Here is a 55,527-nt window from a genome sequence, read left to right as displayed (position 1 = left end):
TCTACCACGGTCAGCCGGCCAAGCACCGGCGTGCCCGGCAGCTCTACGGGCAGTTCCTCTCCCCCGGCGACCTGGCCTTCGACATCGGCGCCCACGTCGGCGGCCGGGTACGCACCTGGCGCCGGCTGGGCGCACGCGTGGTAGCGGTCGAGCCGCAGCCGGACTGCCTGCGGGTGCTGCGCCTGGGCTTCGGCCGGGACGCCGACGTGATCATCGAGCCGACGGCTGTCGGTGCCCGGTCCGGGAGCGCGCGGCTGGAGCTGTCGAGCGCGACGCCGACGGTGTCCACCATGTCGTCGTCGTGGATCGAGTCGGTCACCGCCGATCCGAGCTTCGCCGGGGTCCGCTGGGACCGGTCCATCGAGGTGCCGGTGGTGACGCTGGACGACCTGATCGCGCGGCACGGCGTACCGGCGTTCTGCAAGGTCGACGTCGAGGGCTTCGAGGTCGACGTGCTGGCCGGGCTGAGTCGTCCGGTGCGCGGGCTGTCCTTCGAGTACCTGCCGCCCGCGCACGACTCCGCGCTTGCCGTGTTGGACCTGGTGGAACGGCTGGGCGCGACGGCTGGCGGCTACCGCTACAACTACTCGCCGGTGGAGACCATGCGGTTCGCGAGCGACCGGTGGCTGGACGCGGCCGGGCTGGTACGCCTGCTGGAGACGTACCGCCCGGCCGGTCGCTCCGGCGACGTCTACGCCCGGCTGGCGGCCTCCTGAGCGGCGCCGTCAGAACCGGTACGCGGTGTGGTACTCGGGCACCAGCACGCGGCTGCGCGGCGAGACCCGGCGCACCTCGGCGACGAGGGCGTCGAGGCGTTCCCGGTCGCTGTCGGCGACAGTCGGCGGGTTGGTCAGCGGCGTCTCGAAGTTGTCCCAGTGCACCGGCACCACGACCTTCGGACGGCCCAGCGCGGTCATCAGCCGGGGCACGTAGTCGGCGGTCGCCGTGGTGGCGGCGGAGGCGACCATCGCGACGTCCGGGGCGAGCCCGCTCAGCTTGCGCTCGTCGAAGTCGCTGGCGCCCATGAAGAACACGGACGGGCCGCCGTCGATCCGGATCTGGTACGCCAGCGTGTCACCCTCGGGCAGGTCGGCGATCGTCTCCGGACGGGGCGGCGGGCTGACCCGTACCCCGGGGAACGCCATCGACCAGGTGGGATTCCGGCTGTGCAGCGAGCCGACCACCTCCACCGTGTACCCGTCGAAGTCGAGCACCTCCCCGCCCTTGACCGGGGCCAGCTGCCCGGTCGGCAGCCCGTAGGCCAGGCCGAGGTGATACGCGGTGAGCGTGCCGAAGACCCGGGCACCGGTCCGGGCGGCGATGTGCGGCACGTCGTTGAAGTGGTCCCAGTGGGTGTGGGTGACGAGGATGTTCTCGGCCCGGTCGGCGAGCCGGTCGACCACGTCGGCGGCCACTGTCAGCTGGGTGTCGGGGTTGAACGGCTTCCGGAACAGCCCGGTGTCGTACCGGCTCAGGTACGGATCGACGAGCACCGTCCGGTCCCCGATGTCGATCCGCCAACCGGAGGTGCCCCACCAGCGGAAGCTCACCGCGCCGCCGCGTCGCGTACCGCCGGCGGCGCGGCTCGGCGCGGTGACGGGGCTCGGCCCGGCGGCTCGGGCCGGGGTGCCGGCGACGAGTCCGGCGGTGGTGACGGCGGCGGCGCCGACCGCCGTGTCGCGTAGCAGTCGACGGCGGGCGTAGCCGGACGGCCGGTTCTCGGGCATGTGTCGTCCTCCCCGTTCGGGATCGGTGATCGGTAGGCCCAGCCCACCACCCCGCAGTCCCCGATGTCCAAGATCGACGAGCGCAACGACCGATATCCAGACCGATATCACCGCAGGTCAGGCCGGTGGTCGACCTGGATCATCGCAATGCTTTGACGGCGGTCCGGGCCGCCTCCCCCATCGCCAGGTCCACGTCGATCCGGCGGGCGGCCAGCCGTTGCGTGCGTACCGCCACCGCGATCGCGTACCTGCGGCCGTCGGGGTACTCCGCGACGCCGGCTTCGAGGTGCAGCCCCGGAAGGGTGCCGGTCTTCCCGGCGACCCGGACCCCGGGTGGGAAGCCGGCGGCCAGCCGGGTCCAGAAGAGCTGCCGGGCCATCAGCTCCCGGACCATGGCGCACGCGGAGGCCGGACCGGCCTCGTCCCGCCACACCAGACGGAGCAGCCGGGTCAGTTCCCGGGCGGTGCTGGAGCTGGTGTGCTCGGGGTCGAAGACCCGCATCGCGCGGATCCGTTCGGGCGGCAGGGTGGGGAAGATCCGCGCGAAGTCCGCCTCGGTGCGCGCGCCCACGTCGGAGAGCATCGTCTCGACGAGTTGCCGGGGGCCGCCGACGATCCGGGTGCGCGGCAGGTCCAGCTCCGCGGCCAGCATCGGCAGCACGTCCGCACCGATCCGGCGCAGGAGCAGGTCGGCCGCCGTGTTGTCACTCACCGACATGGCCAGGTACGCGAGGTCGCGCAGGGAGACCTCCACGTCGTCGGCGCAGCCGGCCACACCCCAGCCGCCGAGCCGGTCGGCGGCACCGACGAGCACCCGTTCGGTCGGGTCGAGCTGGCCGGCGGCCGCCTGCCGGGCGAACTCCAGCACCACCATCACCTTGAAGACGGAGGCGATGACGATCTGCTCGTCGGCGCGCAGCGCCACCTCACCGCCGGCCGGGTCGTCCACGTCCACGACATGCAGGCAACCCCGCAACCCGGCCCGCCCGAAGATCTCCCCGACCCGTTCCGCCACATCCACGCCGACACGGTAACCAGCGGCGGCGCTAGGGTGCCCGGATGGATCTGCTGCGGCACCTGCGGCATTTCGTGGTGGTCGCCCGGGAACTGCACTTCGGCCGGGCCGCCGAGACGCTGGGCATGGCGCAGCCGCCGCTGAGCCAGTCGATCCAGCGGTTGGAGCGGGAGCTGGGCGTCGCCCTGTTCGACAGGTCGCAGCGCCAGGTCGGCCTCACCACCGCCGGCCAGTTGCTGCTCGGCGAGGCCGACGAACTGCTGGCCGGTGAACGCCGGCTGCGTCACGTCGCCGAGCGGGTCCGCCGGGGCGCGCTCGGGGTGCTGCGTGCCGGCGTACCCCCGGAGACCCCGGCCGTGACGTTGCGCGCGCTGCTCGACGCGCTCGCGGCCCGCGCGCCCGGGCTCGCCCTCGACCTGCACGAACTGACGAGCGCCGAGCAGCACCGGATGCTCGCGGACGGGCGGCTGGACGTCGGCCTGCTGCACCATCCGGTCGACGGGGCCGGGCTGCGCTTCGGCGAGCCGGTGGACGTACCGGTGGGTGTGCTGCTGCCCCGGTCCTCGCCGCTGGCCCGGCCTCGGGAGATCGCGCTCGCCGATCTGGCCGGCATGGACCTGGTCACCGCGCCACCGGCCACCGCGCCCGGCTGGCACGAGCATCTGCTGACCGTGTGCCGGCAGCACGGTTTCGCCCCGGCCCGGGTCCGCCCCGCGCGCAACCCGGAGTTCCTGTTCGGCCTGCTCCTGGCCGGTGGCGCGGTCGCCGTCGAGCCCGCGGCGCTGGCCCGCCGGGAACCGCGTGTCGCCTGGCGGCCGATCGCCGGCACGCCGCTGGTCCGGCGGATCTCCGCGGCCTGGCCCATCCGGGCCGCGCACCCGGCCGCGCCGATGTTCGGCAACCTCGCCACCGAGACGCTCGCCACGCCCGACGAACAGGCCGGGCCGGCGCTCCTCACCCCGGCGGCCCGGCCGTGGCCGGTGCTGTTCGAGGCCGGCCGGGACGAAAAGTTGGCCCGGTGACCTCCCGCAGTTCACCGCGATCCGGCTAACATCGCTGATCATGGATATGAAGCGCGTCACCCGCTCGCGACCCGGGCGGTTGGTCGCGGCGGTCGTGCTCGCCGTCGCGGTCGCGATCCCGCTCGGCGTGACCGGCTCCGCGTCAGCCGCGACGGCCCTCACCGTGGCGCAGGCGCTCGCCGCCCAGGACGGCCGGACGGCCACCGTCACCGGCTACGTCATCGGCCAGCCCACCGCCACGAACACGGTGCTCACCTCCGGCTTCACCGCGGACACCGCGATCGCCATCGCCGACCAGGCCGGCGAGACCGGCACCGGCCGGATGCTGTACGTGCAGGTGACGGCCGCCTGGCGGAGCACCTTCGGGCTGCTCACCAACCCGTCGCTGCGCGGGCGGCAGGTGACCGCGACCGGCGCGCTCACCGCGTACTTCAGCCACGGCGGGCTGAAGAACCCGACCTCGATGAGCCTCGGCGGCGGTGCCACGCCGACCCCGACCCCCACCGCGACCCCGGCGCCGACCGGCACGCCGGACGCGTACTACGCGAGCGCGGCCGGCAAGACCGGGCCGGCGCTGCGCACCGCGCTGCACGGCATCATCAGGGTGCAGACGAAGCTCAGCTACGACCAGGTGTGGGACGCGCTCAAGGACACCGACCAGGATCCGGCCAACCCGGCCAACGTGGTCCTGCTCTACAGCGGACGCTCGCAGAGCAAGACCAGCAACGGCGGCGGTGTGAACGACTGGAACCGGGAACACGTCTGGGCCAAGTCGCACGGCGACTTCGGCACCGCCACCGGCCCCGGCACCGACGTGCACCACCTGCGGCCGGAGGACGTGTCGGTCAACTCGCTGCGCGGCAACAAGGACTTCGACTCAGGCGGCGGCACGGTGGCCGAGGCGCCCGGCTGCTACACCGACGCCGACTCGTTCGAGCCGCGCGACGCGGTGAAGGGCGACGTGGCCCGCATGATCCTCTACATGGCGATCCGGTACGAGGGCGACGACGGCTGGCCGGACCTGGAACCGAACGACTCGGTCTCGAACGGATCCGCGCCCCGGCTCGGGCGGCTGTCGAAGCTGCTGGCCTGGAACGACCAGGATCCGCCGGACGCCTTCGAACAGCGCCGCAACCAGCGCATCTACGAGCGCTGGCAGGGCAACCGCAATCCGTTCGTCGACCACCCGGAGTGGGCGCGGGCGATCTGGGCTTGACGCCCGTCCCCGACGTGAGGAAGCGTGGCGAGCGGGTAGAGACATCCGGTTGGCACGGCCGGGGGCTGTCGCACGGACGCGCCCCCGGGCACCACACGATCGGAGATGAGGCTCTCATGGCCCCCAACGGCATTCCGGACATCCCGCTCAACGATGGCAACACCATCCCGCAGCTCGGCTTCGGCGTGTTCCAGATCGACCCGAAGGACACCGCCCGCGCTGTCGGCACCGCGCTGGATGTCGGCTACCGGCACGTCGACACCGCCCAGATGTACGGCAACGAGGCCGAGGTGGGCCAGGCGATCCGCGCCGCCGGGCTGGACCGGGGCGAGGTCTTCGTCACCAGCAAGCTGAACAACGGCTTCCACCGTCCGGACGACGCCCGCAAGGCGTTCGAGCAGTCGCTGCGGGAGCTGAAGTTCGACTACCTCGACCTGTTCCTGATCCACTGGCCGCTGCCCACGCGCTACGACGGCGACTTCGTCTCCACCTGGAAGGTGCTGGAGGAGCTGCGCGACGCGGGCACGGTCCGCTCGATCGGCGTGTCCAACTTCCAGGTCGCGCACCTGGAACGGCTGGCCGCCAAGGCGGACGTGGTGCCGGCGGTCAACCAGATCGAGGCGCACCCCTTCCTCGGCAACGAGGAGGTGCGGGCGTACGACAAGGCCCACGGCATCCTCACCGAGGCGTGGTCCCCGATCGCGCAGGGCCGGGTGCTCGACGACCCGACAGTGATCGACGTGGCCGAGCAGGTCGGCCGGACCCCGGCCCAGGTGGTGCTGCGCTGGCACGTGCAGCGCGGCGACATCGTCTTCCCGAAGTCGACCACGCCCAAGCGCATCGAGGAGAACTTCGCGATCTTCGACTTCACCCTCGACGACACCGCGATGGAGCGGCTCACCTCGCTGGACCGGGGCGAGGCCGGCCGGACGGGCCCGAACCCGGACGAGTTCGACTACATCCCGAGCTGAGCACCGTACGTGACGGAGGGGCCCCGGGCGACCGGGGCCCCTCCGTCTGCCGTCGTCGCGCTGTTGACTTCGCGCGCGCTCGAAGGGGCAGGGTGACCGGCAACGCTCCGACGGGGAGGAAGACATCCATGCGCTACCGCACCATCGGCACCGACCCGGCCACCCGCCGCGAGGTCAGTGTGCTCAGTCTCGGCGCGATGCTGTTCGGCACCGCGACCGACGAGGCCACCTCGTTCGCCATCCTCGACCGGTACGTCGAGGCGGGCGGCACCTTCATCGACACCTCGGACAACTACGCCTTCTGGCAGAACGGGGGCCAGGGTGGCGAGAGCGAGGAACTGCTCGGCCGCTGGCGGCGCAGCCGCGGGATCGGCGGCGAGGTGGTCATCGCCACGAAGCTGGGCGCCCGTCCGCTCGCGCCCGGCACCAGCTACGTGGACAACCCCGAAGGGCTGTCGGCCAAGGTGATCCGCGAGTCCGCCGAGCGCAGCCGGGAGCGGCTCGGCGGCGAGCGGATCGACCTGCTCTACGCCCACATCGAGGACCGGACGATCCCGGTGCGGGAGACCGTGGAGGGCTTCGCCGAACTGGTCGGCGAGGGCACCGTCGGGTTGCTGGGCGCCAGCAACCACCGCGCCTGGCGGGTCGAACGGGCCCGGGCCCTCGCCGCCGCGGCCGGCCTGCCCGGGTACGAGGTGCTCCAGTACCACCGCAGCTATCTGCCCCGGCGCCTGGACGTGCCGAGCGAGCTGGACCCGGACGGCGACGTCGGCTGGGTCGGCCCCGACCTGCTCAGCTACCTGCGTACCGAGCCGCAGCTCGCGCTGGTCGCGTACTCGCCGCTGCTGAAGGGCGCGTACGTGCGGCCGGAGCGGCTCGGCGAGGAGTACGTGCTGCCCGCCACCCCGGCCCGGCTGGCGGCGCTGCGGGTGGTGGCCGGCGAGACCGGCGCCACCGTCAACCAGGTGGTGCTGGCCTGGCTGATGGGCGGGGACCAGCCGTCCATCCCACTCGTCGGCTTCTCCTCGGTGGCGCAGTTGGAGGAGAGCCTTGCCGCTGTCGACCTGGAACTGACCGCCGAGCAGCGGACCCGGCTGGACTCGGCCCGCTGACCGGCGCCGGGCCGGGTGGCCGACGCGCCACCCGCCCGGCGTGGCCGCGCCACCGCCAGATCGGATCTGGCGGACCGTCTGGCGCCTTCCGGGTGAGGCCGGTACGACCACGGTTCCCCGGCCTCGTTGAACAGGCGATCGGTCCGGCGGCACGCCCGTACGCCTGTCGCGGACACCGACGAGGAGAGGTAGCGATTCATGAGCAACCGGAACACCGGCCTGGCCGTCGAGGCCGAGGGCCTGGTCCGGTCCTTCGGTTCGACCCGGGCACTCGACGGGCTGGACCTGCGGGTCCCCGCCGGCACCGTCTACGGCGTGCTGGGCCCGAACGGCGCCGGCAAGACCACCGCCGTACGGGTGCTGGCGACGCTGTTGCGCCCGGACGGCGGCACGGCCCGGGTCTTCGGGCACGACGTGGTGCGTGAGGCCGACGCGGTCCGCTCCCGGGTGAGCCTGACCGGCCAGTACGCCTCGCTGGACGAGGACCTGACCGGGGCGGAGAACCTGGTCCTGCTGGGCAGGCTGCTCGGGCTGGGCCGGGCGGGCGCCCGGGACCGGGCCGAGCGGCTGCTCGCCGCGTTCGGGCTGACCGAGGCGGCGGGACGGCAGGTGAAGAAGTACTCCGGCGGGATGCGGCGGCGCATCGACATCGCCGCGAGCATCCTGAACACGCCGGACCTGCTGTTCCTCGACGAGCCGACCACCGGCCTGGACCCGCGCAGCCGCAACCAGGTGTGGGCGATCGTACGGGCCGTGGTGGCGTACGGCACGACGGTGCTGCTGACCACGCAGTACCTGGACGAGGCGGACCAGCTCGCCGGCCGGATCGCTGTGGTCGACCACGGCCGGGTGATCGCGGAGGGCACCCCGGGCGAGCTGAAGTCGTCGGTCGGCGCGGGCAGCGTCCACATCCGGCTGCGCGATCCGGGGCGGCGGGCCGAGGCCGAGCAGGTGCTGCGGGCGTCGCTCGGCGTACCGGTGCAGCTCGCCGCCGATCCGGTGGCGCTGACCGCGCGCGTCGGCGAGCACGGCACCGACCTGGAGGCCGGCGCGCAGGCGGCGCGGGCGCTCGGCGAGCTGGCCGCCGCCGGCATCGTGGTGGACGACTTCTCCCTCGGCCAGCCCAGCCTGGACGAGGTCTTCCTGGCCCTGACCGACCACCCGGCCGTCCCGGCGGACGAGCGGGACGACGAACTGGAGGCGGCGCGATGAGCGACACCGCGATCACCACCGGGCGGGCGCCGTCCGTCTACGTGCCGTCCGCCGAGGCGCTGGCCACTGTGCTCGCCCCGGCCGAACGACCGGCCCGGCCCGGCCCGCTGTCGGCGTCGCTGACGTTCGGCTGGCGCGCGCTGCTGAAGATCAAGCACGTGCCGGAGCAGCTGTTCGACGTCACCGCGTTCCCGATCATCATGGTGCTGATGTTCACGTACCTGTTCGGTGGCGCGCTCGCCGACAGCCCGCGTGCGTACCTCCAGTTCTTCCTGCCCGGCATCATGGTCACGAGCGTCGTGATGATCACCATGTACACCGGGGTCGGGCTGAACAACGACATCGAGAAGGGCGTCTTCGACCGGATCCGTACGCTGCCGGTCTGGCGGCCGTCGGCGCTGGTCGGGATGATCTTCGGCGACGTGCTGCGTTACGTCCTGGCCGCCGTGGTCATCCTGACCGTGGGCGTGGTGCTCGGCTTCCGGCCCGACGGCGGGCTGCTCGGTGTGCTGGGCGCGATCGGGCTGCTGGTGGTCTTCTCGTTCGCGTTCTCCTGGGTGTGGACGTTCTTCGGCCTGGTGCTGCGCAGCGAGAAGTCGGTGATGGGGGTCAGCATGATGGTGCTGTTCCCGCTGACGTTCCTGAGCAACGTCTTCGTCGAACCCTCCACCATGCCCGGTTGGTTGCAGGCGTTCGTCAAGGCCAACCCGATCACCCAGTTGGTCACCTCGGTCCGCGCGGCGATGGCCGGTTCGATCGACGGCCCGAGCACCATGTGGATGATGCTCTGGAGCGCGTTCTTCCTGTTCGTGTTCGGCACGCTCACGATGTACCGCTACAACCGCCACTGACGCGACGGCGGTGGCGGGGCCGGCCGGCCCCGCCACCTCGGCGGTCAGAGCCGCCAGGGCACCGGCTCGGGTGGGCGGTACCGGCAGGCGCCCCCGGTGGTGACCGACTCGCGCAGGTGGGCGGCGAGCACCGGATGCCGCTCGTCGATGCGGCGCAGGGTGTCCCGGATCCGCCCGGTGACCGCCTTGCGCGCCCGTTCCGCCTGGTCACCGAGGCGCCGGGTGCGCCCGGCCAGCCCGGCGGCGGCCCGCAACTGGTCGAGCAGCGCGGCGCGCTCGGCGTCCAGCTCGGCCAGCCGCCGCCCGTCGTCGCGCGCCGCCGCCCGGTCGATCTCCTCGTCGAGCCGCCGCAGGTGCCGGTGGTAGCGGACCTTCGCCTCGTCGTCGAGCACCGGATCGGACCCGAGACGACGCGCGGCCACGAGTTCCGGACCGGCCGCCGGGTCGAGCAGTTCGACGGCGGGCACGTCGACGCCGGGCCGGCCCAGCAGCAGCCGCAGGTCGTGCAGCCCTTTGGCGTCGGGCAGGTGCACCACGACGCCGTCGTACGCGAGACGCCACACCGGCCCGTCCGGGCGGAACTCCGGCCCGGCCACACTCGCGCCCGCTCCGGGGTCGGGCGACCGCCCGTGGACGGCACCGGCCCGGAGCAGGCCCGACGCGGCCCGCCGGCCGGCCGGCGACGACGCGGCGACCAGGGCCGGAGCGCCCGCGCCGGACCGGAGCGCCACGGGTGCGACCATGGCGGACGCGGCCGGGGCGGGATCTGCCGCGCCCAGCCGGTCGACCACCTGGACCATGCCCAGCGCCCGCGCCTCGGCCACCGTCTCGGCACGTAGCCGCCGCGCCTCGGCGGCGTCGCCCGGCCCGTCGCGCCCGGCGAACGCGCCCACCAGCCCGGCCCGGGCCAGCACCGACCAGGGCCGGGCGCCCAGCCGGTCGGCGGCGTCCCAGGCCGCCGCGTAGCAGTCGACAGCGTCGTCCCACCGGTCCTCGGCCGCGTCCACAGCGCCCAGCCACAGGTCGACCGGGCCGACGATGTCGCAGCCGAACAACGCCGCCGCCCACTGCCCGCGGTGCGGGGCCAGGTCGGCGCGTACCGCCGCGCACCGCGCCGGGTCGCCGTCCACTGCCGCAGCCTGCGCCCGCAGGCGCAGCCACAACGGCGACACCGGCCGGGGGTACGCGGTTCCCGCGGCCTCGATCGCGGCGGTGAGCCGCAGCACCGTGGTCGCGTCGCCGCGCTCGGCCGCGGTGATCGCCCGGAGCAGCTCCACCTGCGGGTGCCCGGTGCCCACCCGGTCGAGCACCGCCTCGGCCTCGGCGAGGCGGCCGTACAGCAGCAGAATCGACCAGCGCACGTGGTGCGTCATGAAGGCGTGGTCGGAGTGCCCCGGCTCGCGGTAGCTCTCCGCCTCGGCGAAGCCCGCCTCGGCGGCGGCGAGGTCACCGTGGAAGGCGGCGATGATGGCGGTGTCCACGAGCGCCGCCACTCGCTGCCGGGCGACGTCGCCGCGTCGCGCGCCGGTCACGAACGCGCTCAGCTCGTGCCGGTAGTCCGGGTCGCTCAGCTCCAGCAACGCGACCCAGCGCAGCGCGGTGGCCCACAGCTCGGTCTCCCGGTCGCCGCCGCGGCGGGCCACCTCCCGGATCTCGGCGGTCACCACGGCCCGTTCCCGAGCGGTGCCGAGGCCCCACGTCGTGTCGTGGCGGGCCCACAGGCTGAAGGTGAGCGCCTCGTCGTCGCGGCCGTGCCGGGCGAGCGTCTCGGTGGCGGTGATCAGGTCGGTGACCAGCGCGCGTACCGGCCTTTCCGGGTCCGGCTCCGCGATCAACCGCCGGTACGCCTCCCGGACCAGCTCGGCGGCGTCGAGCCGGCGGCGGGTGGCGGAGTGCTGCCGGTGGGCGATGAGCGCCACCCGGGTCAGCACGCCGGGATCCGGCAGGTCCCGGGCCAGCGCGGCGGCCTCGGCCAGCAGCCGCTCCACCTCGGCCGGCGGGCCGGCGTGGTGCAGCAGCCCGGCCAGTTCCAGCAGCACCCGTACCCGCCGGCCGGGCTCGCCGGTCAGTTCGAGCGCACGCCGGTAGTGCCGTACCGACTCGTCGACGGCGATCCGGCCACCGGCGTCGCGGGCGGCGGCCAGCAGCAGGTCACCGGCGCGTGCCGGATCCAGGTCGGCGCCGGCCAGCCAGGCGTGCCGGGCCAGGTGGGCCGCGCTGAGCGCGCCGGCGAGCGCGCCCGATCGATCGACGGCCCGGACCACAGCCGCGTGCCGGGCCCGCCGGTCGTCCTCGGCCAGCCCGTCGTAGAGCGTCTCGCGGACCAGGTCGTGCACGAAGACGAACCGGCCGCCGTCGCGGGGCAGCACCAGCCGCGCCGCGGCGGCGCGGCCGAGCAGCCGGTCGACCTGCCCGGCCGGAGCGGGTACGCAGGCGGCGAGCGTCCGCCTGTCGAACTCGCGGCCGAGCACCGCCGCCACCGTGAGCGCCTCGACCACCGGGGCGGGCAGTTGGTCGAGCCGGCGGCGCACCACCTCCCGGACGCCCGGGGCGACGGTGTCGGTCAGGCCGTGGGTGTGCCAGAGCCGGGCGGTCTGCTCCACGAAGAACGGGTTCCCGCCGGTGCGCCGGTGCACCTCGTCGACGAGGCTCGCGGCCGGCTCCCGGCCGGCGACGCGGGCCATCAGCGCGGCCACCTCGGCCCGGCCCAGCCCGGACAGCGTGACAGTGGTGGCCTTCGCGGTCAGCGGCAGCAGCAGCCCTCGCAGCGGGTGCTCGCCGGATTCGACCTCGGCGTCCCGGTAGGTGCCGATCAGCAGCAGCCGCTCGAACCAGGCGTGCTGGGTGACGAACCGGAGCAGCCGCAGCGACGCCGGGTCGGCCCAGTGCAGGTCGTCGAGGACCACGGCGACCGGGCGGTGCTGGGCGACGGCGACCAGGGCGGCGGTCACCGCGTCGTGCCTGTCGAACTCGGCCCGGCCCTCGTCACCGGCGAGGACACCGTCGCCGCCGCCCGGATCGCCGTCGACGCCGTCCCCGGCCCGGACGGCGTCGCCGCCGGAAACCCTGTCGCCGTTCGGACCGCCGCCACCGGGGCCGGGCGATCCGGCGGCGGTGCGCTCGCCGAGCAGCGCCGCCAGCCCGGCGTCGGCGGCACCGGCGACGGCCGGGTCGTCGGCGGAGCGGGTCAGCCGGCGCAACACCTGCAGCCACGGCCAGTAGTCGGGGGCGGTGTCGGAGTCCCAGCAGGCGGCGCCGAGCACCAGCGCCCCGCCGCGGCGGGCCTCGTCGGCGGCGGCCGAGACCAGCGTGGTCTTGCCGATGCCCGGCTCGCCGCCGACCAGGACGAGGCCGCCGTGGCTGTCGACCAGCCGGGCCACCTCGGCACGCAACAGCCCAGCGGGATGCTCCCGCCCGATGATGTGTCGGCCGAACCCCGGCTCCATGACCTCACGACGCTAGTCGAGGGGTCCGACAAGGATTGTCGTTCAGACCCGCGCGTCGGTCACCACGTGCGAGCACGCCGGGCAGGCCGCCGGTCCCTGTTCGGCGAACCAGCGGCAGGTACGCCGGATCGCGCACTTCGGGAGCGCCTCCTCGGCGGGCGGGGCGACCTCGGCGTACGAGGCGGTGAGCCGGGCGCCCAGCCCGCAGTGCGAGCCGGTCCAGAAGCCACAGGACGAGGTGACGCACGGGCCGGCGAGCCGGGCCCGCGACTCGATCGGCTTCTCGGAGTCGCCGAGCCCGGCGAGCGCCACCTCGGCCGGTACGGCCGGGGTCACGTAGGCCACCCGGCCCGCCGGAGTGATCATGCCGAGGAACACCGTGGCGTTCGACGCCGGGGTGCTCGGGCACATCCGCTCCGGCGTGCCGGCCGGCGGGGCGGTGTCGGTCACCGCTGGATCCAGAACCCGATGTCGTTGATCTTCTGCCCGAGCTCGTCGGCGAGCGGTCCGTCGATCACCCAGAGCCCCTTCCATTCGCCGCGCAGCTTGATGTTGCCGTGACCGAGGGTCAGCGGGTTGGTCAGCCTGGCATCGGCGGTACGCAGGGCGGCCAGGCCGGCCTTCTGGATCTCCGCGGCGATCACGTTGTGCTGCTCGGGGCTCAGGTCGACGCCGTCGACCACGAAGCGGAACTCGTTGCGGGCCATGTGCTTCCTCCGGTCACTCGTACGATTCGGTACCCAGCCCGCGACGCAGGCTGGTGCGGGTGAAGGCCGCCCAGCCGACGTGCGAGGCGGCGGGTGTGCGCTGTCCGGTGCGGGCGAGCACCCGGGCGCCGTGCTCCGCCCAGCGGTCGGCGGTCGCCGCCGCGTCGCCCCACAGTTCGCGGCAGGCGGCGACAGCGAAGGCGACCTGTTCCGGCGACCCGGTGAACCCGGCGGGTCCGTCGGCGACCCGGATCGTGCCGTCCGGGCGGACCCGCACGCTCGGGAAGTGGTGGTGCAGGCTGGCCAGTGTGGCCAGGTGGGTGGTGTCCCGCCGGCCGGCGGCGAAGCCGGCGCGCAGCTCGTCGTCGCGGCGGTACCGGATCGCGTGCAGGACCAGCGCGTCGCCGGCCGCCTCGATCCGGGCTACCACCTGCACCGGCACGCTCCACGCCGACGGTGAGTTCGCCGACCAGAACGCGAGCCAGGCGGCGAGCCGGGCGTGGAAGTCGTCCTGGACGGCGACCGCTGGCGCGGATCCGTCGGGCGCGCGCAGCGCGGCGGTGGCGATGCGGTCCCGGGAGACGAGCGGCGCCGCGGCGCGGCCCGGGGCGGCCGCGGCGCCGGTGGTGGAGGCGACGGTCAGGCCGGTCAGTGTGACCGCCGAGGCCGCCGCAGCGCCGGCGAGCAGTCGCCGGCGGTTGAGCGGGTGTCCGTTGTCGTTCATCGTCGGCCCTTCGTCGACGGCAGTGGCCCGACGCTATCGACCGGAACAGATCAGTTAAACACCCTGCGTGACGGGAGATTGACAGGAATCCCACGGATTCCCGGCGGCGTGAACGACGGTTCCTGTGCCGCGTTCACGTGGCGGTGGAGGGGAACCGTTCGTGTCCGAGTACGGCGAGCAGCCGCAGCTTCTCCTCGTCCTCGCTGCGCGGCGCGGCGGTGAGCACCAGCAGCGCCTGCGACTGGTCCTCGGTGAACAGCACCTGGCAGTCCAGCTCGATCGGCCCGAGTTCCGGGTGGATCAGTGTCTTGTGGTCGGCGAAGCGTTGCGCCACCTCGTGCCGCTCCCACAGCTCGGCGAACTCCCGGCTGGCGGCACAGAGCGCCCGCACCAGCTCGCCCGCGCGGGACCGGGGTCCCATCGACCCGTACGCGGCACGCAGGTTGGCGACCTGGGCCCGGCTCTGCCGGTCGCGGTCCTCCACCGGGTAGCGCTCCCGCTCGGCGAGGTCGGTGAACCAGCGGTACACCTCGCTGCGGGCGAGCCCGGTGTGGCCGGAGCGGTCCCCGAGCAGCGCGGCCGCCAGCTGGTTCTGCGCCAGCGTCTCGCCGAGGTCGGACAGGATGAGCGCCGGTGTGTCGGACAGCCGGTCCAGCACCCGCAGCAGCGCCGGCGCGACGTGGCCGGTGGTGGCGACGGTCTCGGGCGGGCTGTGCCCGGCGACCCGGAACAGGTAGGCGCGTTCGTGCGCGCTGAGCCGCAGCGCCCGGGCCAGCTCGCCGAGCATGTACGGGCTCGGCTGCGGGCCGCGCCGCTGCTCCAGCCGGGTGTAGTAGTCCGTGGACATGGCGGCGAGCGACGCGACCTCCTCCCGCCGCAGGCCGGGTGCCCGGCGGCGGGCGCCCTCGGGCAGCCCGACGTCGCCGGGGCGCAGCGTCTCCCGGCGGCGGCGCAGGAATTCGGCCAGGGCTTGGCGGTCCATGATCCGAGTATCCGCCGTACGCCGCCGGGAACCAGGGATCCGCGATCCCCCGATCCGGGATCTCTTCACCCGCGCCGCCGCGCACCGCAGGCTTGGCGCATGGACATCTCCGGAAACACGATCTTCATTCCCGGCGCCACCAGCGGAATCGGCCTGGCCCTGGCGCTCGCCCTGCGGGACCGGGGCAACACGGTGATCGTCGGAGGCCGGCGTACCGGGTTGCTCGACGAGATCGCCGCCGCGAACCCCGGCCTGGACACCGTCACGATCGACACCGCCGACCCGGCGAGCATCGCCGCCGCCGCCGACCGGGTGCTGGCCCGGCACCCGGACCTCAACGTCCTCGTGACGATGGCGGGCGTGATGCGGATCGAGGACTGGCGCTCGCCGGACACCTTCCTCGCCTCGGCCGAGGAGGTGGTGACCACGAACGTGCTCGGCCCGATCCGGCTGATCGCCGCGTTCGTCGAGCACCTGCGGCAGCGCGACGACGCCACCATCCTCACCGTCTCCTCCGGCCTGGCGTTCGTGCCGCTGCGGGTCACGCCGAGCTACAACGCCTCCAAGGCGGCGATGCACATGCTCAGCGAGTCGATCCGGCTGAACCTGGCCGGCACCGGCGTACGGGTGCTGGAACTGGTACCGCCCGCGGTGCGCACCGAACTCCTGCCCGGCCACGACACAAACGAGACGGCGATGCCGCTGGACGAGTTCGTGTCCGAGGTGATGTCGCTGCTGGAGGCGCAGCCGGACGCGACGGAGATCCAGGTCGAGCGGGTGAAGTTCCTTCGTCACGCCGAGGCGCGTGGGGACTACGACAAGGTCGTGGCCGCGATCAACGCGGCCGACCCGCACGCGTCCACCCCTTGATATCGATAGACGGCTATCTATAGGCTTGCGGCGTTCCGCTCACCCCCCATCCCAAGGAGTGTGAACCATGCGTCAGCCCAAGCTGTCCCGGATCCTCGCCACCCTCGCGGCCGCGACACTGGCAGCGCTCGGCGCGGTAGCCGTCAACCCGGCTCCGGCCTCCGCCGCCGTCCGCAACGTCTGCTACAACATCAGCCAGGCCGGCCCGTTCGCCAACACGGCGGTGCAGGCGGCGGCGATCTGGAACAACTACACCAACAACATCAACATGGCGCAGTGCGGGTCCAACCTGCGGATCACCTACACCTACGGCGGCGGCTCGTACGCCCAGCGCACCAGCCTCGGCAACGGCCGCGTGGTGATCGACTACAACCAGGCCCAGCAGTACTCGGCACTGCGCATCATGACGCACGAGATCGGCCACATCCTCGGCCTGCCGGACAACTACAACGGCAACTGCGCCATCCTGATGTCCGGCGGCAGCGCCGGCACGAGCTGCACCAACCCGTACCCCAGCTCCGCCGAGGCCTCCCGGGTCGACTCGCTGTTCGGCTTCGCGGCCCGCAGCGCGACGCCCGCCCAGGTCTTCACCGGCAGCTGGCCGGCCGCCGCGACGGTGGGCGCCCAGCGCTGACGGCACGGTGACGACGGGGTCGGCGGGTCACCGCCGGCCCCGTCCGCGCGTCCCGCGCCGTCCCGCCGCCTTGTCCGGCCTCCCGGCCGCCGCCTTCTCCGGCTTGCGGCCACCCGCGCGCCGGCCGGACGCGGCGTCGTCGGCGAGCGCCGCGGCGCGGTCGCTCAGTTCCTCGACCCGCTCGCGGAGCCGGCGCACCGCCCCGGCGTCTCCGTCCAGCCCGGACACCTCGTCGAGCAGGCCGACGTAGTCGGCGGCCAGCCGCCGGTAGGCCGGGGCGACCGGCCCCGCGCGCCCGTCCAGGTCGATGATCTGCTGGGCGAGGACCGCTGTGGCGGCGCCGAGCGCGGCCCGCTCGTCGGCGCGCGCGTCCCGCCCGGCCCGCCGCGCGTCGGCCAGCCGGCCCGCCCGCCGGCCGCCGAACCAGAGCACCGCCGCACCGGCGACGACCCCGGCCACCGCGCCGCCGGCCAGCAGATACCGGGGCAGCGACGGGCTGATGGTACGAGCACCGTCCGGCACCAGACCGGCCCGGACCAGCCGGTCGTAGTTGAGCACGATCACCTTGAGCGCCTCGACCGGCCGGTCCACGAACGCGTCCACGCCCCTGCCGATGGTGGTCTCGGTGACCACGGCCCGGCCGAGGTCACCGCCGAGGCGGGAACAGCCGTAGGTGTCCCAGTCCTCGCCGTCGCGGCTCATCGCCAGCACCAGCGTGCCCTGGGCGGCGCGCTCGGTGTCGGCGCACGCCTCGCGCAGATCGGCGCCCGGTTCCATGATGAGCACCACCAGCCGCCGGTTGCCGATGACCCGTTCGGCGGCGGCCCGGTCCAGGTCCACGCCGGGGGCCGCGTAGACAGACGAGCCGCGCACCTGCCGGGCGACCGGCCCGTCCAGGATGCCACCGGTCCACAGCGCCCAGCCGGCCAGCGCCAGGCAGGCGAGCGCCGCCCGGCCGAACGCGGTGCCGATCAGGCGGCCGAGCAGCCGGCGCGGACCGGTCGCCGCCACGCCACGAGGGGCCACCGCCCGCCCGGGCCGGTTCGCGACGCGGCTCACGACAGCCTCGCCCGCAGGTAGACGTCCGGCCGGTAGCCGGGCATCCGGACGTCCCGGGCCACGTCGTCCAGCTCGGCCGCCGCGTCGGCCAGCAGTCCGCGTACGTGCCGGTCGGGCAGCCCCTCGTCGAGCGCGGCCCGGGCCGCCCGCAACCGGCCCACGCCCCGGACCAGCGCCGGATCGCTGCGTGCGTCGGTGAGCAGCGACAACTCCACCGCCAACGCGGAGAGCCCGGCCAGCCGGGCCGTCGTGCCGGCGGGACCCACGTCGGCCGGGCTGCCGCCGGACCCCCGCACGGTACGGATGGACAGCACCACGAAACCCGCCACGCAAACGGCGAAGAGCCAGGGCAGCGCCGGCAACGCCACCCGCAGCGGGTCGAACGGCCGGTACGGCAGCGGACGATCGAACAGCCCCGCGTACCGCACGTCGGTGACCTGGGCCAGGAAGGTGCCGAGCACGTTCTGCTGGGGGTAGGCGTACCGGCCGATCCGCCCGCCGAACTGGGCGTAGAAGCTCGCGGTGGCCACCTCGGCGAACTCCGCCGCGTCCGGACCGTGGTACTCGATCCAGTCGCCGTACATCACCACCAGCGGCTGGTCCGGGGCGAGCCGGTGCAGCGCCGGCCCGTACGCGGGCAGCGGCTCCCCGTACGGCTGGGCGGGCAGCACCACGAACCAGGCCCCGTCCGGGAACGCGGTGCCCGCGGCCTTCTCCGGCAGCCGGGCCAGCGTGGCGCCGGGGCCCACGTACCGGCCGGTGGCCCGCAGCGCGGCGACCACCGGAGCCAGCTCCGGGCCGGCCGGTTCGCGCCAGCGCAGGTCGTCGCGATCCGGCGGGAGGGGCTGTTCGTGCAGCGTGGCCAGCAGCGTGAGCAGCGGGCCGGTCACGTCGCGGGTGGCGAACCGGGCCCGCCAGCCCGGCACGTCGTCCGGCGAGGCCACGTAGATGCCGCCGCTGACCTCGGTGCCGACGATCCGGATCTCGGCGTTCTCCACGTCCTTCACCCGCCGGCGTTCGGCCTCGTCCAGACCGGGCGGGGCGACCAGGATGCGGGTGCCCCGGTCACCGATGGCGGCCCGGACCCGCTGCTCGTCCCAGCGCGCGACCGCACCCGGCAGCCGGACCACCGGGTCGGCCGCCACCAGCGCGGTCATCTCCTCGACCGAGGGCACGCTCGCGTCGCTCAGCTCCCCGGCCGAGCCCTCGGGCAACGCGGCGCTCGACGGGGAACGCCCGTAACTGACCTCCACGCTCTGCCGCTGCGCCACCAGGAACACCACGAGCACCGCCGCCGCGGCGGCCAGCAGCGACCAGCGCAGCAGCTCCCGGCGTACCCCGGTCATCGCCCGGCCCGCCACAGCTCGTCGGCGCGGCGGGCGTGCTCGGCCGCCGCGCGGGCCGCGTCGGCGCCGCCGCCCCCGGCGGCGAGCAGCTCGGCGCGGGTCAGCAGCCGCTCGGCCTCCGGCACGGCCACCGGGGCGGCGTCCCGGCTGACCGTGGCGTCGTGGATCGCCGCCCGCGCCGACGACCAGGCGACCCGCCGGCCGTCGGCCCGGGCGCGACGCCGGGGCAGCAGAACGGCGAGGAAACCGGCGGCCACCGCCACCAGGCCCCCGCCCAGCCAGGGCAGCACGCTCGCGGTCATGATCCATGTCTAACGCACCGGCGCCAGCGCCGCGCGCCGAGGCGGCGGTGCGGCGCCTACGACGACGAACGGCCCTCGTTGAAGCCCTCCATGAACCCGCCCGCGAACCCGGAGACGACACACCCCGCACAGCACAGGATCACCAGCAGCGCCGGCACCGTCACCCAGAGGACGACCGCCCACCTGCTCATCCCCTCGCTCGGCTGCTCCACGTACGCCGGCGGATAGTACGGCTGCTGCTGGTACGGCTGCTGCTGGTACGGCTGGTGCTGGTACGGATCCTGCTGGTAGGGGTCGTGAGGATGCATCCGGCCATCGTGCCCACCGCCCGGAAAAGCCGGAAGACCCGAACGGTCCGCCGATGATGCCGCGACGGCCCCTCGTCACGCCCGGTGCGCATCGAGGTGGGTCAGCACCGTCTGGTTGGCCTCCCAACCGTCCGGGAACTTCACCGGCACGTCCAGGTGCACCCGCTCGGTCGACGGGTACGCGTCGAGCAGCTCACCGATCCCGGCCCGCGCCACCACCACACAGGCGTGCCGGTGCCGCGACGCGAGCACGCAGAGCCGCCCCGACTCCAGGTGGAACGCCGTGGCGTCACGCCGGCCGGAGAGCGGGTGCAGCACGATCGTCACGTCGTACTCCCGGCCCTGGAGCCGGTTGGCGGTGTCCACGGTGATGCCCGCCCCGGCCGCGCCCAGCCGGGACCGGATGGCCGCGACCTGGTCGCGGTGCGCGGCCCCGACGGCGATCCGGTCCGCGGTGACCGGCGCCCCACCCGGCGCGGCCTCGCTCACCGCGACCGCGCCGCGCGCCAGCACCCGCAGCGCCAGCTCCGCGCAGGCCGCAGCGGCCTCGGCGTCGGTACGCACGGTGTGCCGGGCCGGCAGTTCGTGCAACGCCCAGCCGGTCGCGGCGGCCACCTCGACCGACGCGTCGTAGGCGTCACCCGTGCCCGGCTCGGTGAACGTCAGCGCCCGGTCGGCCGGCCCGGTCCCGGCGCGGAACCCGGTGAACGGGTAGAACGCGGCGGACACCACAGGCGCCGCCGAGTCGGGCAGCCGCCACGACACCGGCAGCCGGTGCACCGGCAGCTCCGGGTTGTGGCGCAGCAGCGTGGCCACCGCCGACTGCATCGGGTCCCAGGTCAGACCGGTCCAGCGGAACGTCTCCACGGTGCTGAACGGATCGAGCTGCCCCGGGTCACCGACGAACAGCGCCCGCTCGAACCGTCCCGCCACACGCAGCAGCGCGTCCGCGCGCATCTGGTACGCCTCGTCCACGATCGCCCACGGCCAGCTGCCCTCGGTGACAGTGGCCCACTTCGCCGCCGTACCGATGGTGACCGCCGGACCGCCCAGGTCGGCGACCTTCGCCGCGACCCGGACCGCCGGATGGGCGGTGACCCGCTCGGTGGGCCGGTAGTCGGTCGCGGAGAGCCGCCCGACGCGCAGCTCCGGCGCCTTCCGGCCGAGCCGGTCGATGAGGTCGTCCACCTGCTCGTTGGTCTGCGCCACGATCATCAGCGGGTCGCCGGTGGCGGCCGTCTCGATCGCGGCGCGGACCACGAGGGTCGACTTCCCCGCGCCGGGTGGCGAGTCCACGACGACGCCGCGGTGCGTGCCGTCGCGCAGATCCCGCAGCACACGCTGGATCACCTGCTCGGCTTCGTGCAAGGAAGGGCCCCCTTTTAACGTCTCCGGTAGAGGCGGGGCCTCTTCTTAACACGTGCCACCTGGGCGCGGCTCCGGCACCTGCGCTTCGGGTCGTACCGTCGAGGGCTCGCGGTGTCCGCGAGCGGGCGCCTACGGCTTGCGGGCGAGCAGTCCGACGAAGGTGTGGTAGGTGTCGGTCTGCTGCGGGGCGGGCGCGTCCGGGTCCGGACGCCACTCCGCCAGCGGCACCAGGCCCGGCTCCAGCACCGTCAGCCCATCGGCGAAGGCAAGGATCTCCTCGTCGGTACGCCAGCGGCCGGTGCCGAGCGACTCGTTGAACACCCGCTCGACCTCGCGGGCCTTGCGGGAACCCTCCGGATCCCGCTCGCCCGGGTCACGGAAGTGCGAGATGGCGACGTAACTGCCGGACGGCAGCGCGTCGATCAGCGCCGCCGCCACGGATCGCGGATCCTCGTCGTCGCCGATGTGGTGCAGGATCGCGAACAGCAGCAGACCGATCGGACGGTCGAAGTCGAGGAACCGGCGGACGTCCGGATCGTTGAGGATCTCCTCCGGCTCCCGGATGTCGGCCTGGATCACCGTCGCGGTGCCCTCCGCCGCGAGCAGCGCCCGCCCGTGCGCCAGGACGATCGGGTCGTTGTCCACGTACACGACCCGGGCGGCCGGGTTGTGCTCGATGGCGACCTCGTGCACGTTGCCCTGGGTGGGCAGGCCAGACCCGATGTCGAGGAACTGGTCGATGCCCGCCTCGGTGACGAGATGGCGGATCACCCGGCGCAGGAAGGCGCGGTTCGCCTGGCCGGCGGCCGGCCCGTCCGGCGTGATCTGCAGGGCGTGCTCGGCGACCTTCCGGTCGACCTCGAAGTTGTCCTTGCCGCCCAGGAAGTAGTCGTAGACCCGGGCCACGCTGGGAATGGTGACGTCGATTCCGGGCGGTGCGGCCTTGTCGCGGGTCACAGGCGTCTCCAGGCTCCGTGGACGGTTCCGGGCGTTTTCGGGGAGTGTAGCGACCGTACAGGGTGGATGGTCGCCCGGTTTGGGATCGCTCCCAGCGGACCGGCCCGTCACCAGGACGAACGCCAATCGACACGCCGAAGCAGCATCGGAGTCAGCGCAGCTCCGTTGCCCCGCACAGCCCGCCGTGACCATCGCGCAATCGGCAGCGCTCACCGTCGGACAGCCGCACATCGCACCAGAGCCGGTACCGCACGTGCTGGGCGTCCTCCTCGCTGAGCGTCGTCTCACCGAAGTCGACCGCATCCAGATGCCCGAGCGAACGGGCGAGCGCGGTGGCCAACTCGGCGGCGGCGTCGCGGCACGTCAGCGTGGTCGGCAGGTGAATGATCCAGCGCGGCTCACTCATCGTGGCCGCGTCGCCGGCAGCCGTTGTGGCGGGACTGCCACTGCCGCAGCGCCTGGCGGACCCGTTCCGACTCTGTGCGCGCCGTGGTCAACTCCCGGTGCAGCCGGTCGATCTCGTCGGCGACCCGGCACAGGTAGTCGTGCACCTGCGTCGGGTCCAACCCACGCCAGCGGGTGTCGAACACCGCGCTGCGCACCTGGTACGCCTGCACCCGCTCCCCGGTCACGTAGATCACGACGCCACCATCGCAACCGCCACGGCCTCGTCGGGCAGCCCGGCCGCGGTGAGCGTCGCCCTCCCCCACCGGGCCAGCCGGCAGGGGTACGGGACGCGCTCGCTGCGGCACAGCGGCCCCTGCGGCCAGTGCTCGGGCACGTGTACGCGCACCGCAAGCGCGGCGACGAGCAGATCCTCGTCGGTGACGGGGATGAGGACGGGGAAGTCGGCGAGTACGGGGGACATCGGCAGGCGCCTCCGGGTCGGGTCTCGTGGAGTGGCGCCGGGGCGGGCGGGGACGGCGGAAGCCGCGATCGGGGATGCGGTGCCGCCGGAGCCCAGCACCCGCCCCGGGCCATGAGCCGACCTTCAGTCCTTCTCAGCAGGCGGCGCATGCCCTGTTGATCGTGGCCGCCATGCGTCCAACACATACGGTCAGTAATCGAGACAAAACAGTCGATGATATGCACGGTGCGTATACCGGGCCGCTCCGCAACGGGTTGAATGACTAGGCTCGACTTCGGACACAGGTTCTCCGCGAACGGCGAGGTTGCCGGTGACACCTGCGAACTGCCCCCGCTGCGGCGGCCGCCTGGCACGCGACAACGGCACGGGACGCTGCGCGCCCTGTCAGGCCGCCGAACGTGACCGCCTCAGCACGCCGCCCGCCGTACCCGATTCGTTCTGGGACCATGAGCCGGTACGGACGGCGCTGGCCGGGCGGCACCTCGGGCGGGTGATCCGTGCGTACCGGCACCACCCGTACCACGGGCGGAGCCCTCTGCCGCAGAGCGTCGTCGCCGGGTGGCTGGGAATCACACAGGCGCAGTTGAGCCGGATCGAGAACGGGCCTGCCCAGGTGCATCTCGACCGGCTGACGCATTGGGCGACAGTGCTCCGCATCCCGCCGAAATCGCTCTGGTTCGCAGTCGGTCCGGGCTCCCCGACGAGCGCCCGGGCAGACGCAGCACCGGACCTGGGACGGCGAACACTCTTGGCCGGCATCGCGGCGGTGTCGGCGGGAGCCGGACTGGTCGGCGTCGGTGAGGAACCCCGGCCCCGCCGCATCGGCAGTGCGGACGTGTCTCGGCTGAACGCGGTGCTGGAGCTCTATCGGTCAGTCGACTACGAATGCGGCGGTGGCCTGCTCTATCGGGAGGTAGCCCGGTTCGCGGAGTCGGTGTACCGCATGCTCGACTGGTCGCATTCGGCCGGATTGACACCGCGCCTGGTCGCGGCGGTAGCGGCGGCTCGTCAACTGGCGGGCTGGACCGCGCTCGACGCAGGCCGGCACGCCGACGCCCAACGGCATTTCGCTGCCGGCGAGCGGGCGGCAACAACCGCTGACGATGCTCAGCTAGCGGCCCTGATTCGATACTCGCAGGCCAAGCAGCTACAACACCTTCGGCACAACCAGGACGCCCTAGCCGCTCTGCGTCTGGCCCACTCGGAGCTGGGATCGCGGGCAACCCCGGGGGTGAGGGCGCTGCTCTGGGGCGCGGAGGCTGCCTCGACAGCCGCGCTCGGCGACCACAGCAACGCGCTCACCCTTCTCGGTCGGGCCAGTGATCAGTTCGAGCGTGTGGATCCCGAGCGTGAGCCGGCGTGGATGGCCTTCTACGACCGCGGTGAACTGCTCGCCCAGTACGGTCGCGTGTACCGCGACATGGCCCGGCAGTCCAGAACGCAGGCGACGCAGGCCGTACGGAGCGTCGAGGAAGCGATCGTCGCCTTCGGACCGGCGAACGTCCGCAGCATGGTCCTGAACGAGGTCGGCTTGTGCAGCGCGTTCTTCCTCGCCGATGAGCCCGAGCGGGCGGTCACTGTCGGCATGCGCGTGGTGGAACAGTCACGTGCCTTGAGTTCCAGTCGAGTGGTCGACCGAGTAGTCAATCTGCGTCGCGACCTCGGACGGCACCGTCACCTTCCGGTCGTCGCCGAATTCGAACGGACGCTCATCGCACGAGCTGCGGCCGCGATATGAGTGGCCGGTTCTCGGAAGAGGCGATGACCCGAGCCATGCGGGAGATCGCCGGCAAGCTTGAGGTGCCGGCCGAGAATGCCCAGCTCCTGCGGCTGACAAACAACGCCGTGTTCGCGCTGCCGGACTCCGGGCTTGTCATCCGGATCGCACGAACGCACCGACTCAGAGACCGAGTGCGGAAGGTCGTTCAACTGGCGCGATGGTTCGCCGAGTTGGACGCGCCGACGATCCGGCTGGTGCCGGGCGTGACACAGCCGGTCGAAGTCGGCGACTTGGTGGCCTCGGTGTGGACCTATGTGCCAGCCACCGCACCTGTTCCAACTGTGGATGACCTCGGCTCGGCACTGCGGCGATTTCATACGCTTGGACCTCCGCCTTTCCCGTTGCCAGCCTGGGACCCGATCGGGGACGCACGTCGACGCCTGGCGGATGCCGACGGGCTGAGCACCGAGGACCACGACTATCTGGTGGAGTGGTGCGACCGCTTGGAGCCACCTGTCGCCGACCTGCGGCAGCGTGCACCACACTCGCTCATCCACGGGGATGCCCACGTCGGCAACCTGCTACGGGATGCATCAGGTCGCATCCTGCTCTGCGACTTCGACGCCACCTGCCTCGGGCCGTGGCAGGTGGACCTGGCCGCGGTCGCTGTGGGCGAGGCCCGCTTCGGCAAGACCGGGGCGCATCGTGCGCTCGCCGAAGCGTACGGATATGACGTGACGTCCGACCGCGACTGGCCACTACTGCGGGAAGCCCGCGAGCTCAAGATGATCGCCGCTGCCACGCCGCTTCTCACAAGCTCATCGAGGGTTGCGGCCGAATTCTCCAACCGCTTGACGTCAATTGCAAAGGGCGTGAACGGTCTACGTTGGAGACCATTCGCTGATCTCGTCTGAGCCCTCGATGAGCGACCGCTGGCCGATGAGATCCTGTGCTCGTGCGGGAGCATCTACGACTACGCCACCAGACCGCAGCAGAGGCCGAGGGATTGGTGGGCCAGCTTGTGGACGTGTACCTCGACGCGCACGCCGCCGACGGTCCGCGCTACACGGCTGAGCGGTACGAACGGCAGCTCGCGGCACACATGCCCCGGCAGGGTTGGGAGCTGGTGTCGGCCCGCGTCGAAGACGAGTTGGTCGGCTACGTCTACGGCTTCCCGCTCGCAGCCGATACGTCCTGGTGGAGCGGCATCCACGAGCCGGTGCCGGAGGGCTTCACTGACGAGAACGGGCACCGGACTTTCGCAGTCTGCGAACTGCTGGTGCGGCGATCGTGGCAGCGCCGGGGTATCGCGCGGGCGCTCCACGACCGGCTGCTGAGCACTCGGCGAGAAGAGAGGGCCACACTGCTCGTACGCCCCGACAACACTGCCGCCCAGCAGGCGTATGACTCCTGGGGTTGGCAACCGGCCGGGTGGCTCCAGCCGACGCGGGCAGGGGCACCGCTGTTCGAGGTCCGCATCAAAGCCATCGCGTCGAGCCGGTGATGGGCAACGCGTCGACCTTCACCTCCAGGTGTCGATGATCTGACAGGCGGAGGGACAAAGCTCCTGACACCTACCGCACCAGCTTCCGCCTGGCGTTCATCGCGGCTAGCTTGCCCTCGTGGGGGATCTTGAGAAGGGCATCTACGAGCACCTGATCACGGAAAAGCTGGCGACGCGGCTCAGACACATCGACAACGCCCTGGTCCGGGACGCGAAGCTGGATGCCGCCGACGCGCATGATGTCCTGGCCCGGCACATCGCGGGACTGGCCCGGCGCGCACTTCTCGGCGTCGGCGGCGGGGAGAACAAGCTGGCGCGTCAGGTCGACCTGGCGAACCGTATCGCCGCGCACATCGCTCAGGCCGAGCCGCGCGCCGTCACCGCCGACGACCAGGTGGCGGACGCTCAACGTCTGCTTCACGCCATCGCGGCACCACCCACCCCGCCGGCCGCACCGGTCTTCCCGATCCGCCCGTCGACGCCGCTCTCCACCGGCGCGCTCCTGGTGAACGGCCGACACCAGCCACGCATCGGCCACGAGGTCAGCCACGAGATGGCGTCGGCAGACGAGGTGGACCTGCTCTGCGCCTTCATCAAGTGGCACGGTCTGCGCATCATCGAGCCGGCCATCACCGACCTGATCGCCAGGGGTGGCCGGGTACGGGTCATCACGACGACGTACATGGGTGCCACCGACCAGCGGGCGATCGACCGGCTCGCCGAGTTGGGCGCCGAGATCAAGGTGTCCTACGAGACGCGGACCACCCGTCTGCACGCCAAGGCGTGGCTGTTCCGGCGGAGCAACGGCACCACCACCGCGTACGTCGGCTCGTCGAACCTGTCCAGGGCCGCGCTCGTCGACGGCGTGGAGTGGAACGTCCGCATCTCGAACCTCGAGCAGCCGCACGTCATAGACACGTTCGAGGCGACGTTCGCCGACTACTGGCACGACTCGGCGTTCGAGCCGTACGACCCGGCAACGGACTCCGAGCGCCTGCGCGTCGCGTTGCGCGGTGAACGCGCCGACGACGCACCGACCGAGATCGCGAACCTGGACGTGCGGCCGTTCCCGTACCAGCAGGAGGTTCTTGACGACCTGGACGCCGAGCGTCTGGTGCACGGTCGCTGGCGCAACCTGGTGGTGATGGCGACCGGCACCGGAAAGACGGTGGTGGCGGCGCTCGACTACCGCCGGCTGCGGCGGGCCGGTCATGTCGACTCATTGCTCTTCGTCGCGCACCAGGAGCAGATCCTGCGGCAGAGCCGGTCGGTGTTCCGCCAGGTCATGGGCAACGGCACGTTCGGTGAGACGCTGGTCAAAGGCGACCGGCCGCAGGGATGGAAGCACGTCTTCGCGTCGATCCAGTCGCTGTACCGGCAGGAGATCGCCCCCGAGGCGTACGACATGGTGATCGTCGACGAGTTCCACCACGCCGAGGCACCGACGTACACGGCGTTGCTGGAGCGGCTTCGACCGCGCGTACTCCTGGGTCTGACCGCTACCCCCGAGCGCAGCGACGGCGCCGACGTGCGCCGGTGGTTCGACGGTCGCGCGTCGGTGGAGTTGCACCTGTGGGAAGCCCTCGAACGACAATTGCTGGCACCGTTCCAATACTTCGGGCTGCACGACGACGTGGACCTGGCGCGGGTGCGGTGGAAGCGCGGACAGGGGTACGACAAGGGGGACCTCGACGGCGTCTACACCGGCAACCATGCGCGGGCGCGGCTCATCCTGCACGCGGTCCGGCGCATCGCTGATGTCGGACGGATGCGCGCGCTCGGCTTCTGCGTGAGCATCGGGCACGCGGAGTTCATGGCCGACTGGTTCACCCGGCACGGTGTGCCGGCGGCGTCCGTGACATCAAGAGTCAACCGGCCAGAGCAGCACGCGCTGATCGACCGCTTCCGCAAGCGCGAGCTGAAGGCGCTCTTCACAGTCGACCTGTTCAACGAGGGCGTCGACCTGCCGATGGTCGACACCATTCTCATGCTGCGCCCCACCGAGAGCGCCACCATCTTCCTCCAGCAGCTCGGCCGGGGCCTGCGGCTCGACGACGACAAGCCGTGCCTGACGGTGCTCGACTTCATCGGCGGGCAGCACGCGAACTTCCGGTTCGACCTGCGCTGGCGGGCGCTCGCCGGGGTCAGCCGCCGGACGGTCGAGACCGCCGTCCGGGAGGACTTCCCCTCGCTGCCCAGCGGCTGCCACATCGAGCTGGACCGGGTGGCGAAGGAGATCGTGCTCGCCAATCTCAAGTCGGCGCTGCCGACGTCGAAGAACGCGCTGGTGGCGGAACTCCGGCAGCTCGGTGACGTGAGCCTGTCCGACTTCCTGCGCGAGACCGGCCTGGAGATCGAGGACGTCTACCGGTCGGCGAGCGTCGGTGGCTGGGCCGGACTGCGGCGCCTCGCCGGACTCGACCCGGCCGAAGGCGGCCCCGACGACAGCGACCTGGGCCGGTCGATCGGCCGGATGCTCCACACCGACGATGTCGATCGACTGGACTTGATCGCCCGGGTCGCCGCCGGCCAGCGCCCCGCCGCGGGGCGACTGTTCGACATGCTGCATTTCAGCCTGTGGGGGCCATCGGTGCCGCTGACCGAACGCGACGCCCGGCTCCGGCGGCTGTGGGCGGAGCCGGAGCGCTGCGCCGAGCTGCGGCAGGTCGCCGACGTGCTGCGCGACCGCATCCACCGGGTCACCGAGCGGCCAGCAGCCGGCCGGGTCCCTCTGCGGGTGCACGCCCGCTACAGCCGTAACGAGGCGTGCGCGGCATTCGGCATGACGAACCCGGGCTCGCTGCGCGAGGGCGTGAAGTGGCTGCCGGACGAGCGCGCGGATCTGTTCTTCGTCACGCTCGTGAAGTCGGAGGAGCACTACTCCCCCACCACCATGTACGCCGACCGCGCCATCACCGACCGGCTCTTCCAGTGGGAGTCGCAGAGCACCACTTCGTCGGGCTCGGCCACTGGTCAGCGGTACGTCAACCACGTCGCGCAGGGCTCGACGGTGCACCTGTTCGTCCGCGAGACAAAGATCGCCGACCGTGACCTGGGCGCACCGCCGTACCTGTACGCCGGCCCGATGACGTACCAGGAGCACACCGGTGACCGGCCGATGCGCATCCTCTGGGAATTGCGGCATCCGCTCCCCGCCGACATGTACGCCGCCGCCCGGGCGATCGCCGCCTGATATCCGATAGGCGCGGAAAGAGCACCGCGCCGGGGCGGACGTGCCGGTCACACCGGGGCGGCGTCGGCCGTCTCGGGTGCCGCGTGCCGGCCGCCACCGTTGCGCCGTTCGTCACCATGCCCCGGCCACCACGCCTTGTGACCGATCAGCCCGGTCAGCGCCGGTACGAAGAACATCGACATGACGAACGCGGACAGCACGATCCCGATCGCCACCGCGAAGCCCATCTGCTGGAGGAACGAGATCGGCGCGAGCATCAGCACCCCGAACGTGCCGGCCAGGATCAGCCCGGCCGCGGCGACCGTCGGGCCGGCGTGTTCCACCCCGATCGCGGCGGCGCGGTGCGGTTCGTGGCCCTCGCGTGCCTCCTCGCGTAGCCGGGCGATCATCAGGATGTTGTAGTCGGTGCCGATCGCCACCACGAACAGGTAGAGGATGATCGGCAACTGGAACGTGACGCCGGGATTGCCCTGGAGCCCCTGGAACACGTACACGGTCGCGCCGAGCGTGGCGGCGAAGTTGAGCAGCACCGCGATCACCAGGTAGACCGGCGCGACGAGGCTGCGCAGCAGCAACGCGAGGATGAGCGCGATCAGGGCGGCGGCGACCGGAAGGATGACCGACAGGTCCCTGTTGTTCGCCGAGTTGATGTCCGCGAAGATCGCGGTGGTGCCGCCGACCAGTGCCTTTGTGCCGGGCGGAGCCGCCTCGTGCACCGCGTCCCGCAGGTCGTCGCGCACCAGCGTGATCGCCTCGTTGGACATCGGGTTCTCGTCCAGCAGCAGGTTGATCCGCGCGACGCTCGGGTCGGTGGCGCTGCGCTCCGGTGGCTGTGCCCGCCCGACGCCCGGTGCCCGCGCCGACGCGGCGGCGAAGTCGTTCACCTGCTGCTCGGTGAGCGGGGTGCCGTTGCCGGTGGTCAGGTAGACCTCGGTGGGCGCGAGCGCCCCGGCGGCGAACCCGCGCTGGAGGTCCGTGGCGGCTCGCGCCGACTCGGTGTCCTGCGGGAAGCCGGCGCCGAAGTCGTAGTCGGCCTTGTAGCCGAGCACCCCGGCGGCGAGCGCGACGAGCAGCGCGCCGGAGGCCGCGGCGACGACCGCCGGGCGGCGGCCGACGGCGGCGCCGAGCCGCCGGGACAGGGTCGCCTTCGGTACGCGCTGCCACGCCTTCGACGGCCAGAACACCCACCGGCCGAGCAGCGACACGAGCGCCGGGATCAGCGTCAGCGAGGTGACGAGCATGACGCCGACGGCGATGGCGAGCGCCGGGCCGAGCGAGCCGAAGAAGCCGAGCGAGGCGAGCAGCAGCACCAGGAACGCCACGATCACCGCACCGGCGGCGGACGTGATGACCTCGCCGACCCGCTGCACCGTGACGACCATCGCGGTGCGCTTGTCGTCACCGGCGCGTAGCCGTTCCCGGTAGCGGAACAGCAGGAACAGGATGTAGTCGGTGCCGATGCCGAACAGCACGATCAGCAGGATGGTCTGCAGGTCCTGGCTGACGTTGAGGTCGAACGCCTTGCCGGCGGCGGCGACCAGCCCGGTGGTGACGGACATGACGACGCTGATCACCACCACGGGCAGCAGCGCGGCGATCGGGCTGCGGAAGATGATCAGGATCAGCCCGATGATCAAGACGATGGTGGCGATGCCGACGACGGCGAAGGCGTCGTTGAACGTGTCCTCGTTGTCCACGAAGCTCGCCACGTCGCCGGCCACCCCGGCGGTCAGGCCGCTGCCGGCCAGGTCCGGCCCGAGGGCGGTGCGCAGGGCGCGTACCGCGTCGAGCAGGCCCGGGTCGTCGGGGCTGTCGGCGTCGAGACCGACGGTGACCACCTGCACCGACCTGTCCGGCGCGACCGCCTGCGGGCCGGTCAGGTAGCCGGAGGTCTGCGGGATGTTCCGGGCCTTGAGCGCGGTAGCGAGTTGCCCCACGCGCGCCTCGTCGGCCGGGGTCAGCGGCTTGCCGTCGCCGCGCTTGACGACGACCGTGGCGGTGGCGGTGGCCGCCTGCGGGAACGACTTCGCCCCCAGCTCGGTGGCCTGCACCGACTCGTAGGAGCGCGGCAGGAAGCTCTCCTGGTCGGCGGAGGTGATGTCGCTCAGTGACGGGCTCGCGGCGATGATCGCGATCGCGGCGACGACCCAGCCACCGATCACCCACCATGCCTTGCCCACGACGAATCTGCCCAGGCGCTCGAACATCGTTTCCCCCGTGTGTTCGGCTGTGTCACGCCTGATACTACGCTGCGTGAGCGATCCCTTTCGGACGGCTCGCGAACTTTCGTCGATGATCCGGGTGGCGCAGGATCGGCTGATGAGCATGCGGATGCCCGGTCCCGGAGTGCTGAGCGCGTGGTTGGCGGCGACCATGCCGGCTCCGCTGGTCTTCTTCGAGTGGACCCACAGGTGGGAGGAGGACCAGCCGGTCTCCACCGCGCTGTGGTGGCCCGTGCTCGCGTCACCGGTACTCGCCGCCGTGCTGGCGGCCCGGCAGCCCTCACGCCCCGGCCCGGCCGTCGGCGTGTCCACGCTGGCCGCCACCGCGCTGCTCGCCGTGGCGCTGGCGTTCTTCCGGTGGGTGGTCCCGCTGACCGGCGAGGCCCGCTGGGGGCGGGCGCTGCTCGGCGGCGCGGCGCTCGCGGTGGCCGGGTCGCTGATCGGGTACGCCGCTCGCGGCCGTCTCCGCGTCCGGGAGCGTCCGGCGGCGCGGCTACGTGATCGGCGGGCTCGCCGTCGTGTTCGGCGCGCTGCTGGCGCCGACGGCGCGCGTCCCTCACGCCGGCGGAAGTGTCGTAGGCGGCTCGTAGCCTGGCGCGGTCATCGACGACCCCGGGAGGCGACGTGCTCGACCACCTGTCCATAGCGGTGCGCGACCTGGCGGCCAGCGGCGCCTTCTACGACGCCGTGCTCGCCCCGCTGGGCGCTCGCCGGCTGATGGAGCCCGGCCCGATCGGCTACGGCGTCGACGCGCCCGACTTCTGGGTCGAGCCCGCGCCGTCAGGTGCCATGCCGGTGCCTGTGCACATCGCGTTCACCGCCGGCGACCGTGCCACCGTGCGCGCGTTCCACGACGCGGCTGTGGCGGCCGGCGCGGAGGTGCTGCACGCGCCGAAGGAGTGGCCGGAATACCACGCCACCTACTACGGCGCGTTCGTCCGCGACCCGGACGGCAACAACGTCGAGGCGGTCTGCCACCGCCCGGAGTGAGTCGCTTGCGTCCGGGAGTCAGGATGGGCCGGTGGAGATCGAACCGGTCGAGCACGCTCCGGTACGCGCCATCCGCCGGGCCTGGCTGGCCCAGCGCTGGCACGACCTCGCCTTCCTGCACTGGGCGGTCCCGCCGGAACGGGTGGCACCGCTGCTGCCCGCCGGCACCCGGCCTGACACGTTCGACGGGCTCACCTACGTCGGGCTGATCGGGTTCCAGATGGTCGGGGTGGGTCTCGGCCGCGGCCCGGGTGTGCCCTACTTCGGCACGTTCTGGGAGACGAACGTACGGCTCTACTCGGTCGACAGCTCGGGGCGGCGGGCTGTCGTGTTCCGCTCGCTGGACGCGTCCCGGCTGGTGCCGGTGCTGGTGGCCCAGCTGAGCCTGCGCCTGCCGTACAAGTGGTCGGCGATGCGGCTGGACCGCTCCGGCGACACGCTCACCTACCGCTGCCGTCGCCGCTGGCCCGGTCCGGCTGGTGCGACAAACCGGATGACGGTGCGCGTCGGCGCACCGATCCCCGAGCCGACGCCGCTGGAGCACTTCCTCACCGCCCGCTGGGGCCTGCACACCCGCGCGTACGGCCGCACCCTGCACCTGCCGAACTGGCATCCACAGTGGCCGCTGCACCGCGCCGAACTGCTGCACCTGGACGACGAGCTGGTCACGGCCGGCGGCCTGCCCGCACCCGACGGACCCCCGATGAGCGTGCTCTACTCCCCCGGCGTACCAGTCGTCTTCGGCGGCCCCACCTCGGCTGGGTGACCCCGCCGGCACGGGAGGCGGACCGACGGGCCGGGGGCGCGGGCTCAGCGCAGCGGGTCGTGGGTGCCGTGCGGGACGTCGTGGCGGCACCGGCGGACCCGGTCGGCAGCCATCCGGCCGCCCACCGCCAGCCCGTACCGCTCCACGGCGGCGAGCCCGTACGCGCTGCACGTCGGCGTGTAGCGACAGGTTCCCGGCCAGCGGTGCGACAGCCAGCGCCGGTAACCGAGGATGGCGGCCCGGCCGGCCCGGTCCACGGCGGGCCGCCGGACGACGCCCGCCGTCACCGAGCCGAGGGTGAGCAGGGTCGAGAAGATGCCCAGGTCGCAGCAGGTCAGCGCCTCACAGTCGAACGCGTCGCAGTCACAGCCGCGGTTCTTCTTCTTGTGGTGTCGCCTCCGGAAGATCACCACGTCATGATGCGACACCCTCGCCACTGTCGATGAGGCGACCGGACCGGGTCCGGTGTGATCGGGTCGGCGGGCGGCCGGCAACCTAGCGTCGACGGCGTCACCAGGAGGGAAGAACGGGTGCTGGATCGGCTCAACGCGGCGCTGGAACACCTCGAACAGCGGCTCGACCAGCCGCTCGACGTGGCCACGCTGGCCCGGATCGCGGGCGTGTCGGAGCACCACTTCGGCCGGCTGTTCTCGGCGCTGGCCGGGCTGCCGCTGTCGGAGTACGTGCGTCGCCGCCGGATGACGCTGGCGGGCGCCGACGTGCTCGCCGGCCGGGAGTCGCTGCTCGACGTGGCGGTCCGCTGGGGGTACGGCTCGAACGAGGCGTTCGCCCGCGCGTTCCGGGCCGTACACGGCGTCGGACCGACGCGGGCCCGGCAGGCCGGCGCGGTGCTGCGGTCCCAGCCCCGGTTGTCCTTCCGGCTCGTCGTCGAAGGGAACACCAGCATGGACTACCGGATCGTGACCAAGGACGCCTTCCGGCTCGCCGGTCTGGCGGCCCGGGTGCCGCTCGTGCACGAGGGGATGAACCCGCACATCGTGGCGTTCGTCAGGGGCATCGACCCGGCCACCGTACGCCGCATCGAGGCACTGTCCGACCAGGAGCCGCACGGGATCGTCAACGTCAGCGCCGAGCTGGCCGGCTCCCGCGCCGAGGGCACCGAGCTGGACTACTGGTACGCGGCGGTGACCGGCGCGGACGTGCCGGACGGCCTGCGCAGCCTGCCGGTCGAGGCCGGTGACTGGGCGGTGTTCTCCAGTTCCGGTGCGTTCCCGGTCGCGGTGCAGCACCTGTGGCGGGCCGTGTTCACCCAGTGGTTCCCGGCCAACCCGTACGAGGTCCGCCCGGGGCCGGAGATCTCGCGGGTCCGGGTCGCCGGGGACGGCGGTATCGCCGACGCGGAGTTGTGGATCCCGGTGCGCCGGGTCTAGGGCGTGGCCGCCGCTCGCGCCAGCGCGGCCGGCACGTCGTGCACGTGGTAGGGGTGTTCACTCGGCTCGATCGCGGCGAGGAACATCGCGTACACGGCGGCCTGCCGCAGCGGCGCGACCGGCCGGAGCAGGTCGACGGCCCGGTGCGGGTCGCTGCCGGGCACGCCGGCCCGCCACCGCCGCGCCCACGCGTCGACCAGCCGGGCGGCGGCGTCCGCATCGACGTCCTCGGTGAGGCGCAGGATGTCGAAGGCGGGGTGGCCGACGAACGAGTCCGCCCAGTCGATCACGGTCCGGCCGCCGTCGTCGCCGCGGACGTTGCCGGGGTGCAGGTCGCCGTGCACGAGGGTGTCCGGCAGGCCGCAGTCGCCGATCTGCCGCAGCCGCCGGTCGAGCCCGTCGAGCAGGTCGGCGGCGGCCGACACGTCGTGCCCGGCCAGCCGTTCCCGGATCCAGTCGGCCAGTGCCGCCCCGCGCAGGTCCGGCACCCCCGCCGCGACGAGTTCGCCGACGCTGCCGCACGCCCGCAGCTGCACCAGGTGATGCCCGGCCGCGATGGCGGCCCGCTCCCGTTCCCCAGCCCCGTACCGGTCCTCCCCCGGCACGTCCGCCAGCAGCATCCGCCCCTCCCCGTCGGCGGCCAGCACCACCGGCCCATTGATCAAGGAGTTCAGGTCGTCAGGGAGATCGACACCGCCACCAACTCCTTGATCACCGAGGAAGGCCAGGACTGTGGCTTCGTGGTGGGCGAACGGGGGGAGCTGTTTCAGCCACGCCGGGCCCTGGTCGGTGTCCAGGCGCCAGATGGCGGAGAGGTTCCAGGTGCGCTGCTGCGCCACCGCCGTCACCCGGCGGCCGAGCCGGCCCAGCTCGCCGGCCGCCCAGGCGACGCTGCGGGCCGGGCCGCCGGCGTGCGCCCACGGCTGGCGCAGCGGATGCGGCGCGAGGTCCACGGCGGCCGGTTCCAGGGGTACGGCAGGGGCGTCGGCTACCCGCGCCAGGTAGCGGACGTGGCCGCCGGGCGGCGCGGGACGGTCGGCGTCGAGCAGCCGCAGCACGGCGACCTCCAGACCGTGGCGCTGCCGGACCGTGTCGACGATCGAGTGGACCTCCTGCCACCACGGCTCCCGTACGTCGAACGGAGGCAGCGCGCCGAGCGGGCGGCCGGCGGCGTCGAGCAGGGCCAGCGTGACAGTTCGGGACACGGCCGGACGGTATCCGGGCACCCCTACGGGAGGCGAGCGGATTCACCGCCAGACGGTACGGCGGAGCCCTTCGTGACCGGCGCACACGTCGCGTTGCCCGCCGGTGCGGCTGACCGAGCCGTCGCGGCACTGCACCAGCCAGCCGCGATCCGACCAGAACCCGGGTACGCACTCGAACCAGTCGCACACCCCGGCCGCCGGACGCCGGATCCGCTGCCCGCCGCAGAAGTCGTACCCGAAGGGGTTCTGTGGGGCCCCGCAGCGGCGCTGGACCGGCGGTTGCGGCGTGCCGCGCGGCGGCGCGGGGCGGGCGCGCGACGGCTCGGGACTGGGAGTGGGCCGGCCCCGGACGGCGGGCGCGACGTGCGGCGGCGGTGTCGTGCCGGTGGCCGCCGGGGTCGCGGCGGCGGCCCGCTCCGAGCCGGCCCGGGTGGGCGGGTTGGACTCGACGAGCATCGCCGGCACGATCAAGGCGAGCGCCCCGCAGACCGCCACCGTGCGCCGGCCGCCCGGCACCAGCGCGGTGATCCGGGCCTGGGCGGGAGTGAGCACGGCGGGACGTTCGGGTCGCGCGGCGGTGTGTTCCGCGATCAGCTCGTCCAGTTCGGCCACGACGGCGGCGCGCTGCTCGATCGCGTCGGCGAACGCCAGCGTGAGCGTGAACCGGAAGTCGGCCGCCGCGCCGGTGGGCAGCAGCAACCCGGAGGTACGCCGCCGGTCCAGCACCTGGATCAGGGTGACCGGTGCGCCGGGGTCGTGGGACAGGCCGGTCATCCGGCCGTACGCCCAGTCCCGCCGGCCGCGTCCGCCGAGCAGCACCAGCCGCCGGTTGGTGAGCACGGCGAGCCCGGCGTCGACCACCTTGACGCCCTCGGGGCGGCGGGGGCGCAGCACCGGCGGGTCGGGGTCGACTGTCAGCTCGGGGGCGGGGAGCACGGCGGTGTGCCGTACCTCGACCAGTTGCGCGGCCGGCAGCGTCCAGAAGACCACCTCGCCGGGGGCCAGCTCCATCGGCAGGCCGACGCCCGCCTGGGCCGAGCCGTGGAAGGACACCGCGAGGGTACGCAGGCGGCGCAGCTCGTCGTCGCGGCGTCGCCACGCCTCGTCGGCCGCGCGGAAGGCCCGCTGCCGCCGCTCGTTCTGCCGGTGCGCCCACCGGTACCGCCATGTGGAACCCGTCGAATCAGTCTTCGCCACGCTGACTCCTCCGCCGCGCGAGCACACCAACCGGGGTGTCGTTCATGTAAACGATCCGGCAGGGGTACCAAGACACGCAAAAGTCGCCAATTAGACCGATCGGCTGATTGACCTCCACAATCGGCGAAATCTCTCACGTCCTCTCACGTTCCGTGCCACCGCCTCCCCGCGCTCCCGTTCCGGAATGCGAGGGCTCGAACGCGTCCGTAACATCAGCCGCGACAACGGGGTGAACGCGGCCCCGGCGGTGAGGAGGTGCACCGGTGGGCGACCCGGCCGTCGTGGTGGGTGTGGACATCGGCACCACCAGCTCCAAGGCGGTCGCGTTCGACACCTCCGGCCGGCAACTGGCCAGTCACTCGATCGGCTACCCCCTGGAGGAGCCGAACCCGGGCTGGGCCGAGCAGGACCCGGAACTCATCCACCGGGCCGTGCTGGGCGTGATCCGCGCGGTCGTCGACGAGCTGACCGTTCCGGTGGCCGGGCTGTCGTTCAGCACCGCCATGCACAGCCTGATCGGGCTGGACGCCGACGGCACCCCGCTCACCCCGTCGATCACCTGGGCCGACTCCCGGGCCAGCGCGCAGGCCGAGCGGCTGCGTGCCGTGCCGTCCGGGCTCGCCCTGCACCGGCGCACCGGCACCCCGGTGCACCCGATGGCGCCGCTGCCCAAGCTGGTCTGGTTCGCCGAGCGGGAACCGAAGCTGCACGAGCGGGTCGCGCACTGGGTCGGCATCAAGGAGCTCGTGCTGCGCCGGCTCACCGGCGCTCTCGTCACCGACCACTCGGTCGCCTCGGCCAGCGGGCTGATGGACATCCACCGGCTGGCCTGGGACGGCGAGGCGCTACGCCTCGCCGGCATCACCGAGGAGCGGCTCCCCCGGCTCGTACCCACCACGCACGTGCTGCCGGGGCTCACCGCCGAGGCGGCGCGGGCCACCGGGCTGCCCGCGCGCACCCCGCTGGTGGTGGGTGCCGGGGACGGGCCGCTGGCGAACCTCGGGCTCGGCGCGGTACGGCCCGGCGTCGTGGCCTGCTCGATCGGCACCAGCGGCGCGATGCGGGTGATGGTGGAACACCCGGGCGTGGACCCGCTCGGCGGCGTGTTCTGCTACGCGCTCACCGAGGACCGCTGGGTGGTCGGCGGCGCCATAAACAACGGCGGGATCGTCCTCCAGTGGGCGAACGACGCGCTCGCCCCGGAGCTGGGCGCGCACGCCGAGGAGGAACTGCTCGATCTGGCCGCCCAGGCGCCGGTCGGTTCCGGCGGGCTGATCATGCTGCCGTACCTGCTGAGCGAGCGGGCGCCGCACTGGAACGCGCTGCCCCGCGGCGCGTACGTCGGGCTGACCCACGGCCACGGCCGGCCGCACCTGGTCCGGGCCGCCCTGGAGGGCGTCTGCCAGCAGCTCGCCCTGGTCCTCGCCTCGGTCCGGGCGGCCGGCAACGAGGTACGCGAGATCCGCGCCAGCGGCGGCTTCGCCCGCAGTCCACTGTGGCGGCAGATCCTCGCCGACGCGCTGGGCATGCCGGTGCGGTTCCCCGCCGGGCACGAGGGATCCGGTTTCGGGGCCGCGCTGCTGGGCATGCAGGCACTCGGGCTGATCTCCTCGATCGAGGTCGCCGCCGATCTGGTCCGAATCGAGGAGACGGTCCACCCGGACCCGTCCTCCGCCGCCACCTACGCCGCCCTGCTCCCCCTCTTCTCCGAGCTGTACGACGCGCTCGTGCCCACGTTCACGTCCCTGCGGCGGATGGCGCCCAGCCTGCCGCCGGAACCGCCACCCACAGCACCTCCCCGCTGACCGGCCGAAGGGCGTGACAGCCGTGGTCACACTGCCCGACGTCGTCGTCAAGCGACGGGTCAGGGGGCCTCGACGCCGGAGATGCGGAACTTGTGCACCTCGGCGCCGAGGATTTCCGTCACCTGGTCGTCCTCCGGGCCGGAGCCCCGGAACGCCAGCAACTGCTCGTCCGACTCCCACCGCTCGTAGACGTTGATCCGGCCCGGCTCGACGAGGTCGGCGCTGACCGCGAAGTCGACGCAGCCGGGCGCGGCACGGGCCGCGCGGACGGCGGCCTCGCAGGACGCCAGGTAGGCGTCCCGCCGGGCCGGATCGACGTAGAGGGTGCCGGCGACGATGAACATGCCGGCCATCCTGCCACCCGCTCCCGGTCAGGACCGGGTGATCGCGTTGGCGTGGATCGCCTCGTTCAGGTACGCGGCCATCCCGGGCCGCAGCGTCTCGAAGTACGCGGTGAACCGCGGGTCCGCCACGTACATGTCCGCCAGGCCGGTGTGGATCTCGTACGAGCAGTCGTACCACCACTTGGTGATGAGCTGCCGGTGCTCCTCGGCCAGCGACATCGCCTCCGGACCGTCGGCCGGCGCACCCGAGTCCATGAGCGCGGCGAACCGCCGCCCCCAGTCCTCGTTCTCCGCCTTGTTGCGCAGCCAGTCCTCCTTCGAGTAGCGGCCCGCGCGCTCCTGCGACTGCCGGTACGCCTCGGTGTCACCCCAGCGCTGCTCGACCTCCTCGGCGTGCTCGTCCGGGTCGAAGTCACCGAACACCTCGAACCGCTCCTCCGGCGTCAACTGGATCCCCAACGTCCTCGCCTCCATCGCGTGTTCGATCGCCGCGACCATCTCCTGGAGCTTCCCGATCCGCCCGGACAGCAGCTCGTGCTGCCGGCGCAGGTGCGCCACCGGGTCGGCGTCCGGATCGTCCAGGATCTCGGCGATCTCCTCCAGCGGGAACCCCAGCTCACGGTAGTAGCGGATGAGCTGCAACCGGTCCAGGTCCGCCTCGTCGTAGCGGCGGTAGCCCGCCGGCGTGCGCCCGCTGGGCCGCAGCAGCCCGATCTCGTCGTAGTGGTGCAGCGTCCGGACCGTCACCCGGGCCGCCCGCGCCACCTGTCCCACCGTGTACGCCATGGTTCCCTCCCTTCCGCGACCGAGACTCCCGCCTCCCGCGACGTGAGGGTCAAGCCGGACAGCACGACGCCCCCGACCAGGATGGCCGGGGGCGTCGTCGGTGCGGGTCAGTTGGTGACCTTCTCCTTCTCCGGAGCGGCGAAGGTCGCGCTGGCCGGAGTCCGGAAGGCGTGCACCAGGCCGGCGACCGAGAGCAGGAACAGCAGGCCCGCGCCGAGGTACAGGGCCAGGGCGCCCTGCTCGGCCTTGCGGCCGAACTCGCTGAAGCCGTACGAGGTGAGCAGCAGGCCACGCAGCGTCTCGCCCTTGAACACGGTCTCCCGCTGGGCGCTCACCTCGGCGAGCTGCTTCTGCAGGTCGGCCAGGTTGGCGGCGTTGCTCTGCTCGGCCTGGGCCACCTGCTCACGCAGCGCGCTCTGCGGCTCGCCCAGGTCGGCGTAGGTCTTGCCACCGGCCATGTTCTTCAGGTGCAGCCCGATGTACTCGTTCGCGTAGCACTCGGCCTGCTTGCCGGTGGTCATCTTCTGGCCGGCGTACTCGCGCAGGCAGTCCGACTTCTTCTCCTCGTCGGACAGCTTGTCGGCCGGGGTGAAGGTGATGTGCTGCGCGCCGAGCTGGTCGCGTACGTAGTCGTTGGCGAAGTTGGCGTTCGTCGTCAGGACGACGCCGACGACGAGCAGCAGGACCGCCAGTCCGAGTCCACCGATGCTGAACAGCAGGTCGAGCGTCCGTCGCTTCATATCAAACTCCCGTGTGGAGGCGTCTTCGTCTGGGTTAACGAGGAATATCATGACCGCTGCGGACCGCCGGTGAGCAGGGTCGAATCCCCTGTCCTGTCCGGGACCTTCGGCCCCCCGCCCACCCGGGCCGGTCAGCGTCCGGCGCCGGCCCCGGACAGCGCGGGAAGCAGATCCGGCAGGGCGGCCGGACGGCCGTACCGCCAGCCCTGGCCCTGCCGGCAGCCGATCGCGGTGACCGCCGCGTGCTGCGCGACAGTCTCCACACCCTCGGCCACCACGGCCAGGTCGAACGCGCCGGCCAGCCGGTTCACCATCTCCACAGTGGCGTACGCGCGGGCGTCCCCGGCGTCCAGCCGGGACACGAACGACCTGTCGATCTTCAGCTCGGTGGCCGGGATGCGGTGCAGGTAACTCAGCGAGGAGTACCCGGTGCCGAAGTCGTCGATGGCGATGCGGATGCCCAGGTCGCGCAGCTGGGACAGGCGGTCCAGCACCGACTCGCTGCCCTCGATCAGGGCGGACTCGGTCAGTTCCAGGGTGAGTGCGCGCGGCGGCAGGCCGGCCGCGCCGACCGCACCGGTGACGGTGGCGATCAGGTCGGGCCGGCACAGGTGGGCGGCGGCGATGTTCACCGCGACGGTCACGTCCGGCGCGTGCTCGCGCCAGGTCGCGGCGGCCCGGCACGCCTCGTGGATGACCCACCTGTCGATGGCCACGATCAGCCCGGTCTCCTCGGCCAGCGGCAGGAACCGCGCCGGGGTCAGCACACCCAGCCGGGGATGCCGCCAGCGCACCAGCGCCTCGGCGCTGCGTACCGTGCCGGTGTCCAGGTCGACGATGGGCTGGAACTCCATCAGCAACTGGCCCTCGTCCACCGCGCGGCGCAGGTCGGCGATCAGCTCGGCCCGGCTGACCGCCGACTCGCGCAGCTCCGGCGTGCACGTGCGGTACGCGGCCTTGCCCGCGGCCTTCGCCGCGTACATGGCGATGTCGGCGTCGCGGAGCAGGTCGGTGTGCGAGGTGTGCTGCGGCCCGTACTCGGCGATGCCGATACTCGCCGACGGGTGGACGCCGAGGTCCTCCTCGCCTGGTAGCGGCTCCAGGGCGGCCAGCAGCCGGACCGCGAGCCGCTCGGGTGACACCTGGCGTTCCCCGGCCACGAGCACCGCGAACTCGTCACCGCCGAGCCGCGCGATCATCCCGTCCGCGCCGACCGCGTCCCGCATGCGCTCCGCCGTGGCGGTGAGCAGCCGGTCCCCGGCGGCGTGCCCGAACCTGTCGTTCACCTGCTTGAAGCCGTCCAGGTCGAGCAGCACCACGGCGACCGGACCGCCCACGCGCAACGCCCGCCGCAGCCGCCGGACGAACGTCAGCCGGTTGGGCAGGCCGGTCAGCTGGTCGGAGTACGCGAGCCGGCGCAGCCGGCCGACCAGCCGCAGGTTCTCGTTCGCGGCCAGCCCCTGGCGCAGCGCCAGCACCCCGAGCAGGGCCATCATGCCGACGAACACGACCTGCGGCGTCTGCCCGCTGGGCTGCCGGGACACCAGGACCGCGACGATCGCGCCGCCCACCGGCAGGTACGGCAGCGCGACCCGCCACCACGGCGGCAGCGGCGAGTCGACCAGGTCGTCCTCACCGTCCTCGCCGATCGGCGGCGGATAGCGGGTGGCCAGGCCGACCAGCAGGTAGCTCAACGGCCAGCACACGTCGACCGGGTGACCGGGCGTGTAGTCGCCGCGCGCGACCAGCGAGACGTAGACGGCGTCCGCGCCGGACCGGATGGCCAGCCCTGCGCCGATCACGGTGAGCGCCCGCCACATCGGCCGGCCCGGACCGGCGACCGCCACCAGGATGGTGAGCTGCATCAGGTCGAACATCGGGTAGAGCAGCCCGAACGTCCGCATCGGGTCGGCCAGCGCGGCGTCGGTGATCTGGTGGAACACCACCACCCAGCCGATCGGGATGAGGGCCAGCCCGACGATCACCCCGTCGAGCAGGGTGCGGGCCCGGCCGATCAGGCTGCGCGGGCCGGTGCGGGAGCAGAGCAGCGCGCCGGTGCCGGTGACGATTCCGGCGGCGAACAGGCCCGCCACCAGCGGTGTGTGGGGCAGGCCGAGCCCGCCGATCCGTTCGACAGTCCACACCGCACGGCCGAGCGCGGCGAGGGCCATGGTGGCGGCGAGCAGTTCCCAGAACCGGCGCAACGCGGCCGGCCGGCGTCGCGCCGCACCGACGCAGAGCACCGCCGCCCAGCTCGACACCGCCATCGCGCCGATGTCGCTCACCAGCGCCGCACCCGGCAGGCGAGCGGCCAGCCAGGCCATCTCCCCGAGTACGGCGACGGCGGCCGCGACAAGTCCGACACGGCCGGCGAGCGGATGACGGGCCGGCGCCGCGGCGGCGAGGCTCACGTCGTGCTGGGATACAACGATGCGCTCCGGCTCTCTTCCAGACGTGCACCCTCGGGCGACGAGGACCGGACGACGGACGGCGCAAGCCTAGCCAGCGCCGGGGACGGCCGCCAGGGTCCGTCGATGTCGGTCACCGGACGGCGACGGCCCGGGTGAGGGCGGCGCCGGCCTGAGCCACGCGGGTCAGGACCAGTCCTCCGCCGGGGCCGGATCCTGCGGCGCGGTGGCCGTGCCGGGCGGCCCGCCGTGCGTCCACGGTGTCTCCTCCGGCGCGGGGAACGCGCCACCGGGCAGGAAACCGTCGGACAGGCTGGTCAGGCAGATCCGCTCGCCCACCTCGGGCACGGTGCCGGGCGGCGCGGTCAGTCCCCGGCCCATCCCGCCGGACAGTTCCAGCACCACCTCGGTCTTGCCGTCGCCGCCGGGCGTCACGAACACGATCTTCGCCTTCTGCCCCGGGCGGGACGGGGAGTACAGCGTCGCGCCCACCGGCATCGGCACCGGCTCGGTGGTGACCACCTGGATGCGCGGGCGCAGCACCGGCCGCCTGCCGGAGTCGTCCACCCGCGCCGGGTCGGCGAGCGTCACCTCGCCGACGAACGCCTCCCCGGTCAGCCGGTGCTCGGCCATCACCAGCGGATCGTCGTAGGCGCGCTGCACCGCCCAGGCGGTCGACGCCCGTTCCAGCCGCTGCAACCGCAGCGCCGCCGCCACCGCGCCGTCGCGGCGCGGCTGCGGGCCGCCCCCGGTGTCGACATGCTCGGCGTGCGCGGTGAACGCGTCCCGGTCACCGGCCCACCGGCCGGTCACCCGCGCGCCGGCCGGCAGCGTCCGCAGCAGCCCGACGCCGCGCCACATCAGCTCCCAGGTGGGCGCCAGCTGGTCGCGCAGCAGGCCGGTGAGCTCGTCGTACGCGGCCGCGCGCGCAACCGGGTCGTCCTCGGCCCGGGTGTACGCCTCGATCGCCGGGGCCAGTCTGCGGTTGTCGAAGTCCGGGTCGGTGGCCGGCCCGGCGGGCGGGCAGCGGGCCGGGTCCTCGGCGCGGGCCGCCGCCTCGGCGCCGGTCAGCCCGGCCGGCGGGTCGAGCCAGCCCAGCACCGCCGGCAGGTGCAGGTCCTCCACCACGCTCTGCCCGGTCGCCCAGTGCAGCGTCAGCGCGTCGGTGAGCGCCAGCAGCGCCGACGAGCCGGGCTGCTCGGCGCGCTCGGCGAAGAACGTCAGCCAGCGCCCGAGCAGCGGCACCGACTGGTGCACCGGATAGTCGCCGTCGGTACGGCGGAACCGGGTGGAACGGCCGAACAGCCGCAGGAACGTGATCCCGGCCGGGTTCGGCACCAGCAGTTGCGGCGCGTCGGCGTACCGGTGGCGGACGTCGCGGCCCCGGTCGACCGGAACCGCCTCGGTCAGGTCGCGGAACTCGTCCAGGTAGGGCAGCACGATCGCGGCCAGTTCGGCGGCGAAGGCGAACCGCTGGTCCCGGTTGCGCGGCTGCGGCACCACAAGCAGCCGGGCCTCGTCGGGCGCGGCGCCGACCATCGCCGCGAGCGGGGCGTTCGCCTCACCGGCGAGCGCGAGCGGCACCAGCACCAGCGGCCGGTCGGACAGGTGCAGGTGGCGGACGGTGGCCACCGGCTGGGCCCGCCCGGTGGCGACCGCCTGCGCCCGGGCGAGCGCGCGCAGCGTACTCACGCGGGGTTTCCGGCCAGGGCTTCGGCGCGCAGGCGCGCGGCGGCCCGCAGCAGCGCGGCGGCCTCCGCCTGCTCCGGTTCGGGCGCGGCGACGCCCTCGGCGAGCGCCAGCACGTCGGCCACCTCCTCCACGCCGCCCAGTGCCTCGCGGACCGGCCGGCCCAGCGCGCCGGTCTGCCCGCGCGCCTCGTGCCGGCAGAAGTACGCCAGCTCGCAGGCGGCCAGGCAGTCAGGCGCGTAACGCGCGGGCACCCGGTGCAGCGCGGCGGCGAGCATGGCCGGATCGGCCGCCGGGTCCACTGTGAACCCGGCCGGTACGGCGGCGAGCAGATCCTCGACCCGGGCCATCCGGGCCAGTTGGCGGCGCAGCACCAGCAGTTGCCGCCGGACGTCGAGCAGGCTGGCCACCGGCTGGTTGGCGAAGTCACGCGGGCAGACCAGCACCACCTCGTGCGACACCAGCTCCGGGTCGTGTCCCTCGGCGGCGAGCAGTTCGCGCAGCGCCAGCACGTAGACGGCGGACTGGATCGCGGCGGCGGCGACCTTGCCCGGGTCGGCCTGCCCGTCGATCACCGGGAACGACTTGATCTCCACGACGTGGAACCGGCCACCGAGCCGGGCGGCGACCAGATCGGGTTCCAGGTGCACCCGGGTGCCGGCCACGTCCAGGCCGAGCAGCGGATGGTCGAACAGCGCCGGGCCGTCCCCGCCGGCGGTCAGCGCCGCCCGGGAGCGTTCCGGCCGGTCGTCGTCGGCCCCGAGGTCGGTCCAGGTCGCCTCGGCCGGGACCGGCACGCCGAGGCGCTCCGCGACCAGGCGCAGCAACAGTGCGCCACCGTCGGCCTTCACCTGCGCCTCGAAGGCGTTGCCCCGGGTGATCGCGAAGCGCGACTGCCCGAACCGGGCCGGGAAGCCGAGCCGCTCGGCGAGCGCCGGCTTGTCCGCGCCGGCGCTGTCCAGTACCGCGCGGCGGGTGCAGCCGGGGTTGCCGGTCAGCGCGGCGATGGTGCGGGCGTTGTGCCGCCGGGGCGGCCCACCACCCCTGATCCGTGCCAGCCGATCTTCCACCCGATGAAGTGTAAGGAAGGGCCCCTTGTTAACGCCTCCGGTAGAGGACGGGCCCCTTGTTAACACCCCGGGCCCGGTCGGTCAGCGGCCGGCGGAGCGGTTCCAGGGCGAGCGGGGCGACTGCGCGCCCGCGACCGGACGGCGCCGTCGGCGGTGCCGGCGGCCGGGCGTGCAGGGCGGACGGGCGGCGGTGTGCACCGGCACGGCGGGTGGGGTGACCGGCTGCCGGCCGATCAGCCAGCAGAGAAAGCGGGTCATTGTCAGCCGACCGGGAGGCGCTGGGCCTCGGCGCGCGAGATGTCGTACTGGGCGCCGCAGAATGTGCACTGCTGCGCGTACCGGGTGCGCAGCGGGATCAGCGGGACGAAGAAGAGGCTGAACTTGGTGACCCGGCGGGTGATCACCTGGGCGGCCTGGTTGCCGCAGTTGCGGCAGACCTCGGTGACGACGCCGGACCGGACGACCTTGGTGCGCAGCCCGAAGATGAAGAACATCGCCCGGCATTACCCACCCGAGGCCCGTGTTAAAAGGGGCCCCCTCCTCTACCGGAGGCGTTAAGAGGGGGCCCTTCCTTACAGCCAGATCGGGTGCCACTCGGGCACCTCGTGGAAGCGGCGCAGCTCGGCCCACCCGGCCACGTTGCCGCACCAGGCCGCGTACGGCGGGTTGCCCTCGTCGAAGCCGGACTGCACGAACGTCAGTTTCGTCTTGCCGTCGGACTCCGCCAGCTCCCAGGAGGTCACGCCGACCGGCCCCCAGTCGATGGACAGCGCCCGCCCCGGCGTCACGTCGAACACCTTCGCGGCCTCACCGGCGTCGAGGCCGCCCATCGCGTACCGGCCGCCCTCCCAGGGCTCGACGCCGATCGGGTAGCCGAACCAGGCGGTGACCTGTTCCGAGTCGGTGAGCGAGGTCCACACCTTGTCCATCGGCGCGTCGATGACCGTCTCGCCGCGCAGGTCGGCGGAGGTGAAGTCGGTACGCGGCAGCAGCGGCCGGCCGTCCAGGTGATCGTTGAGGTGGGCGATCGCCAGGTACCAGTACGTCTGGAGCACCCCCCGGATGCTGCTGCCGCTCATCGCCTCCGCGTAGTCGAAGTGGCTCTGCCGCAGCGTGAGTATCGTGCCGTCGCCGTCGGGCTCCACCTCGAACTCGGTGGTGGTCTCCACCCCGTCGAGCGTCCACGCGAAGCGCAGCGTCCGGTCGTCGACGTGCAGCAGCCGCTGGTGTGGCGCGTCGCCGTCGGGCGTGTAGCGGCCCCAGAACTCGTACCGCCGGGGCAGCTCGACCTCGACGTGCTCGGCCAGCCAGACGCGCAGCTCGGCGGGGTCGGTCAGGGCCCGGCGGACGGTCGCCACCGGGGCGGCGAGGCGGGCGCGGATGGTCATCGGCTCAGTCATGCGTGTCGCCTTTCGGGTAGCAGGCCACGGCGAGCTTGAAGGCGTCTCCCTCGGCGCCGCCATAGCGCGTGCACAGGTCTCGCAGCGTCGTCCGCAGGTCGTGCAGGAACTCCTGCCGCCGCTCGGCGGGCACCCGGATCTCGCCGGAGACGCCGATGGACGGCAGCTCGGGGGCGGCGCGGTCCAGCGCGGCGATGTCGGCCTGGACCTCCTCCATGAGGTCGAGCAGGTAGCCCAGGCTCAGCTCGTCGCGGGCCCGGCGGGTGCCGCCGATGCGGCCGACCAGGCGGGGCGAGAGCCAGTACGACCGGGCTGCGGCCTGGTAGATGCCCTCGGTGATGCCGCGCACCTGCCGCTGCGCCACCTGCTCGGCCAGCCCGGCCGCGACGAGCTGCTTGACGTGGTAGTAGACGCGCTGCGGCGTCTGCTCCAACCGGCTCGCGACCTCTGTGCAGGTGCGGGGTTCGGCCAGTTGCCGCAGCACTTCGATGCGCTGCGGCTTGAGCAGGACCTCGGCCTGCTCGCGCTGTTCCAGGTAAAGGACGTCTCTCATGGCAAAATCAGCTTGTACGTACAAAACTTCTTTGTCAATGACTTCCACGAAAGGCCGCGCGGTCCGCGCGGCCTTTCGTCGGTACGTCGCGTCAGGGCGTCCAGTCCGGACGCAGCGGGTACCCGTTCACCCCCTCGGGGCCGTTGTGCGTGGCGAGCACGTGGTGCAGCTGGATGCCGTTGCGTTCGAACGCCAGCCGCGAGCCGGCCATGTAGAGCCCCCACACCTTCGCGGTGCCCGGCCCGACCTCGCCGACGCAGAAGTCCCAGTGCTCGACCAGGTTGCGGCACCAGCCGGCCAGCGTCAGCGCGTAGTGCTGCCGCAGGTTCTCCTCGTGGTGCACCTCGAACCCGGCGTCGTGGATCTCGCTGATGAGCCGGCCCGGCCCGGCCAGTTCGCCGTCCGGGAAGACGTACCTGTCGATGAATGCGCCGGAGCGGTGCGGCGCCCGGTTGTCGGCCCGGGTGATGCAGTGGTTGAGCAGCCGCCCGCCGGGCTTGAGCCGGGAACGCAGCGCGCCGAAGTAGGCCGGGTAGTTGCGCACGCCGATGTGCTCGGTCAGCCCGATCGAGGAGATCGCGTCGAACTGCTCGCGCGGCGCGTCCCGGTAGTCCAGGTGGCGCACCTCGGCCAGCTCGCTCAGCCCTTCCCGCTCGATGGCGGCCCGCGCCCAGTCGGCCTGCGCCTTCGACAGCGTCACGCCGAGCGCCTTGACGCCGTACTCCCGGGCCGCGTGCCGGACCATGCCGCCCCAGCCGCAGCCGACGTCCAGCAGCCGCATCCCCGGCTTGAGCGCCAGCTTGCCGACGACCAGGTCGTACTTGTTCCGCTGCGCCTCCTCAAGGGTGTCGCCGGGGCTGCGGTACACCGCGCAGGTGTACGTCATGGACGGCCCGAGCACCTTCTCGTAGAAGGCGTTCGACACGTCGTAGTGGTGCGAGATCACGCTGCTGTCCCGGGTACGCGAGTGGCGCAGTCCGGTCATCAGCCGCCGCCAGCGCGGTGCCGCCTCCTGCGGCGGGGGCGGCGGCGGACGCAGCCGCTCCCAGCCCAGCCCCCGGACCAGCGCGAGCGCCTCGGCCACCGCCGGGACGCGCAGCGGCACCTCGTCCTTGATCATCCGCAGCGCCTCGTACGGGTCGCCCGGGTGCACCCCCTCCAACCCCAGGTCGCCGCTGACGTAGGCGCGGGCCATGCCCAGGTCGCCCGGCGCGGTGAGCAGGTAGGACAGGCCCCGCTCGGTGCGGATCGCCAGGGTGATCCCGGCGTCGGCCGGGCCCACCGCGCTGCCGTCGTAGCCGGTGACCCGGATGGGCAGGTCGCCGGTGGTGACCGCGCGGACGACCTCCGCGACAGTGGGTCCGGTACGCCGCCCGCCCGCCGGCGGGCCGGCCGGGGCGCTCGCCGCCCCCGGTGTTCGGTCGGTCAGACTCATGCTCGGGATACCGCCTTCTCGTACAGTCCGGTGAGTCGGTGGTCCGGGTCGTAACGGTCCTTCACGGCACGCCAGGTGTCCCCGCCGTAGAGCCGGTCGAACTCGCCCCGGTCGTAGTACGCGTCGGAGTAGAGCGACTTGTGGCCGCCGACCTCCGACACCATGCGCTCGATCTGGCGGTTGACGTCGCCGTCGGCGGTGCCCGCCGCGATGGGCACGCTTCCCCAGAAGCCGATGTTCACATACGTTTCGCCCGGTTGGAGCGGATATAGCGGCCACGCCTTCGCCGACCCGGGACCGGACGGCTCGCGCAGCCGCAACGGGCACAGCCACACCGGCGTCATGCCCACGTTCGCCGCGAACCAGCGCAGGAACTCGGGCGTGCGGTCCAGCGGGACCTCCACGTCCTGCACCACCCGCTCGCGCGCCGGGCGGCCCCGCCACCTGTCGACCCGGGCGGCCACCTGGTGCCGGTGCTCCAACCGGACGATCCGGTGGTAGACGTCGCTGCGCCGGTAGCGCCGCGGCCACAGCCGCCGCACCACCGGGTGCTGCACCCCGAACGCCGCCGAGCACCAGAACCAGTCGGTGTCCCAGCGCCAGAGATAGTCGTACGCGGACAGCGTGTCGCGGGTGCGCCGGCGCAGCGAGCGGTAGTAGATCTCCTGGCCGGTGTAGTCGGACGGCGGACCCTCGGCCTCGTCGGTGAACGCGCCCAGCACCAGGTAGGCCTCGCCGGGGCTGAACACCACCCCGTCCATGGCGTCGACCGGCTCACCGCCCCAGGCCCCCTTGGCGACCACCTCGCCGACCGCGTCGACCAGCTCCTCCAGCCGGGTGAACCGGATGTTGCGCAACGACACGTGCCGTCGGACCGGTTGCAGCTCGATGCGCAGCCGGGTGGCGTAGCCCAGGCTGCCCAGCGAGTTGGGGAAGGCGCGGTGCAGGTCGGCGTGCTCGCCCCGGGGCCGGGTCGTGACGATCTCCCCCGCGCCGGTGAGCACGTCCATCTCCAGCACCGACTCGTGCGGCAGGCCGTTACGGAAGGACGTCGACTCGATGCCCAGCCCGGTCACCGCCCCGCCCAGCGTGATGGTGCGCAACTGCGGCACGACAAGCGGCATCAGGCCGTGCGGCAGCGTCGCGTCGACCAGATCCTCGTACGTGCACATGCCCTGCACGTCGGCGGTGCGGGCCGCCGGGTCCACGGCGAGCACACCGGTCAGGCCGCTCACGTCCAGCCCCGGCGTACGCGGCGCGGAGCGGGGCCGGAACAGGTTCGAGGTCTGCTTGGCCAGCCGTACGGGTTCCCCGGCGGGCACCGCGGCGTAGGAGCGTCGCAGCGTGTCCACCGCCCGTTCATGATCACGGACAGCGTGCATGAGATCACCTTACGCGCGGGTACGACAAATTCGTGGGACGTCCACGGTGGCCATTCGGCGACTCGCCGACGACGCGCGCGTTAGCGTGGCCGCCATGGCGAATCCCGCGCTGACCGCTCTCGACCATGCCGGCCTGCCGTACCGGGTGATCCGCCACGGTCCGGTGGCGAGCCTCGCCGAGGCGGCCGCGGCGCGCGGCGTCGAGGTGCCCGACGTGGTCAAGACGATTGTGGTCCGCCGCGGCGAGGGTGACCTGCTGTTCGTGCTCACCCCCGGCGGCCGGGTGATCTCCTGGCCGAAGCTGCGCGCCCTGCTCGGGGTGAGCCGGCTGTCGATGCCCGACGCCGCCGCGGCGAAGGACGCCACCGGCTACGCGCGCGGCACCATCACGCCGTTCGGCTCCACCACCGCCTGGCCGGTGGTCGCCGACGAGCGGCTGCGCGGCCGGGAGGTCACGCTCGGCGCGGGCGAGCACGGCCTGGCCGTCGCGCTCGACGCGGACGCCGCGCTGGCCGCGCTCGGCGCGACCGTCGCCGACGTGACAGACGAGGAGCCCACGCGCGCAGCGGTGGCCGGTGCGCGGCGACCGGCATAGCGTGGAGGACATGCCGAAAGCCGTCTGGAACGACCTCGTCGTCGCCGAGAGCGACGACACGGTGCTGGTCGAGGGCAACCACTACTTCCCCCGTACCGCGCTGCGCGAGGATCTGATCCGAGAGTCCGACACCCACACGGTCTGCCCGTGGAAGGGCACGGCCTCCTACTACACGCTGGAACACGGCGGCGCCACCAGCCCGGACGCCGTCTGGTACTACCCCGATCCCAAGCCGGAGGCGGAGATGGTCCGCGACCGGGTGGCGTTCTGGAAGGACGTCCGGGTCGTCGACTGAGTCACCGTGCCGCCGGGCGACTGGCACCCGGCGGCCCCGGTGGGTCACTATGCCCCCATGGCCGACCCGCACTCCGACCCGTCCGGCACCGTCTACGGTGCCCGCCGCGCCCGTGGTGTCCGAGGCGTCCGGCTGCCCCAGGACCCGCTGATGCGGGTCGCGCTGGGCGTCGGCGTGGCGGGCGTACTCCTCGGGGCCTTCTTCGCCACCGGCGTGCTCGGCGGCGGTGGCGAGCGGCCGGTGGTGCCGGCGGCTGCGGTGCCCACAGCGGAGCCGAGCGAGCCGGGCGCGGAACCGACGGCGGAGCCCGCCCCGACCTCGGCGTCGCCCTCGCCGAGCGCGGCGCCGACCACACCGGCCGCACCAGTCGCCACGCCGAAGGTGCTGCGGGGCGTGCCGTCCGGGCGCTGCCTCGGCGTGACAGGTGACGAGGCCGAGGGCGCCCAGGCCGCGCTCGCCGACTGCACCGGCGGTCCGGAGCAGCAGTGGGTGGTCACGCCGGTCACGAACGACACCTACCTGCTCGTCAACGCGGCGAGCAGCAAGTGCCTGGACGTCAACGAGGCCAGCACCGACGACGGCGCCGACATCCAGCAGTGGTCCTGCAACGGGCAGGCCAACCAGCAGTGGCGGTTCCAGCCGGCCGGGAACGGCGCGGCGCTGCTGGTCGCGGTGCACAGCGGCAAGTGCGCGCAGGTCGACGACGCGGGCACCGAGGCCGGGCGCGAGCTGGAGCAGGCGCCGTGCGGCGGCGCCGCCGAGCAGCAGTGGGCGGCCGGCTGACGGTCAGCCCCGGTAGCTCCAGGCCCGCCGGGCCGGCACCGGCAGCGCGAACGCGGGCTCCCCGGCGGCACGGCGGCGCAGCAGCAGCGACAGCCCGGCCGCGCCGATCGACAGCGCACCCGCCACGTACCAGGCCGGCGCGTAGTCGCCGAGCCGGTCCCGGACCAGACCCGCGCCGGTGGCCGCGAACGCGGCGCCGAACTGGTGCGCGGCGAACACCCAGCCGAACACCACGGCCCCGGACGCGCCGAACCACTCCCGGCACAACGCAACCGTCGGCGGCACTGTGGCCACCCAGTCCAGCCCGTAGAAGACGATGAAGACCAGCATGCTCGGCCGGGCCGAGCCGGCGAACAGGCTCGGCAGCACCAGCAGCGACGCCCCGCGCAACGCGTAGTAGGCGCCGAGCAGCAGCCGGGCGTCGACCCGGTCGGTGAGCCAGCCGGAGGCGATCGAGCCGGCGATGTCGAAGAGCCCCACCACGGCGAGCAGCCCGGCGGCTGTGGTCTCCGGCATGCCGTGGTCGTGCGCGGCCGGCACGAAGTGCGTACCGACAAGGCCGTTCGTGGTCGCCCCACAGATCGCGAAACCGCCGGCGAGCAGCCAGAACGCCCGGGTCCGCGCGGCGGCGGCGAGCGCGCCGACCGCCCGCGCCGCCGCGCCGCCCTCCGGCCGGGCCGGCGGCACGACCTCGGTCGCGCCGTAGGCGGGCCGCCCCAGGTCCGCCGGATGCTCCCGCAACAACCACACCACAAGGGGTACGACCGCCAGCGCTGCTCCGGCCACGACGAGTGCCGCCGTGCGCCAGCCGTGGTCGCGCACGAGCACCGCCAGCAGCGGGAGGAAGACGAGCTGCCCGGCCGCGCCGCCAGCGGTGAGCACGCCGGTCACCAGGCCCCGGCGCCTGACGAACCAGCGCCCGGTCACCGTCGCCACGAACGCCAGCGCCATCGAGCCGGTGCCGAGCCCGACGAGCACGCCCCAGCAGAGCAGGAGCTGCCAGCTCTCGGTCATCCCCACGGTCAAGCCGCTGCCGGCGGCCACCAGCAACAGTGCGCCGGCCACCACCCGGCGGATGCCGAACCGGTCCATCAGCGCGGCGGCGAACGGCGCGGTGAGGCCGTACAGCAGCAGGTTGACCGAGACGGCGGCGGAGATGGTCGCCAGCGGCCAGCCGAACTCGGCGTGCAGCGGGTGCAACAACACGCCGGGCGTGGCGCGGAAACCGGCCGCGCCGACGAGCGCCACGAAGGCGACGGCGGCGACGAGCCAGGCCGGATGCGGGCGGGATCGGGTCACCAGCCGAGTCTCCGGCCGGGCGGTTGCGGGGGACGAGTGGCCGGAAAGACATCATGCGCAATAATCGGGCCATGTCTGTACCGCACCGGATCGCCGTCCTCGCCCTCGACGGCGTGGTGGCGCTCGACCTCGGCACCCCGGCCCAGGTCTTCGGCGCCGGCCGTACCGACGACGGCAGCCCGCTCTACGCGGCGGCCACCTGCACCCCGGGCGGGCTGCCGGTACGCAGCAGCGCCGGCTTCCAGGTCCTCCCCGACCACGGCCTGGAGCTGCTGGAGCGCGCCGGCACCGTGATCGTCCCCGGCATCCACGGCGGCCCGCCGATGCACGACGGGATCGTCTCCGCCGAGGTGGCAGACGCGCTGCGGGCCGCGCACGACCGGGGCGCGCGCGTCATGTCCATCTGCACCGGCGCGTTCGTGCTCGCCGCCGCCGGCCTGCTCGACGGCCGCCCCGCCACCACGCACTGGGCGTACGCGTCGCGCTTCCGCCGCCTGCACCCCGGCGTACGGCTCAACCCCGACGTGCTCTTCGTCGACGACGGTCGCGTGCTCACCTCGGCCGGCGTGGCCGCCGGCATCGACCTGTGCCTGCACGTCGTACGGACCGACCACGGCAGCGCGGTGGCCAACCGGGCGGCCCGGCGCTGCGTGGTGCCGCCGTGGCGTGACGGCGGGCAGGCCCAGTACATCGAACGGCCGGTGCCACGCGGCGCGGACCACGGCACCGCCGCCACCCGCGAGTGGGCGCGGCAGCGGCTGCACGAGCCGGTGGCGCTGCGCGAGATGGCGGCGCACGCGCGGATGAGCGTCCGTACGTTCACCAGGCACTTCCGTTCCGAGACGGGGCTCAGCCCGGCGCAGTGGCTGCTCCAGCAACGCACCGAACACGCCCGGCTGCTGCTGGAGACGACTGATCTGAGCGTCGACCGGATCGCCCGGGACGCGGGCTTCGGCACCACCGCCGCACTGCGCCAGCACCTCCACGCCCGGGTCGGCGTGTCCCCCACCGCCTACCGCCGCACGTTCCGCCCGTCTCCCGCCCCGCCCACACCCCCGCCAGCTTCCGTCGATCTTGGAGTTGTGGCACCTGGAAGGCCTGGCATGTCGGAGTTGTCCACTGCCACACCTGCATGATCGGCGGTCTGCCGGCCTGATCCTCAGGCAAGGTGGGGCTGGCGGCGCAGGGCGCGGAGCTGGGTGAGATGCAGCGGCAGGTGCACGCGGATGTGCAGATCCAGCGCTCTGCCCCAGGGCAGCGAGTCGTCCACGTCCAGGTCGAAACCCTCGCGCAAAACCGTGTCCACAGGCGTCTCCGCCGCCGGGCCGAGCCGTTCGGCCAACGCGCACAGCTTCTGGCTCGTGGCCCGGAACAGCGCGGCCACGCCGTCCAGCCCGCCGCACTCGGAGACCAGCGCGTCCAGTTGCGGCCGGTGGATGGTGTCGAGGTCGTAGTAGGCGAACGGCGAACCGGCCAGCACCGCCTCGGTCGCCTCGCTCATCAGCTCGTCGTTGGCGGCCAGGTGAGCCACGATCTGCTCCGCGCTCAGATCCCCCTCCGGCGGAGGCCCGAACCCGCCCGCGTCGATCTCCGCGAACAACGCGTCGTACGCCTGCCGCAGCGCCGGGGCGTCCACCTCGTCCATGCCCCGCATCCAACCCTCGTCGGCACCGCGGGCACCCCGGCTACCGTGGCCGGTTCACCCGGACGCGTGAAGGCCGGCACCCCGTTCGGGGTGCCGGCCTGTCTCGCTTACTTGTTCCAGTGCTCGGCGACGAGGTCGGCGGCCTGCTGTTCCCACTGGGCGTAGTGGTCGGGGTAGGCCGACACCTGGACGGTCTGGGCGGCCTTGGTCAGCGGCATGTCGCGCCAGCCGTCGACCTGCTTGAGACCCTTCAGGAACGCGGTCGTGGAGTACTCGGGGTCGGTGATCTGCTCGACCGTGCCCCAGCCGCTGGAGGGGCGCTGCTGGAACAGGCCCTGCGAGTCGTGGTCGTTACGGTCACCGAGGTGGCCGAGGTTCTCCAGCTTCGACTCCTGCAACGCCGTCGCGATCGA

At 73.1% G+C, this 55,527-nt stretch carries 56 protein-coding genes and 1 pseudogene (1 of these 57 only partly in view); 22 read left to right on the top strand and 35 right to left on the bottom strand.

Translation table 11 applies throughout. From position 1 onward, the window contains the following. Positions 1–716, top strand: partial view of an FkbM family methyltransferase gene (locus AB0B20_RS00285; RefSeq protein WP_357386139.1) — the 3' portion only. Its footprint begins 40 nt before the window's first position; the window shows 716 of its 756 coding nt (coding positions 41–756); the start codon falls outside the window, past its left edge; its stop codon occupies positions 714–716. 9 nt (positions 717–725) lie between these two features. Here the strand turns inward: AB0B20_RS00285 and AB0B20_RS00280 are convergent, their stop codons facing one another. Together AB0B20_RS00280 and AB0B20_RS00275 are read right to left on the bottom strand one after the other, a co-directional pair. Continuing rightward, positions 726–1,727, bottom strand: a complete 1,002-nt coding sequence (locus AB0B20_RS00280; RefSeq protein ID WP_357466876.1) for an MBL fold metallo-hydrolase — start codon at positions 1,725–1,727, stop codon at positions 726–728. 139 nt (positions 1,728–1,866) lie between these two features. Further along, positions 1,867–2,748, bottom strand: coding sequence for a serine hydrolase (locus tag AB0B20_RS00275; protein ID WP_357466872.1), 882 nt, complete (start codon positions 2,746–2,748; stop codon positions 1,867–1,869). 38 nt (positions 2,749–2,786) lie between these two features. On the opposite strand from AB0B20_RS00275, the gene AB0B20_RS00270 reads away from it, so the two are divergent. From AB0B20_RS00270 to AB0B20_RS00245, 6 genes are all read left to right on the top strand, one after another. Continuing rightward, positions 2,787–3,764, top strand: coding sequence for a LysR substrate-binding domain-containing protein (locus AB0B20_RS00270; RefSeq protein ID WP_357386034.1), 978 nt, complete (start codon positions 2,787–2,789; stop codon positions 3,762–3,764). A 40-nt stretch (positions 3,765–3,804) separates the two neighbouring features. Continuing rightward, positions 3,805–4,980 (top strand): endonuclease, encoded by a 1,176-nt coding sequence (locus tag AB0B20_RS00265; RefSeq protein ID WP_357386036.1) that lies wholly within the window; start codon positions 3,805–3,807, stop codon positions 4,978–4,980. 116 nt (positions 4,981–5,096) lie between these two features. After that, positions 5,097–5,951: an aldo/keto reductase gene (locus AB0B20_RS00260; RefSeq protein ID WP_357466869.1), complete on the top strand. Its 855-nt coding sequence runs from the start codon at positions 5,097–5,099 to the stop codon at positions 5,949–5,951. Between the two features lie 128 nt (positions 5,952–6,079). Then, a complete protein-coding gene (locus AB0B20_RS00255) occupies positions 6,080–7,063 on the top strand; it encodes an aldo/keto reductase (RefSeq protein ID WP_357466864.1) in 984 nt (327 codons plus the stop codon). Between the two features lie 198 nt (positions 7,064–7,261). Then, positions 7,262–8,275 (top strand): ATP-binding cassette domain-containing protein, encoded by a 1,014-nt coding sequence (locus tag AB0B20_RS00250; RefSeq protein WP_357386042.1) that lies wholly within the window; start codon positions 7,262–7,264, stop codon positions 8,273–8,275. Continuing rightward, on the top strand, positions 8,272–9,126 hold the full coding sequence (locus AB0B20_RS00245; protein WP_357466861.1) for an ABC transporter permease: 855 nt from the start codon (positions 8,272–8,274) through the stop codon (positions 9,124–9,126). Before AB0B20_RS00250 ends, AB0B20_RS00245 begins: the two co-directional genes overlap by 4 nt. A gap of 44 nt (positions 9,127–9,170) precedes the next feature. Here the strand turns inward: AB0B20_RS00245 and AB0B20_RS00240 are convergent, their stop codons facing one another. From AB0B20_RS00240 to AB0B20_RS00220, 5 genes are all read right to left on the bottom strand, one after another. Next, positions 9,171–12,572, bottom strand: a complete 3,402-nt coding sequence (locus AB0B20_RS00240; protein WP_357466857.1) for an AAA family ATPase — start codon at positions 12,570–12,572, stop codon at positions 9,171–9,173. Positions 12,573–12,614: 42 nt separating this feature from the next. After that, a complete protein-coding gene (locus AB0B20_RS00235; RefSeq protein WP_357386048.1) occupies positions 12,615–13,022 on the bottom strand; it encodes a hypothetical protein in 408 nt (135 codons plus the stop codon). Further along, entirely contained in the window at positions 13,019–13,279 is a 261-nt protein-coding gene (locus tag AB0B20_RS00230; protein ID WP_357386050.1) for a hypothetical protein, read from the bottom strand. Before AB0B20_RS00230 ends, AB0B20_RS00235 begins: the two co-directional genes overlap by 4 nt. A 13-nt stretch (positions 13,280–13,292) precedes the next feature. Then, entirely contained in the window at positions 13,293–14,003 is a 711-nt protein-coding gene (locus AB0B20_RS00225) for a hypothetical protein (protein WP_357466853.1), read from the bottom strand. A 133-nt stretch (positions 14,004–14,136) separates the two neighbouring features. Next, the gene (locus AB0B20_RS00220) at positions 14,137–14,985 is read right to left on the bottom strand and encodes a helix-turn-helix transcriptional regulator (RefSeq protein WP_357386054.1); all 849 of its coding nucleotides are present in this window, start codon (positions 14,983–14,985) and stop codon (positions 14,137–14,139) included. Between the two features lie 99 nt (positions 14,986–15,084). Between AB0B20_RS00220 and AB0B20_RS00215 the strand changes: the two genes are divergently transcribed. Beyond that, positions 15,085–15,855, top strand: a complete 771-nt coding sequence (locus tag AB0B20_RS00215; protein WP_357466848.1) for an SDR family NAD(P)-dependent oxidoreductase — start codon at positions 15,085–15,087, stop codon at positions 15,853–15,855. Between the two features lie 67 nt (positions 15,856–15,922). Continuing rightward, positions 15,923–16,489 carry a snapalysin family zinc-dependent metalloprotease gene (locus tag AB0B20_RS00210; RefSeq protein WP_357386058.1) on the top strand — a complete coding sequence of 189 codons (567 nt, stop codon included), beginning with the start codon at positions 15,923–15,925 and terminating at the stop codon, positions 16,487–16,489. A 27-nt stretch (positions 16,490–16,516) separates the two neighbouring features. Here AB0B20_RS00210 and AB0B20_RS00205 read toward each other — a convergent pair whose 3' ends face one another. The 9 genes from AB0B20_RS00205 to AB0B20_RS00165 all read right to left on the bottom strand — a co-directional run bounded on the left by AB0B20_RS00205 (position 16,517) and on the right by AB0B20_RS00165 (position 22,697). Then, on the bottom strand, positions 16,517–17,548 hold the full coding sequence (locus AB0B20_RS00205) for a hypothetical protein (RefSeq protein WP_357386060.1): 1,032 nt from the start codon (positions 17,546–17,548) through the stop codon (positions 16,517–16,519). Beyond that, positions 17,545–18,894, bottom strand: a complete 1,350-nt coding sequence (locus AB0B20_RS00200; RefSeq protein WP_357466843.1) for a hypothetical protein — start codon at positions 18,892–18,894, stop codon at positions 17,545–17,547. Before AB0B20_RS00200 ends, AB0B20_RS00205 begins: the two co-directional genes overlap by 4 nt. Beyond that, positions 18,891–19,196 carry a DUF6403 family protein gene (locus AB0B20_RS00195; protein ID WP_357386064.1) on the bottom strand — a complete coding sequence of 102 codons (306 nt, stop codon included), beginning with the start codon at positions 19,194–19,196 and terminating at the stop codon, positions 18,891–18,893. Before AB0B20_RS00195 ends, AB0B20_RS00200 begins: the two co-directional genes overlap by 4 nt. 56 nt (positions 19,197–19,252) lie before the next feature. Next, positions 19,253–19,504: a hypothetical protein gene (locus AB0B20_RS00190; RefSeq protein ID WP_357466840.1), complete on the bottom strand. Its 252-nt coding sequence runs from the start codon at positions 19,502–19,504 to the stop codon at positions 19,253–19,255. 75 nt (positions 19,505–19,579) lie between these two features. After that, positions 19,580–20,872: an AAA family ATPase gene (locus AB0B20_RS00185; protein ID WP_357386068.1), complete on the bottom strand. Its 1,293-nt coding sequence runs from the start codon at positions 20,870–20,872 to the stop codon at positions 19,580–19,582. Between the two features lie 129 nt (positions 20,873–21,001). Further along, positions 21,002–21,829, bottom strand: coding sequence for an SAM-dependent methyltransferase (locus AB0B20_RS00180; protein WP_357466837.1), 828 nt, complete (start codon positions 21,827–21,829; stop codon positions 21,002–21,004). Positions 21,830–21,980: 151 nt separating this feature from the next. After that, a complete protein-coding gene (locus tag AB0B20_RS00175; protein WP_357386076.1) occupies positions 21,981–22,235 on the bottom strand; it encodes a hypothetical protein in 255 nt (84 codons plus the stop codon). Continuing rightward, positions 22,228–22,470: a DivIVA domain-containing protein gene (locus AB0B20_RS00170; protein WP_357386078.1), complete on the bottom strand. Its 243-nt coding sequence runs from the start codon at positions 22,468–22,470 to the stop codon at positions 22,228–22,230. Before AB0B20_RS00170 ends, AB0B20_RS00175 begins: the two co-directional genes overlap by 8 nt. Then, positions 22,467–22,697: a hypothetical protein gene (locus tag AB0B20_RS00165; RefSeq protein ID WP_357386080.1), complete on the bottom strand. Its 231-nt coding sequence runs from the start codon at positions 22,695–22,697 to the stop codon at positions 22,467–22,469. The genes AB0B20_RS00170 and AB0B20_RS00165 overlap by 4 nt, the downstream gene beginning before the upstream one ends. 310 nt (positions 22,698–23,007) lie before the next feature. On the opposite strand from AB0B20_RS00165, the gene AB0B20_RS00160 reads away from it, so the two are divergent. The 4 genes from AB0B20_RS00160 (at position 23,008) to AB0B20_RS00145 (ending at position 29,114) form a co-directional block, all read left to right on the top strand. Beyond that, positions 23,008–24,435, top strand: a complete 1,428-nt coding sequence (locus AB0B20_RS00160; RefSeq protein WP_357466833.1) for a helix-turn-helix transcriptional regulator — start codon at positions 23,008–23,010, stop codon at positions 24,433–24,435. After that, entirely contained in the window at positions 24,432–25,331 is a 900-nt protein-coding gene (locus AB0B20_RS00155; RefSeq protein WP_357386084.1) for an aminoglycoside phosphotransferase family protein, read from the top strand. The genes AB0B20_RS00160 and AB0B20_RS00155 overlap by 4 nt, the downstream gene beginning before the upstream one ends. A gap of 41 nt (positions 25,332–25,372) precedes the next feature. Further along, the gene (locus AB0B20_RS00150; RefSeq protein ID WP_357466830.1) at positions 25,373–25,921 is read left to right on the top strand and encodes a GNAT family N-acetyltransferase; all 549 of its coding nucleotides are present in this window, start codon (positions 25,373–25,375) and stop codon (positions 25,919–25,921) included. Between the two features lie 118 nt (positions 25,922–26,039). Beyond that, a complete protein-coding gene (locus AB0B20_RS00145) occupies positions 26,040–29,114 on the top strand; it encodes a DUF3427 domain-containing protein (RefSeq protein WP_357466827.1) in 3,075 nt (1,024 codons plus the stop codon). A 47-nt stretch (positions 29,115–29,161) separates the two neighbouring features. Here AB0B20_RS00145 and AB0B20_RS00140 read toward each other — a convergent pair whose 3' ends face one another. Continuing rightward, a complete protein-coding gene (locus AB0B20_RS00140) occupies positions 29,162–31,321 on the bottom strand; it encodes an MMPL family transporter (RefSeq protein WP_357466823.1) in 2,160 nt (719 codons plus the stop codon). Between the two features lie 112 nt (positions 31,322–31,433). Between AB0B20_RS00140 and AB0B20_RS00135 the strand changes: the two genes are divergently transcribed. From AB0B20_RS00135 to AB0B20_RS00125, 3 genes are read left to right on the top strand one after another with little or no spacing between them, the layout of a single operon-like run. Continuing rightward, entirely contained in the window at positions 31,434–31,982 is a 549-nt protein-coding gene (locus AB0B20_RS00135; RefSeq protein WP_357466820.1) for a hypothetical protein, read from the top strand. After that, positions 31,961–32,326, top strand: a complete 366-nt coding sequence (locus AB0B20_RS00130; RefSeq protein WP_357466817.1) for a VOC family protein — start codon at positions 31,961–31,963, stop codon at positions 32,324–32,326. The genes AB0B20_RS00135 and AB0B20_RS00130 overlap by 22 nt, the downstream gene beginning before the upstream one ends. A gap of 31 nt (positions 32,327–32,357) precedes the next feature. Next, positions 32,358–33,092, top strand: coding sequence for a DUF2071 domain-containing protein (locus tag AB0B20_RS00125; RefSeq protein WP_357466813.1), 735 nt, complete (start codon positions 32,358–32,360; stop codon positions 33,090–33,092). Positions 33,093–33,136: 44 nt separating this feature from the next. On the opposite strand, the gene yidD is transcribed toward AB0B20_RS00125, so the two are convergent. Then, positions 33,137–33,502 (bottom strand): membrane protein insertion efficiency factor YidD, encoded by a 366-nt coding sequence (gene yidD / locus AB0B20_RS00120; protein ID WP_357466810.1) that lies wholly within the window; start codon positions 33,500–33,502, stop codon positions 33,137–33,139. A 120-nt stretch (positions 33,503–33,622) separates the two neighbouring features. Here yidD and AB0B20_RS00115 point away from each other — a divergent pair, with 120 nt between their 5' ends. Continuing rightward, entirely contained in the window at positions 33,623–34,483 is an 861-nt protein-coding gene (locus AB0B20_RS00115) for an AraC family transcriptional regulator (protein WP_357466806.1), read from the top strand. Here the strand turns inward: AB0B20_RS00115 and AB0B20_RS00110 are convergent. Together AB0B20_RS00110 and AB0B20_RS00105 are read right to left on the bottom strand one after the other, a co-directional pair. Further along, positions 34,480–35,688 carry an aminoglycoside phosphotransferase family protein gene (locus AB0B20_RS00110; RefSeq protein WP_357466801.1) on the bottom strand — a complete coding sequence of 403 codons (1,209 nt, stop codon included), beginning with the start codon at positions 35,686–35,688 and terminating at the stop codon, positions 34,480–34,482. The two genes, AB0B20_RS00115 and AB0B20_RS00110, sit on opposite strands and share 4 nt — an antisense overlap. Positions 35,689–35,730: 42 nt before the next feature. After that, positions 35,731–36,885, bottom strand: a complete 1,155-nt coding sequence (locus AB0B20_RS00105; protein WP_357466797.1) for a hypothetical protein — start codon at positions 36,883–36,885, stop codon at positions 35,731–35,733. Between the two features lie 263 nt (positions 36,886–37,148). Here AB0B20_RS00105 and AB0B20_RS00100 point away from each other — a divergent pair, with 263 nt between their 5' ends. Beyond that, positions 37,149–38,690 (top strand): gluconokinase, encoded by a 1,542-nt coding sequence (locus tag AB0B20_RS00100; RefSeq protein ID WP_357466791.1) that lies wholly within the window; start codon positions 37,149–37,151, stop codon positions 38,688–38,690. A 59-nt stretch (positions 38,691–38,749) separates the two neighbouring features. Here AB0B20_RS00100 and AB0B20_RS00095 read toward each other — a convergent pair whose 3' ends face one another. The 12 genes from AB0B20_RS00095 to AB0B20_RS00040 all read right to left on the bottom strand — a co-directional run bounded on the left by AB0B20_RS00095 (position 38,750) and on the right by AB0B20_RS00040 (position 50,497). Further along, complete coding sequence (locus AB0B20_RS00095; RefSeq protein ID WP_030501927.1) at positions 38,750–39,034, bottom strand: antibiotic biosynthesis monooxygenase family protein; 285 nt, start codon at positions 39,032–39,034, stop codon at positions 38,750–38,752. Positions 39,035–39,061: 27 nt separating this feature from the next. After that, entirely contained in the window at positions 39,062–39,820 is a 759-nt protein-coding gene (locus tag AB0B20_RS00090) for a MerR family transcriptional regulator (RefSeq protein ID WP_357466788.1), read from the bottom strand. A gap of 107 nt (positions 39,821–39,927) precedes the next feature. Continuing rightward, positions 39,928–40,560 (bottom strand): hypothetical protein, encoded by a 633-nt coding sequence (locus AB0B20_RS00085; protein ID WP_357466784.1) that lies wholly within the window; start codon positions 40,558–40,560, stop codon positions 39,928–39,930. A gap of 131 nt (positions 40,561–40,691) precedes the next feature. Beyond that, on the bottom strand, positions 40,692–42,884 hold the full coding sequence (locus AB0B20_RS00080; RefSeq protein WP_357467545.1) for a bifunctional diguanylate cyclase/phosphodiesterase: 2,193 nt from the start codon (positions 42,882–42,884) through the stop codon (positions 40,692–40,694). Positions 42,885–43,154: 270 nt separating this feature from the next. Continuing rightward, complete coding sequence (locus AB0B20_RS00075) at positions 43,155–44,660, bottom strand: hypothetical protein (RefSeq protein ID WP_357466779.1); 1,506 nt, start codon at positions 44,658–44,660, stop codon at positions 43,155–43,157. Next, a complete protein-coding gene (locus AB0B20_RS00070; RefSeq protein WP_357466775.1) occupies positions 44,657–45,727 on the bottom strand; it encodes a hypothetical protein in 1,071 nt (356 codons plus the stop codon). Before AB0B20_RS00070 ends, AB0B20_RS00075 begins: the two co-directional genes overlap by 4 nt. An 81-nt stretch (positions 45,728–45,808) precedes the next feature. Next, complete coding sequence (locus AB0B20_RS00065) at positions 45,809–45,985, bottom strand: hypothetical protein (protein WP_357466772.1); 177 nt, start codon at positions 45,983–45,985, stop codon at positions 45,809–45,811. Between the two features lie 2 nt (positions 45,986–45,987). Then, positions 45,988–46,221, bottom strand: a complete 234-nt coding sequence (locus AB0B20_RS00060) for a zinc-ribbon domain-containing protein (protein ID WP_357386116.1) — start codon at positions 46,219–46,221, stop codon at positions 45,988–45,990. A gap of 78 nt (positions 46,222–46,299) precedes the next feature. After that, entirely contained in the window at positions 46,300–47,127 is an 828-nt protein-coding gene (locus AB0B20_RS00055) for an SRPBCC family protein (RefSeq protein WP_357466769.1), read from the bottom strand. After that, a complete protein-coding gene (locus AB0B20_RS00050) occupies positions 47,120–47,680 on the bottom strand; it encodes a helix-turn-helix domain-containing protein (RefSeq protein WP_357466765.1) in 561 nt (186 codons plus the stop codon). Before AB0B20_RS00050 ends, AB0B20_RS00055 begins: the two co-directional genes overlap by 8 nt. A gap of 91 nt (positions 47,681–47,771) precedes the next feature. Continuing rightward, on the bottom strand, positions 47,772–49,115 hold the full coding sequence (locus AB0B20_RS00045) for a class I SAM-dependent methyltransferase (protein ID WP_357466761.1): 1,344 nt from the start codon (positions 49,113–49,115) through the stop codon (positions 47,772–47,774). Continuing rightward, positions 49,112–50,497: an FAD-binding oxidoreductase gene (locus AB0B20_RS00040; RefSeq protein ID WP_357466758.1), complete on the bottom strand. Its 1,386-nt coding sequence runs from the start codon at positions 50,495–50,497 to the stop codon at positions 49,112–49,114. The genes AB0B20_RS00045 and AB0B20_RS00040 overlap by 4 nt, the downstream gene beginning before the upstream one ends. 94 nt (positions 50,498–50,591) lie before the next feature. Here AB0B20_RS00040 and AB0B20_RS00035 point away from each other — a divergent pair, with 94 nt between their 5' ends. Genes AB0B20_RS00035 through AB0B20_RS00025 form a run of 3 tightly spaced genes read left to right on the top strand, consistent with a single transcriptional unit; the run spans position 50,592 to position 52,170 of the window. Next, on the top strand, positions 50,592–51,092 hold the full coding sequence (locus AB0B20_RS00035) for a YbaK/EbsC family protein (RefSeq protein ID WP_357386125.1): 501 nt from the start codon (positions 50,592–50,594) through the stop codon (positions 51,090–51,092). A 10-nt stretch (positions 51,093–51,102) separates the two neighbouring features. Next, positions 51,103–51,387, top strand: a complete 285-nt coding sequence (locus AB0B20_RS00030; RefSeq protein ID WP_354865186.1) for a DUF427 domain-containing protein — start codon at positions 51,103–51,105, stop codon at positions 51,385–51,387. Positions 51,388–51,444: 57 nt separating this feature from the next. Beyond that, entirely contained in the window at positions 51,445–52,170 is a 726-nt protein-coding gene (locus AB0B20_RS00025; RefSeq protein ID WP_357386127.1) for an RICIN domain-containing protein, read from the top strand. Between the two features lie 3 nt (positions 52,171–52,173). Here AB0B20_RS00025 and AB0B20_RS00020 read toward each other — a convergent pair whose 3' ends face one another. Further along, positions 52,174–53,469: an MFS transporter gene (locus tag AB0B20_RS00020; protein WP_357466753.1), complete on the bottom strand. Its 1,296-nt coding sequence runs from the start codon at positions 53,467–53,469 to the stop codon at positions 52,174–52,176. 53 nt (positions 53,470–53,522) lie between these two features. Between AB0B20_RS00020 and AB0B20_RS00015 the strand changes: the two genes are divergently transcribed. Continuing rightward, complete coding sequence (locus AB0B20_RS00015; protein WP_357386131.1) at positions 53,523–54,605, top strand: helix-turn-helix domain-containing protein; 1,083 nt, start codon at positions 53,523–53,525, stop codon at positions 54,603–54,605. A gap of 23 nt (positions 54,606–54,628) precedes the next feature. On the opposite strand, the gene AB0B20_RS00010 is transcribed toward AB0B20_RS00015, so the two are convergent. Both AB0B20_RS00010 and AB0B20_RS00005 read right to left on the bottom strand, forming a co-directional pair. Then, complete coding sequence (locus AB0B20_RS00010; RefSeq protein ID WP_357386143.1) at positions 54,629–55,105, bottom strand: hypothetical protein; 477 nt, start codon at positions 55,103–55,105, stop codon at positions 54,629–54,631. A gap of 116 nt (positions 55,106–55,221) precedes the next feature. Continuing rightward, a pseudogene (locus tag AB0B20_RS00005) lies at positions 55,222–55,527 on the bottom strand (hypothetical protein); the annotation flags it as partial.

It is taken from the genome of Micromonospora sp. NPDC049151, from assembly GCF_040648395.1.
Classification (GTDB): Bacteria; Actinomycetota; Actinomycetes; order Mycobacteriales; family Micromonosporaceae; genus Micromonospora.
The sequence above is the reverse complement of the archived record's forward strand: the minus strand, read 5'-3'. Positions and strand labels throughout refer to the sequence as shown.

What these genes read in the sequence shown, in the direction of transcription:
- AB0B20_RS00280 (WP_357466876.1), bottom strand. Translation starts at nt 1,727, where the DNA reads ATGCCCGAGAACCGGCCGTCCGGCTACGCCCGCCGTCGACTGCTACGC.
- AB0B20_RS00270 (WP_357386034.1), top strand. Translation starts at nt 2,787, where the DNA reads ATGGATCTGCTGCGGCACCTGCGGCATTTCGTGGTGGTCGCCCGGGAA.
- AB0B20_RS00265 (WP_357386036.1), top strand. Translation starts at nt 3,805, where the DNA reads ATGGATATGAAGCGCGTCACCCGCTCGCGACCCGGGCGGTTGGTCGCG.
- AB0B20_RS00260 (WP_357466869.1), top strand. Translation starts at nt 5,097, where the DNA reads ATGGCCCCCAACGGCATTCCGGACATCCCGCTCAACGATGGCAACACC.
- AB0B20_RS00255 (WP_357466864.1), top strand. Translation starts at nt 6,080, where the DNA reads ATGCGCTACCGCACCATCGGCACCGACCCGGCCACCCGCCGCGAGGTC.
- AB0B20_RS00250 (WP_357386042.1), top strand. Translation starts at nt 7,262, where the DNA reads ATGAGCAACCGGAACACCGGCCTGGCCGTCGAGGCCGAGGGCCTGGTC.
- AB0B20_RS00245 (WP_357466861.1), top strand. Translation starts at nt 8,272, where the DNA reads ATGAGCGACACCGCGATCACCACCGGGCGGGCGCCGTCCGTCTACGTG.
- AB0B20_RS00240 (WP_357466857.1), bottom strand. Translation starts at nt 12,572, where the DNA reads ATGGAGCCGGGGTTCGGCCGACACATCATCGGGCGGGAGCATCCCGCT.
- AB0B20_RS00230 (WP_357386050.1), bottom strand. Translation starts at nt 13,279, where the DNA reads ATGGCCCGCAACGAGTTCCGCTTCGTGGTCGACGGCGTCGACCTGAGC.
- AB0B20_RS00225 (WP_357466853.1), bottom strand. Translation starts at nt 14,003, where the DNA reads ATGAACGACAACGGACACCCGCTCAACCGCCGGCGACTGCTCGCCGGC.
- AB0B20_RS00220 (WP_357386054.1), bottom strand. Translation starts at nt 14,985, where the DNA reads ATGGACCGCCAAGCCCTGGCCGAATTCCTGCGCCGCCGCCGGGAGACG.
- AB0B20_RS00215 (WP_357466848.1), top strand. Translation starts at nt 15,085, where the DNA reads ATGGACATCTCCGGAAACACGATCTTCATTCCCGGCGCCACCAGCGGA.
- AB0B20_RS00210 (WP_357386058.1), top strand. Translation starts at nt 15,923, where the DNA reads ATGCGTCAGCCCAAGCTGTCCCGGATCCTCGCCACCCTCGCGGCCGCG.
- AB0B20_RS00200 (WP_357466843.1), bottom strand. Translation starts at nt 18,894, where the DNA reads ATGACCGGGGTACGCCGGGAGCTGCTGCGCTGGTCGCTGCTGGCCGCC.
- AB0B20_RS00195 (WP_357386064.1), bottom strand. Translation starts at nt 19,196, where the DNA reads ATGACCGCGAGCGTGCTGCCCTGGCTGGGCGGGGGCCTGGTGGCGGTG.
- AB0B20_RS00190 (WP_357466840.1), bottom strand. Translation starts at nt 19,504, where the DNA reads ATGCATCCTCACGACCCCTACCAGCAGGATCCGTACCAGCACCAGCCG.
- AB0B20_RS00175 (WP_357386076.1), bottom strand. Translation starts at nt 22,235, where the DNA reads ATGAGTGAGCCGCGCTGGATCATTCACCTGCCGACCACGCTGACGTGC.
- AB0B20_RS00165 (WP_357386080.1), bottom strand. Translation starts at nt 22,697, where the DNA reads ATGTCCCCCGTACTCGCCGACTTCCCCGTCCTCATCCCCGTCACCGAC.
- AB0B20_RS00155 (WP_357386084.1), top strand. Translation starts at nt 24,432, where the DNA reads ATGAGTGGCCGGTTCTCGGAAGAGGCGATGACCCGAGCCATGCGGGAG.
- AB0B20_RS00140 (WP_357466823.1), bottom strand. Translation starts at nt 31,321, where the DNA reads ATGTTCGAGCGCCTGGGCAGATTCGTCGTGGGCAAGGCATGGTGGGTG.
- AB0B20_RS00135 (WP_357466820.1), top strand. Translation starts at nt 31,434, where the DNA reads ATGAGCATGCGGATGCCCGGTCCCGGAGTGCTGAGCGCGTGGTTGGCG.
- AB0B20_RS00095 (WP_030501927.1), bottom strand. Translation starts at nt 39,034, where the DNA reads ATGTTCATCGTCGCCGGCACCCTCTACGTCGATCCGGCCCGGCGGGAC.
- AB0B20_RS00090 (WP_357466788.1), bottom strand. Translation starts at nt 39,820, where the DNA reads ATGGCGTACACGGTGGGACAGGTGGCGCGGGCGGCCCGGGTGACGGTC.
- AB0B20_RS00085 (WP_357466784.1), bottom strand. Translation starts at nt 40,560, where the DNA reads ATGAAGCGACGGACGCTCGACCTGCTGTTCAGCATCGGTGGACTCGGA.
- AB0B20_RS00080 (WP_357467545.1), bottom strand. Translation starts at nt 42,884, where the DNA reads ATGGCCTGGCTGGCCGCTCGCCTGCCGGGTGCGGCGCTGGTGAGCGAC.
- AB0B20_RS00065 (WP_357466772.1), bottom strand. Translation starts at nt 45,985, where the DNA reads ATGACCCGCTTTCTCTGCTGGCTGATCGGCCGGCAGCCGGTCACCCCA.
- AB0B20_RS00060 (WP_357386116.1), bottom strand. Translation starts at nt 46,221, where the DNA reads ATGTTCTTCATCTTCGGGCTGCGCACCAAGGTCGTCCGGTCCGGCGTC.
- AB0B20_RS00055 (WP_357466769.1), bottom strand. Translation starts at nt 47,127, where the DNA reads ATGACTGAGCCGATGACCATCCGCGCCCGCCTCGCCGCCCCGGTGGCG.
- AB0B20_RS00050 (WP_357466765.1), bottom strand. Translation starts at nt 47,680, where the DNA reads ATGAGAGACGTCCTTTACCTGGAACAGCGCGAGCAGGCCGAGGTCCTG.
- AB0B20_RS00045 (WP_357466761.1), bottom strand. Translation starts at nt 49,115, where the DNA reads ATGAGTCTGACCGACCGAACACCGGGGGCGGCGAGCGCCCCGGCCGGC.
- AB0B20_RS00040 (WP_357466758.1), bottom strand. Translation starts at nt 50,497, where the DNA reads ATGCACGCTGTCCGTGATCATGAACGGGCGGTGGACACGCTGCGACGC.
- AB0B20_RS00035 (WP_357386125.1), top strand. Translation starts at nt 50,592, where the DNA reads ATGGCGAATCCCGCGCTGACCGCTCTCGACCATGCCGGCCTGCCGTAC.
- AB0B20_RS00030 (WP_354865186.1), top strand. Translation starts at nt 51,103, where the DNA reads ATGCCGAAAGCCGTCTGGAACGACCTCGTCGTCGCCGAGAGCGACGAC.
- AB0B20_RS00025 (WP_357386127.1), top strand. Translation starts at nt 51,445, where the DNA reads ATGGCCGACCCGCACTCCGACCCGTCCGGCACCGTCTACGGTGCCCGC.
- AB0B20_RS00015 (WP_357386131.1), top strand. Translation starts at nt 53,523, where the DNA reads ATGCGCAATAATCGGGCCATGTCTGTACCGCACCGGATCGCCGTCCTC.